This window comes from Bradyrhizobium sp. UNPF46, from assembly GCF_006658625.1.
GTDB classification, from domain to species: domain Bacteria; phylum Pseudomonadota; class Alphaproteobacteria; order Rhizobiales; family Xanthobacteraceae; genus Bradyrhizobium; species Bradyrhizobium nitroreducens.
Window position 1 is genome coordinate 1 of record NZ_LFJB01000012.1, and the last position, 57,671, is coordinate 57,671.

General features: G+C 59.0%; 46 protein-coding genes and 1 pseudogene (1 of these 47 running past the window's edge). 12 read left to right on the top strand and 35 right to left on the bottom strand.

What is annotated here, in order from left to right:
- The coding region (locus UNPF46_RS06835; protein ID WP_142249483.1) for a leucine zipper domain-containing protein at positions 1 to 192 on the bottom strand (192 nt) is incomplete at its 3' end.
- A 401-nt stretch (positions 193 to 593) separates the two neighbouring features.
- Here UNPF46_RS06835 and UNPF46_RS06840 point away from each other — a divergent pair.
- A complete protein-coding gene (locus UNPF46_RS06840) occupies positions 594 to 1,472 on the top strand; it encodes a hypothetical protein (protein WP_100179998.1) in 879 nt (292 codons plus the stop codon).
- A gap of 472 nt (positions 1,473 to 1,944) precedes the next feature.
- Here the strand turns inward: UNPF46_RS06840 and UNPF46_RS06845 are convergent, their stop codons facing one another.
- Complete coding sequence (locus tag UNPF46_RS06845; RefSeq protein WP_100179997.1) at positions 1,945 to 2,961, bottom strand: NAD-dependent epimerase; 1,017 nt, start codon at positions 2,959 to 2,961, stop codon at positions 1,945 to 1,947.
- Positions 2,962 to 2,984: 23 nt separating this feature from the next.
- A complete protein-coding gene (locus UNPF46_RS06850; protein WP_430649806.1) occupies positions 2,985 to 4,259 on the bottom strand; it encodes a nucleotide sugar dehydrogenase in 1,275 nt (424 codons plus the stop codon).
- A gap of 182 nt (positions 4,260 to 4,441) precedes the next feature.
- On the opposite strand from UNPF46_RS06850, the gene UNPF46_RS06855 reads away from it, so the two are divergent.
- The gene (locus tag UNPF46_RS06855) at positions 4,442 to 5,422 is read left to right on the top strand and encodes a GDP-mannose 4,6-dehydratase (protein ID WP_100179995.1); all 981 of its coding nucleotides are present in this window, start codon (positions 4,442 to 4,444) and stop codon (positions 5,420 to 5,422) included.
- Positions 5,423 to 5,445: 23 nt separating this feature from the next.
- Here UNPF46_RS06855 and UNPF46_RS06860 read toward each other — a convergent pair whose 3' ends face one another.
- The 19 genes from UNPF46_RS06860 to UNPF46_RS06950 form a co-directional block, all read right to left on the bottom strand.
- Positions 5,446 to 6,399, bottom strand: a complete 954-nt coding sequence (locus UNPF46_RS06860) for a UDP-glucose 4-epimerase family protein (protein ID WP_100179994.1) — start codon at positions 6,397 to 6,399, stop codon at positions 5,446 to 5,448.
- The gene (locus UNPF46_RS06865; RefSeq protein ID WP_210248330.1) at positions 6,396 to 7,517 is read right to left on the bottom strand and encodes a glycosyltransferase family 4 protein; all 1,122 of its coding nucleotides are present in this window, start codon (positions 7,515 to 7,517) and stop codon (positions 6,396 to 6,398) included. Before UNPF46_RS06865 ends, UNPF46_RS06860 begins: the two co-directional genes overlap by 4 nt.
- A 29-nt stretch (positions 7,518 to 7,546) precedes the next feature.
- A complete protein-coding gene (locus tag UNPF46_RS06870; protein ID WP_100179992.1) occupies positions 7,547 to 8,413 on the bottom strand; it encodes a methyltransferase domain-containing protein in 867 nt (288 codons plus the stop codon).
- A complete protein-coding gene (gene asnB, locus UNPF46_RS06875) occupies positions 8,404 to 10,338 on the bottom strand; it encodes an asparagine synthase (glutamine-hydrolyzing) (protein ID WP_100179991.1) in 1,935 nt (644 codons plus the stop codon). The genes UNPF46_RS06870 and asnB (UNPF46_RS06875) overlap by 10 nt, the downstream gene beginning before the upstream one ends.
- Positions 10,338 to 11,531 (bottom strand): glycosyltransferase family 4 protein, encoded by a 1,194-nt coding sequence (locus tag UNPF46_RS06880; RefSeq protein ID WP_100179990.1) that lies wholly within the window; start codon positions 11,529 to 11,531, stop codon positions 10,338 to 10,340. Before UNPF46_RS06880 ends, asnB (UNPF46_RS06875) begins: the two co-directional genes overlap by 1 nt.
- A 192-nt stretch (positions 11,532 to 11,723) precedes the next feature.
- Positions 11,724 to 12,509, bottom strand: a complete 786-nt coding sequence (locus tag UNPF46_RS06885) for a glycosyltransferase family 2 protein (protein ID WP_245448469.1) — start codon at positions 12,507 to 12,509, stop codon at positions 11,724 to 11,726.
- Entirely contained in the window at positions 12,506 to 14,266 is a 1,761-nt protein-coding gene (locus UNPF46_RS06890) for a hypothetical protein (protein ID WP_142249484.1), read from the bottom strand. Before UNPF46_RS06890 ends, UNPF46_RS06885 begins: the two co-directional genes overlap by 4 nt.
- The gene (gene asnB / locus UNPF46_RS06895; RefSeq protein WP_142249485.1) at positions 14,247 to 16,118 is read right to left on the bottom strand and encodes an asparagine synthase (glutamine-hydrolyzing); all 1,872 of its coding nucleotides are present in this window, start codon (positions 16,116 to 16,118) and stop codon (positions 14,247 to 14,249) included. The genes UNPF46_RS06890 and asnB (UNPF46_RS06895) overlap by 20 nt, the downstream gene beginning before the upstream one ends.
- A 4-nt stretch (positions 16,119 to 16,122) precedes the next feature.
- A complete protein-coding gene (locus UNPF46_RS06900) occupies positions 16,123 to 17,253 on the bottom strand; it encodes a glycosyltransferase family 4 protein (protein WP_100179987.1) in 1,131 nt (376 codons plus the stop codon).
- Positions 17,254 to 17,354: 101 nt separating this feature from the next.
- Positions 17,355 to 18,545 carry a glycosyltransferase gene (locus tag UNPF46_RS06905; protein WP_245448468.1) on the bottom strand — a complete coding sequence of 397 codons (1,191 nt, stop codon included), beginning with the start codon at positions 18,543 to 18,545 and terminating at the stop codon, positions 17,355 to 17,357.
- A gap of 106 nt (positions 18,546 to 18,651) precedes the next feature.
- Entirely contained in the window at positions 18,652 to 19,383 is a 732-nt protein-coding gene (locus UNPF46_RS06910) for a class I SAM-dependent methyltransferase (protein ID WP_142249486.1), read from the bottom strand.
- A gap of 8 nt (positions 19,384 to 19,391) precedes the next feature.
- The gene (locus tag UNPF46_RS06915; RefSeq protein ID WP_142249487.1) at positions 19,392 to 21,074 is read right to left on the bottom strand and encodes a hypothetical protein; all 1,683 of its coding nucleotides are present in this window, start codon (positions 21,072 to 21,074) and stop codon (positions 19,392 to 19,394) included.
- A complete protein-coding gene (locus tag UNPF46_RS06920) occupies positions 21,071 to 21,769 on the bottom strand; it encodes an acylneuraminate cytidylyltransferase family protein (RefSeq protein ID WP_100179983.1) in 699 nt (232 codons plus the stop codon). The genes UNPF46_RS06915 and UNPF46_RS06920 overlap by 4 nt, the downstream gene beginning before the upstream one ends.
- 37 nt (positions 21,770 to 21,806) lie before the next feature.
- Positions 21,807 to 22,964 carry a UDP-N-acetylglucosamine 2-epimerase gene (gene neuC, locus UNPF46_RS06925; protein ID WP_100179982.1) on the bottom strand — a complete coding sequence of 386 codons (1,158 nt, stop codon included), beginning with the start codon at positions 22,962 to 22,964 and terminating at the stop codon, positions 21,807 to 21,809.
- Positions 22,961 to 23,965: an N-acetylneuraminate synthase family protein gene (locus tag UNPF46_RS06930; protein ID WP_245448467.1), complete on the bottom strand. Its 1,005-nt coding sequence runs from the start codon at positions 23,963 to 23,965 to the stop codon at positions 22,961 to 22,963. Before UNPF46_RS06930 ends, neuC begins: the two co-directional genes overlap by 4 nt.
- A 166-nt stretch (positions 23,966 to 24,131) precedes the next feature.
- A complete protein-coding gene (locus UNPF46_RS06935) occupies positions 24,132 to 24,932 on the bottom strand; it encodes a hypothetical protein (RefSeq protein ID WP_142249488.1) in 801 nt (266 codons plus the stop codon).
- A gap of 12 nt (positions 24,933 to 24,944) precedes the next feature.
- Positions 24,945 to 26,426, bottom strand: a complete 1,482-nt coding sequence (locus tag UNPF46_RS06940) for a lipopolysaccharide biosynthesis protein (RefSeq protein ID WP_142249489.1) — start codon at positions 26,424 to 26,426, stop codon at positions 24,945 to 24,947.
- Positions 26,423 to 27,217, bottom strand: a complete 795-nt coding sequence (locus UNPF46_RS06945) for a TylF/MycF/NovP-related O-methyltransferase (RefSeq protein ID WP_100179978.1) — start codon at positions 27,215 to 27,217, stop codon at positions 26,423 to 26,425. The genes UNPF46_RS06940 and UNPF46_RS06945 overlap by 4 nt, the downstream gene beginning before the upstream one ends.
- A 21-nt stretch (positions 27,218 to 27,238) precedes the next feature.
- Entirely contained in the window at positions 27,239 to 28,243 is a 1,005-nt protein-coding gene (locus UNPF46_RS06950) for an STELLO glycosyltransferase family protein (protein WP_100179977.1), read from the bottom strand.
- A 157-nt stretch (positions 28,244 to 28,400) separates the two neighbouring features.
- Here UNPF46_RS06950 and UNPF46_RS06955 point away from each other — a divergent pair, with 157 nt between their 5' ends.
- Positions 28,401 to 29,615, top strand: a complete 1,215-nt coding sequence (locus UNPF46_RS06955) for a glycosyltransferase (protein WP_142249490.1) — start codon at positions 28,401 to 28,403, stop codon at positions 29,613 to 29,615.
- Positions 29,616 to 29,624: 9 nt separating this feature from the next.
- Here UNPF46_RS06955 and UNPF46_RS06960 read toward each other — a convergent pair whose 3' ends face one another.
- Complete coding sequence (locus tag UNPF46_RS06960) at positions 29,625 to 30,674, bottom strand: GDP-L-fucose synthase family protein (protein ID WP_349628168.1); 1,050 nt, start codon at positions 30,672 to 30,674, stop codon at positions 29,625 to 29,627.
- 213 nt (positions 30,675 to 30,887) lie between these two features.
- A complete protein-coding gene (locus UNPF46_RS06965; protein WP_142249491.1) occupies positions 30,888 to 33,218 on the bottom strand; it encodes an FG-GAP-like repeat-containing protein in 2,331 nt (776 codons plus the stop codon).
- Between the two features lie 291 nt (positions 33,219 to 33,509).
- Between UNPF46_RS06965 and UNPF46_RS06970 the strand changes: the two genes are divergently transcribed.
- The 3 genes from UNPF46_RS06970 (at position 33,510) to UNPF46_RS06980 (ending at position 36,700) form a co-directional block, all read left to right on the top strand.
- Complete coding sequence (locus tag UNPF46_RS06970; protein ID WP_347338560.1) at positions 33,510 to 33,722, top strand: type 2 periplasmic-binding domain-containing protein; 213 nt, start codon at positions 33,510 to 33,512, stop codon at positions 33,720 to 33,722.
- Between the two features lie 120 nt (positions 33,723 to 33,842).
- The gene (locus tag UNPF46_RS06975) at positions 33,843 to 35,036 is read left to right on the top strand and encodes a CaiB/BaiF CoA transferase family protein (RefSeq protein ID WP_100179973.1); all 1,194 of its coding nucleotides are present in this window, start codon (positions 33,843 to 33,845) and stop codon (positions 35,034 to 35,036) included.
- 1,178 nt (positions 35,037 to 36,214) lie between these two features.
- Positions 36,215 to 36,700 (top strand): hypothetical protein, encoded by a 486-nt coding sequence (locus UNPF46_RS06980; RefSeq protein WP_100179972.1) that lies wholly within the window; start codon positions 36,215 to 36,217, stop codon positions 36,698 to 36,700.
- Positions 36,701 to 37,980: 1,280 nt separating this feature from the next.
- Here UNPF46_RS06980 and UNPF46_RS06985 read toward each other — a convergent pair.
- From UNPF46_RS06985 to UNPF46_RS07000, 4 genes are all read right to left on the bottom strand, one after another.
- The gene (locus UNPF46_RS06985) at positions 37,981 to 38,850 is read right to left on the bottom strand and encodes an outer membrane protein (protein ID WP_100179971.1); all 870 of its coding nucleotides are present in this window, start codon (positions 38,848 to 38,850) and stop codon (positions 37,981 to 37,983) included.
- Between the two features lie 146 nt (positions 38,851 to 38,996).
- On the bottom strand, positions 38,997 to 40,526 hold the full coding sequence (locus UNPF46_RS06990; protein ID WP_100179970.1) for a tripartite tricarboxylate transporter permease: 1,530 nt from the start codon (positions 40,524 to 40,526) through the stop codon (positions 38,997 to 38,999).
- A 12-nt stretch (positions 40,527 to 40,538) separates the two neighbouring features.
- Positions 40,539 to 41,081 carry a tripartite tricarboxylate transporter TctB family protein gene (locus tag UNPF46_RS06995; protein WP_100179969.1) on the bottom strand — a complete coding sequence of 181 codons (543 nt, stop codon included), beginning with the start codon at positions 41,079 to 41,081 and terminating at the stop codon, positions 40,539 to 40,541.
- Between the two features lie 220 nt (positions 41,082 to 41,301).
- Positions 41,302 to 42,276 carry a Bug family tripartite tricarboxylate transporter substrate binding protein gene (locus UNPF46_RS07000; protein WP_181769820.1) on the bottom strand — a complete coding sequence of 325 codons (975 nt, stop codon included), beginning with the start codon at positions 42,274 to 42,276 and terminating at the stop codon, positions 41,302 to 41,304.
- Between the two features lie 313 nt (positions 42,277 to 42,589).
- Here UNPF46_RS07000 and UNPF46_RS07005 point away from each other — a divergent pair, with 313 nt between their 5' ends.
- Positions 42,590 to 42,943 (top strand): hypothetical protein, encoded by a 354-nt coding sequence (locus tag UNPF46_RS07005; protein WP_142249493.1) that lies wholly within the window; start codon positions 42,590 to 42,592, stop codon positions 42,941 to 42,943.
- 91 nt (positions 42,944 to 43,034) lie between these two features.
- Complete coding sequence (locus tag UNPF46_RS07010) at positions 43,035 to 43,697, top strand: hypothetical protein (RefSeq protein ID WP_142249494.1); 663 nt, start codon at positions 43,035 to 43,037, stop codon at positions 43,695 to 43,697.
- Between the two features lie 389 nt (positions 43,698 to 44,086).
- Here the strand turns inward: UNPF46_RS07010 and UNPF46_RS07015 are convergent, their stop codons facing one another.
- Positions 44,087 to 44,884, bottom strand: coding sequence for an enoyl-CoA hydratase/isomerase family protein (locus UNPF46_RS07015; protein WP_097661851.1), 798 nt, complete (start codon positions 44,882 to 44,884; stop codon positions 44,087 to 44,089).
- A gap of 41 nt (positions 44,885 to 44,925) precedes the next feature.
- Positions 44,926 to 46,125 carry a pyridoxal-phosphate-dependent aminotransferase family protein gene (locus UNPF46_RS07020; protein ID WP_142249495.1) on the bottom strand — a complete coding sequence of 400 codons (1,200 nt, stop codon included), beginning with the start codon at positions 46,123 to 46,125 and terminating at the stop codon, positions 44,926 to 44,928.
- Positions 46,126 to 46,331: 206 nt separating this feature from the next.
- Here UNPF46_RS07020 and UNPF46_RS07025 point away from each other — a divergent pair, with 206 nt between their 5' ends.
- From UNPF46_RS07025 to UNPF46_RS07040, 4 genes are all read left to right on the top strand, one after another.
- Entirely contained in the window at positions 46,332 to 49,340 is a 3,009-nt protein-coding gene (locus UNPF46_RS07025) for an FAD-binding and (Fe-S)-binding domain-containing protein (RefSeq protein WP_181769821.1), read from the top strand.
- On the top strand, positions 49,333 to 49,761 hold the full coding sequence (locus tag UNPF46_RS07030; protein ID WP_142249496.1) for a GlcG/HbpS family heme-binding protein: 429 nt from the start codon (positions 49,333 to 49,335) through the stop codon (positions 49,759 to 49,761). Before UNPF46_RS07025 ends, UNPF46_RS07030 begins: the two co-directional genes overlap by 8 nt.
- A 377-nt stretch (positions 49,762 to 50,138) precedes the next feature.
- The gene (locus tag UNPF46_RS07035) at positions 50,139 to 50,345 is read left to right on the top strand and encodes a hypothetical protein (RefSeq protein ID WP_142249497.1); all 207 of its coding nucleotides are present in this window, start codon (positions 50,139 to 50,141) and stop codon (positions 50,343 to 50,345) included.
- Positions 50,346 to 51,614: 1,269 nt separating this feature from the next.
- Positions 51,615 to 52,046, top strand: a complete 432-nt coding sequence (locus tag UNPF46_RS07040; RefSeq protein ID WP_246668609.1) for a transposase — start codon at positions 51,615 to 51,617, stop codon at positions 52,044 to 52,046.
- 737 nt (positions 52,047 to 52,783) lie between these two features.
- Here UNPF46_RS07040 and UNPF46_RS07045 read toward each other — a convergent pair.
- The 5 genes and pseudogenes from UNPF46_RS07045 to UNPF46_RS07060 all read right to left on the bottom strand — a co-directional run.
- A complete protein-coding gene (locus UNPF46_RS07045; RefSeq protein WP_246668610.1) occupies positions 52,784 to 54,151 on the bottom strand; it encodes an SPM autocatalytic domain-containing protein in 1,368 nt (455 codons plus the stop codon).
- Positions 54,134 to 54,292 (bottom strand): annotated as a pseudogene (locus UNPF46_RS38200) (DUF736 family protein); the annotation flags it as partial. The gene UNPF46_RS07045 and the pseudogene UNPF46_RS38200, both read right to left, overlap by 18 nt.
- Before the next feature lie 575 nt (positions 54,293 to 54,867).
- The gene (locus UNPF46_RS07050) at positions 54,868 to 55,317 is read right to left on the bottom strand and encodes a hypothetical protein (RefSeq protein ID WP_142249498.1); all 450 of its coding nucleotides are present in this window, start codon (positions 55,315 to 55,317) and stop codon (positions 54,868 to 54,870) included.
- A gap of 135 nt (positions 55,318 to 55,452) precedes the next feature.
- Entirely contained in the window at positions 55,453 to 56,376 is a 924-nt protein-coding gene (locus UNPF46_RS07055; protein ID WP_100180734.1) for a DUF2493 domain-containing protein, read from the bottom strand.
- 251 nt (positions 56,377 to 56,627) lie between these two features.
- A protein-coding gene (locus tag UNPF46_RS07060; RefSeq protein ID WP_100180733.1) for a DUF7146 domain-containing protein crosses the window boundary here: on the bottom strand, positions 56,628 to 57,671 show its 3' portion. It continues 99 nt past the right edge of the window; the window shows 1,044 of its 1,143 coding nt (coding positions 100–1,143); the start codon falls outside the window, past its right edge — the gene reads right to left on this strand; it ends in the stop codon at positions 56,628 to 56,630.

Genomic DNA, 57,671 nt, shown 5'->3' on the forward strand with positions numbered 1-57,671 from the left:
AGGTCGCGACGAGCGGTCGAGCAAGCCATCCACACCTTCTGCGCGGAAGCGCTTGACCCATTTGGCGACGGTCTTCGGCGTCGTGTTGAAAAGGTCAGCCGCGCCGGCCTGGCTCAACCCACCCTCGACCACGCTTCGCACCATCGCCTCTCGACCTTTGGGCGTCAAAGGCGCATTCTTATGCACGTTCATCTGGTCTCTCCTTGGAACACTGAAGCTTCGCAACCTCAGCTTCCTCGGTTCAGACCAGATGGACAACCTCCTGGCAGACCACAGCTAGTCTAGTGCGGAAGAAACTACAAAGAGCTTCATAGGTAGGCTCCTTTAAGGCGCCAAAACAGGTGCATTTCCCCAGAGAAGTTGACTTGAGGGCGAGCCTAAACATGGATTACACCAACGTTGCGCCAAGGTTGGTCGAAGTGTGACGCTCCCAGGGCAGCCGTCCCCGAGCCCCGAGAGCTTCCGCTCATCGCGCAGAACTGCTACAAACCTAAAAGTGGCGAGATAATGCAATGTACGTTTGTTGCGCCTAGGCCGATTGAGCCCTGTGCCGGTTGCGGTTGCTTATACACGTTGCCCCCGGATGGGTCCGAATGAATGAACAGATTAAACCGCTATTCGTTGCAACAGCGCCCTTCGCTGAGCGGCCCCGCCACGCGGGAAAATCTCGACGATTACTGGCTCGACTGTCCTCACTTTCTGCGACCGCAATTGATAAGATTGAATGGTTTGGCGTCACCATCCAGAAGATCGCAAACACTTTACGCTTTGAGCAATTCTGGAAAGAGAGGATCGCAAGAGATCAACGTGTGACGATCGTACCGACTTTCAATAAATCGACCGGAAAGCACCCCATCTGGAATATCGCGCTAAATTGGGTAAATGCGAATTCTTCTTCAGGAACGCTCCTTGAGTTGGGCACAAACAATGGCGGATCACTGAAGTATTTCGTCGATCACCTCCCACGGACATTTCGTTTAGTTGGTTTTGATTGCTTCGAAGGCTTACCGGAATCCTGGGATGGATTGCCGGCCGGATCGATCAAAGGTTTCGGCGGCCCCGTTGAATTGTGGGCCGATGACCCCCAAAAACGCCGAGAGATCGTGGCTAACCTGGAACGCGGGATTGGGTTTCCGCCACCGCCGCAACCAAACGTCAATATTGAGTCAGGCCTGTTCAGTGAGTCGGTGACTCGCTATCTCTCCAAAAACGGCTGGCCTGACGACTTGCGGCTTATCCATTTCGACGCAGATCTATATATTTCTACGCGACCTATCCTGGATACGATCTGCGGCCCTCTAAAATACCGCTACATTATCTTGTTTGACGAGTTCTACTCGGCGAACCATGAATTCAAGGCATGGCGGGAATTTGTGGATCTTTACAGGTTTTCGGATTGGCGCGTGCTCTCGGCAAGCGAAGATGGCTCTCAGGTATTGATTGAAATGAACGTACACGCCTCTCTCGGCTGAGAGTTAGGCTTGAGCAAAGCCTAAACTTGGTAAACAGCTCAAAGTATCCCACATACGCCCCTTTAACGGTTCATTAAGCAAATTGTTCTGCTATGAATAGAATCGGCATCGAATCAAGGGACTGATCATGCTTGGGAGCGCGGTTCAGAAGTTCGAGACATTCCTCTACAATGATGTAGTAATGTACTACGCGGCTGCCATAGGCATCTGCGCTTTCATAGCGCTATATTATGTTGGCGATTATCTGTTCAGGGATCGGCCTCCCGAGCCGGATTTTTCGTCCGATTCGACGTCTTAACCGAAAGAGGCGCGGCTTAAGTCGCGTCTCAATCTGAATGCTTAGACGAATGGGCATTCGCCTATCCCCCCCGCGAACGGACAGTGGTCGCGCCAGATGGGAGCATGGAAGCCTTTGCTTGCGCTCTTCGTTGACTACTCGGAAAAGGTCTGGCCGCCACGGCGGCCCCTCCAACTAGACGTTATGGTATCTGCGAAACCATTTGACGAACTTCCTGATTCCTTCTTCGGCGCTGGTTGCCGGCCGGAAACCGACGTCTCGCATGAGATCATCGACATCGGCGTATGTCGCCGGGACGTCGCCAGGCTGCATCGGAAGCATTTCCTTCGTTGCAACACGACCCAGTTCCTTCTCAAGCAGGGAAACGACGTACATTAGTTGCTCGGGCCTGTTGTTTCCGACATTATAGATCCTCCAGGGCGCGGCGCTGCGGGAGGGATCCGAAGCGTCCGTCGGAGCCTGCTGCCCGGGAGCGGGTGGCAGATCGATCAGCCGGACGATAGCCTCCACGACGTCGTCGACGTAGGTGAAGTCGCGCGACATCTGCCCGTCATTGAACAGCTTGATGGGCCTGCCCTCCACGATCGCTTTTGCGAAAATGAACATCGCCATATCGGGCCGCCCCCACGGTCCATACACCGTGAAAAACCGCAAGCCCGTGGTCGGCAGGGAGAAGAGATGGCTGTACGCATGAGCCATCAACTCATTTGCTTTCTTGGAAGCCGCGTAAAGGCTGATCGGATGATCGACGTTGTCATGGACCGAGAACGGCAGCTTCTTGTTCGAGCCGTAAACAGACGATGACGAAGCGTAGAGAAGGTGCCGAATTTTCGTATGCCGACAGCCCTCAAGGATGTTCATGAAGCCTTGCAGGTTTGCGTCGACATAAGCATGCGGATTCTCCAAAGAATATCGCACGCCAGCTTGAGCCGCCAAATGTACGACATGGGAAAATCGGGACTCGGAAAAGAATGGAGCAATTGCGTCGCGATTGGCAAGATCCATCCTAACAAAGTGAAAGGACGGAAATTCCTGCAGCACACGAAGGCGCGCTTCCTTCAGCGCGGGATCATAGTAGTCGTTGACGACATCGAGCCCAATCACTTCCCGACCAGCCGATGCAAGCCGATGCGCAACGTGAAAACCTATGAATCCGGCGGCGCCGGTCACCAGTATCTTTTGATCAGTCATTGCGCCCGTTACCTGTTCAGAAGCTAGAGTCGCCAGAGTTCTATTTCAGCCGGCTTGCTCGCCCGGTCTAGGCGGGCCTTGACGTCAAGGACCAGACCCTGCCCCTCTTTTAGGAGCGATTGCAAGAATGGCCAGCCTAGATTGACGAAAGTGTCGTGCGCGACGGCGAGCACGACCGCGTCGGCCGGTTGAAGCTCTTCTAAATCGGAGAGCTCAATTCCATACTCGAGGAGGGCCGCGGCGCGGTCCGCCCAGGGATCACCGACCTGAACCTTGATGCCGAACGATTCCAGTTCGCGGACAATGTCGACGACCTTGGAGTTGCGCAGGTCCGGCACGTTCTCCTTGAACGTCACGCCCAACACCGTGACAATCCCACCGCGAGCCCCCCTCTTCAGGAGACGCCGAATGCACTCTCGCGCAATCCGTGCGCCCATGTCGTCATTGATGCGCCGCCCCGCAAGGATGACTTGAGGATGATACCTCGCCATCTCGGCGCGATAGGTCAGATAATAGGGATCGACCCCAATGCAGTGCCCGCCAACCAGCCCCGGCTGAAACGGGAGAAAATTCCACTTTGTGCGGGCAGCCTCCAGCACATCGCCGGTATCGAGATCAAGCGCATGAAAGATCTGCGAGAGCTCATTCATGAAGGCGATGTTGAGATCTCGTTGCGTGTTCTCGATCACCTTAGCCGCTTCAGCGACCTTGATCGAGGGCGCCTGGTAGATGCCGGCCCTGACGACAGCGCCATAGACATCGGCAACGATCCTGAGCGAATCGGCATCCTGCGCGGACACCACCTTTTGGATCGTCTCGAAGCGATGTTCCTTGTCTCCGGGGTTGATCCGCTCAGGGGAATATCCGACGTGGAAATCAACGCCAGCCTTGAGTCCGGAGGCTCGCTCGAGAACCGGCACGCACTCCTCTTCGGTCGCACCGGGATAGACCGTCGACTCGTAAACGACGATGTCTCCCCTTTTCAAGGCGCTGCCGACGGACATGGATGCGCTCAACAGCGCACGGAGGTCGGGCTTGTTTGCACCGTCAATCGGCGTCGGAACCGTGACGATAAAGAAGTCCGCCGCGTTCAAACCTCCCGGATGGTCCGTGTATTCGATGCGTGCCGCGTGCAGTTCCGACGTCTCGATTTCGCGCGTACGGTCTTGACCTCGACGCAGTTCGGCGATCCGCTCCGCGCTGATGTCGAATCCGATGACCCGATATCCGGCCCGACCAAACGCCACCGCCACTGGAAGGCCGACGTAGCCAAGGCCTATGACGCCAATATTTCGGATAGTTGGCAAACCGGTCCGCTCCCGCCAGAACTGCGCTGCAACGTCTCGTTAGCTAGGAAGCATCTCCGTTGCAATCCCCTATCTTTCGCGACGGGCCTCGCCCAAGCCGCTAGCTCTTGAGGCGGCCTACCTTTAAAGCTAGCTATAGTGTTGCAACCGCGGTTCGGAAGTCAGTTCGCCCCATGCCCAAGAAAGCGCTAATTTTCGGAATATCGGGACAGGACGGCTCGCTATTGGCCGCGCATTTGCTCAAGCTCGGCTATGCGATCCATGGAACGTCCCGCGACAAGGAACTCGGCATCTTCGCGAATCTGCAGCGGCTGGGTATCCGCGACCAAGTGACGCTCCATTCCGTGGATCCTGCCGATTTCGGCAGCGTCCTGCGCGTCATTTCCGAGACGACTCCCGACGAGATCTACAATCTGGCGAGTCAATCTTCCGTCGGCCTCTCATTTGACCAACCGATCCAGACTCTCGAATCTACCATTTTTAGCGCTCACAACATCGTCGATTCCGTCCATCGATTGAAATTGAGCTCTCGCGTCTATAATGCGTGCTCGAGCGAGTGCTTCGGCAATACCGAGTTGCCTGCCGACGAATCCACCCCGTTCGGTCCACGAAGCCCGTACGGCGTTGGAAAGGCCGCGGCATTTTGGACCGTTGCGAACTACAGAGACGCACACGGGCTCTTTGCGTGCTCGGGGCTCCTGTTCAACCACGACTCGCCATTGCGTCCGCAGCGCTTTGTCACGCGAAAGATCGTGTCAGGCGCCGCCGATATTGCCGAGAGGAAGACGGACAACCTGCGAATTGGGAACCTGAATATCTCCCGGGACTTCGGCTGGGCGCCGGAATATGTTGAAGCCATGGCGATGATGCTCCAGGCCGATGCCCCCGAAGATTTCGTGATCGCAACAGGACAAACCAATACGCTCGAGAGCTTCGTTCGCGAGGCATTCAGCTATTTCGGACTCGATTGGCAAAAGCATATCGACTTCGACGAAAGCCTGCTTCGTCCGATCGACCTGAAGTGCAATTCGGCCAACCCCGCCAAAGCGAGACGGATCCTCGGCTGGGAAGCAAAGGTCTTCATGAAGGACGTCGTCAGGCTGCTGGCAGACGGCGAACTCGAGTATCGCCGTGCAGCGGGGGCAAGGCCATAGCGCTTCCCGAGCCTATCACCTATCTAGTGAGATTGCAGAAACGCTCGCGCGGTGCGCCGCAATTCCTCATCGACACTGAAAGGCGGTTGCCAGCCAAGCATCTTGCGGGCCTTCCGATTGTCGACGCAAAGCGAGAGGCAGAGCCGCTGCGCCAGCGCCCGCTGGCCTGCTAATGCGAACGCGCTGCCCAATAGACTAACGGGAACGGGTAGCAGGCGGGCCTTGGTCTCGAGGGCCACCGCCAGCCTTTTCAAAAGTTCTGGTGTCGACAGGTCTTCACCATCGCTGGCCATAAAGACTTCTCCGGCCGCCGCAGGGTGCCGCAAGCAGGCGCAGATCAAATCGACCATATTGCCAACACCGATCAGACTGCGCCGATTTTCGATGCTGCCAAGCGGCAGCGGGACTCCGCGCCGCAACCAACGCATCATCGATAGAAAATTCGCACGCACGCCCGGTCCATAGATCAGGGGCGGACGCAGGACGACGACCTGCATGCCCCTCTCGCGGCCGAGCTCAAGCAAGCCAGTTTCGGCTTCGAGCTTCGACAATCCGTAGGGGTCTTGCGGGTGCGGCGTTGCTGATTCAACGAAAGGCGCGTCGGGAGCTGTGGATTCGCCGCATACTTTGACCGAGCTGAGAAACACGAAGCGGCGAACGCCGGCAGCGGCGGCCTTACGTGCAAGACACAAAGTCCCGTCCACATTGACACGACGATATGCATCCAGTGCATTTGCACTACTTTCGCGCATCACATGCACCCGGGCACCCAGATGCGCGATGGTGTCACATCCAGCGACCGCAGATGTCCAATCGAAAGGGCCTTCGAGATCAACATTCTCGGCAACATCGGTCACGCCCGGCAGGTCGCCGCGATTGCGATGGACGGCAGCGCGGAAGGGAATTCCGTCGGCGGCGAGCCGACGGACCAGATGCCCGCCAACAAACCCTGAAGCGCCGACGACCAGGACTTTCATTGCGTCAGAAGCTCGGAATAGATCGCAAGCGTCTGGGCAACGACGATTTCCTGGGAAAACTCCGCCTGAACGAGTTTTCGGCCTTGCGCTCCCATACGCCTTCGTTGCTCCGGGTCCGCCAGCAGTTGCTCGATGGCCTGGGCGAGCCGGCCGACGTCTCCTGCCGGGACGAGCATACCATTGGCACCATCCGTCACGATCTCCCGGCAGCCCGGCACGTCATAGGTGACGATGGGGCACTCGCCCGCGGCTGCTTCGATCAGGGTCTTGGGAACCCCCTCCCCGTACGTGGTCGGCAGACACACGATCGCCGCCTCACGGATTATCTCGGGGATGTTGTCGCGATGTCCCCACCACTCAACCAGTCCATCTTCGTGGAATCGCCTGAGAACGGCTTGAGGAATGGAGTGCGGGTTTTCGGGGTCGGGCGCGCCCGCAAGGACGAACCTTGCAGCCACGTTCTTCTTCCGCAGCTGAGCTGCGGCCCGCACGAAATCCTCGACCCCCTTCTCCTTGATCATCCGGGACGCCAGGAGCACGGTGGGTGGAGCACTCTCCCGACGCATTTCGGAGAACTGCGCGAGATCGACCCCCGATCCCTTTACGAGGCGTATCTTCTCCGGTGCGACGCCGATGTCATCGGCCAATACCCGCGCGTCATCCCTGTTCTGGACAATTGTCAACGCCTGCCGCTGGTTCAACGCATACCTTAATAGCGGAGCGATCAGGCGGCGAAGGGTCTGCGCATAGACCGCCTTCGACGAGAACACGAAGCCCAATCCCGCCAGGTTATTGACAATTGCGGCCACGCCCACAAGCCGTGCCGCGATCGAACCGTACAGGACAGGCTTCATCGCCACATGATGAACGATGCTCGGGCGATAGCTTCGGTAGAGCGTCACCAGTTCAGCGATGCTCGCCAGTTCGCGGAACGGATTTCGGCCGGAGCGCCGCATGCGCTTCAGGCCGATGGGAATGAATCCTTCGCGTACGATGGCATCGGCCTTCTCGCCAAGTCGCGTTGCCACGAATACCTCGTAGCCGGCGGCCGACGCCGCCCGGGCGATCGGCAGGCGGTGGGAGACAAAGTACCAGTCCTCTGTCACGACGAACAGCAACCGCTTCCGATCGAGAACGGACGCCTCCCTCACACTGGCCTCATGATCACGCGGATTTCGCAAACCATGAAGTCCTCATCGGCAAACGGCCGAAATTGCGGTGCCATCCGATCACGAGCCAGCGGCAGTTCTGGCCATCGCTGCTCGGAGATAACCTCGACGCTGAAGCCGGCCGCCTTCATCATGTCGATCATTTCCCGCGGACGGATGCGATTGGTGTAGAAGCCTGAGGTCCGGAATGCCTGGGTCTCCCAGACTTCATCTCCAAAGCGCAGATTGTTCAGGCCGCCCCCAAGATGATCGCGGAAATCGATGCTGTGAACACCGATCCCGTTGAGGGCCACGACCCTGCGCAATTCCTTCATGAGGGCCGGAAACTCGTCGCGGTAGATGTGCTCGAGCACGACCTGGGACCAGGCGAAATCGATCGACTGGTCAGGGATTGTCTTGAGCGAGCTCGTGCCTTCCGTCAGATAAACGACATCGTACTCCTGCATCGCGTCCGGAAGGGTCGCCGACTTCAGCGGCGCAATGGCCCGCCCGCGCGAGGCAAGCAACTCGAGAAGTGTGCGGCATCCAGCGATGTCGGTTTCAGCGAAAGGCCCTGCATCCGCTAGCCACGCCTTTTCGGCACCGAACGCGCGGGCGACGAAGCCCGACAGGACCGAGTCTCCCGGTCCAAGCTCGAGAGAACGAAACTTTGCAGGAAGTTGTCCGTGCTGCACGGCGGACTGGAAATGGCTCTCGAACGCGGAGATTGCACGGTCCGGAACCATCATCTCGCCATGGCGGAACAGTCCAATGCGTTTCCAGAGGGCGTAAGGGACAGGCAGGCGCGCAAGCCCAAGCTTGATGCCCAGCTTGGCCCACCACGGCACGCAGGAACTCAGACCCATCGCCTTGCCCGCTCAAGCCACAGATCGAACATCAGCACGGTCCAAAGCTGGCCACCGCGGTTCACCCGGCCGATCTGATGTTGCTGCCAGTTATCGCCGATGGCTTGGCGATCGAAAAACTCGTCATTGCCAGAGGACAGCCAATCCAATGCCCAGCCCTTCAGCGGACCACGCAACCAGCTATCGATCGGTATGCCGAAGCCCATCTTCGGGCGCTCGAACAGCTCACGCGGCACATACCGCTCCAGCAAACGCCGAAGAATGTATTTTCCGGAATGATTCCTGAACTTCAAGGAGATGGGAATCTCCCAGGCGAATTCGACCATGCGGTGATCCAGGAGCGGCACGCGCGCCTCGAGCCCAACACGCATGCTTGCCCGATCGACCTTGGTCAGGATGTCGTCCACGAGATATGTCGATGTGTCCCAGGCCATTTGCTCCGCGGTCGCAGGAAGGTCGGGCGCCAGCGCCAGGGGCGCAGGTCTTGCAAGAGCGACGCCGTCCGACGAGACCAACACGGTTTCGGGATTTGCCCATTGCGACACCAACCTGCTCTGCAGTTCGTGCAAGGTTGAGGATGCCAGCACGGACGCGACCTTATGGATCTTCTGCCCCGGCAGCGCGGGCTGCAGATGTGGCGGCAGGACGTAGCTCAGCGCGCGAAAAGCTGCGTCCCAGCTGGCAGGCGAAGCCGAGGACAAACCGGACGCGGCCATGCGGCGCAACGTATGGGGAATCCTGGTCAGACGTTTCCAATAGTCGGAGACGAACAAATAGCGGTTGTAGCCGCCGAACAGTTCGTCGCCACCATCACCGGACAGCGCAACCGTTACCTGCTGTCGCGCGAGTTTCGAGACAAGAAATGTCGGTATCTGCGAGATATCCGCAAAGGGCTCATCATAGATATCGGGGAGCGAGGGAATGACGGCCATCGCATCGGCATCCGAGACGTAAAGCTCGGTGTGGTCGGTCTGAAGATGCTTCGCGACGTCGGCGGCATGCTTGGCTTCGTTGTAGCTTGGATCGTGAAAACCGATCGAGAATGTCTTGGTGGCCGTCCCACCAACGGCCTGCATGATCGCGGTGACCGAACTGGAATCGATGCCGCCGGACAGGAACGCCCCCAGCGGCACGTCGGAGATCATGTGCTCGGCAACGATGCTGCGCAGGCGCTGGTCCAGCTCTTCCAGCACCTCCTCTTCGTTCGACCGCTGCCTCGACATGCCGCGCGCGACGACCTCCGGAATCGACCAATAGGCTATCGGCTCGCTCGCATGACCCTCGCGAAATCTGAGGGTGGTCGCGGCGGGCAACTTGTACACGCCCTCGAAAATGCTGAAGGGCGCCGGAACGTAACCGAGGCGCAAGTATTCGGACAAAGCCGCCAGTGAAACCGGAGGAAGCTCTCCGCACTGCACCACGATCGGGCGCAGCTCCGACGCAAAGATAAGCGTTCCGTTCGCAACGCGATAGTACAGCGGCTTGATGCCGAGCCGATCGCGCGCGAGCACAAGCGTGCGTTCGCGCTCGTCCCAGACGGCGAGCGCAAACATGCCGGCACACCGCGAGATCGTCTCATCGATGCCCCAATGCTCAAAGCCCGCAATGACGACCTCGGTATCCGAGTGACCATTGAATTGATGGCCCTTGGCCTCAAGCTCGCGGCGCAGGTCTCGGTAATTGTAGACTTCGCCGTTGTACGTCAGCGCATAACGGCCGGACGCCGAAACCATCGGCTGCGCTCCGGCGGATGACAGATCGATGATCGAAAGCCTACGATGGCCAAATCCGGCGCCGCCGTCCTCGCTGATCCAGTGGCCGTCGCCATTCGGTCCGCGATGAGCAAGCGCATCGGTCATCCGGCGAAGAACCTGGCGATCGATCCGGCCTGCCTTACTCCCCACAATACCAATGATACCACACATTATTGCGTTTCGGATTTCTGGCGTGGGGTGATCGACGTAAGGATCGACGCGAACTTCGCAGCGATGGCAGACCACGACAACTCGCTCATGGCGTGAACCTTCGCCGCCGCCCCATAACGCAGCCGCAAGGCCTCGTCATCTACGAGCCGGCCGAGCGCGGCAGCAAGCGCGGCAGGCGTCGCGTCTGCGGCGACCAGACCGGTTTGCTCATGCAGGACCTGCTCGGCAAGCCCTCCGACGGGAGTCACGACGGCCGGAATTCCGGCCGCGCCTGACGTCGCGAGCACGGCGGACTGGCTCGCGCCGCGATATGGCGCAACGACGATATCGATTCCCTCGAAGGCCGCACCGACATCCTCTTCGGGTATCCATCGATTATCAACGAAGACGTCCTCAAGCCCGGCGATCTGCGCCCGATACGGCTCGATATCTCCTGGACCGATGATGCGAAGCCCGACATCCTTGCCCTCGCGCTTCATGATTTTGTAGGCGTCAAGAAGGATATCCAGTCCTTTGTACGGCAACAGGCGTCCGAAAAAGAGCAGCTGGATCTTACGTCCGGTTGGCATGGGAGCCGGGCTTCGAGTTTCGGCATAGGGGAAGACCCCCAGCGGGGCGGTCCAGACCCGTTCGGTAGGAAAACTGTTGTTCGTCGTAACCGACTTCTGCGTGTACTCCGTCAGAGCAACGATGCCGTCGCTTGCGGCGATTTCGGTGTCGAGCATCCATTTGCGAATGGCGATGTCGTCCCCGGCGTGCGGCTTTGGATCATGCAAAACGAATACGTAAGCAACGTCTCGGGGTCTGCGCCACAAGACCGGAACATTCCACAAATGGCTCATGGTGCACACCACCACGGAGATGTTATGCTTTTGAATATAGCGCCAAAAACGACGTCGTACGATCGGCACGCGTAGCAATGCAAGAATGGCTGACGAGACATTCGTATAGGTATCAACGTGATAGCCCGGCAATCCGAGCGCGTCGAAATCGGCAACGATCTCCCCTTGCCGCGAAAGCGACAAATGCAGCTCGAGCTCCGGACGCTTTCTAAGCTCTCGCACCAACTCATAAGTATACCTTACGCCGCCGCCGCGTCTCCCCCAATGCCAGATAAGCACCTTGCGAGGCGTTGGTGTCCTGGGCTTGGGTTCCACTGCCTCCAAGAGCGCCGACGATGCTTCGATTGCCATAATATTATACCACCAAAACGCGAGCTGCGAAAAGCAAGTTAGGCAACCCCCAAAGAATGGTTGTGACCCCCGAGCTTTAAGCCATAGACCTAGGTTTGCGGGGTCTCAATATTCGACCCCAGGGCTCGTGTCGATGAAGAGCTTCGAATTGCAATCGACGAACTGGGCCCGGTCCAGCGCGGCTGCAGACGCTCAGTTAGACCGCTTATAGGACCTCATTTTCCACCAGATTCGGCGGATGCCCATCACAAGTTCAATAAGGATAATCGGCACATTATGCTTCCGCAAGACCCGGCCAAATTCATCCATTGTGAGATCTAGATTGGTCGCCGAAACGCCGGACTGCCGCATCACCGTCATTTCGACCTCGATATGGTTTGGCGGGTAGCGGTCAAGAAGACGCAAAATGAGGTCATGATCAGCCGCAATTCGAAAACTCGCGTCATAGAGCCCGGCCAGCCGGTACTGTTCTGCCGAGACCAGCAAGGACGGGTGCGGAAGAAAGGCAGAGAGATACAACGGCCACTTCCGGTACCGATAACTCTGACTGAATCGGCTCCCATCGGCATTCAACCGAATTAGATCGGCATAGTTGAGCGCATTAGGAAGTAACTTGGGGACAATTCGGCCTAACACATCGTTGGAAGCATAAAAGTCATCCGAATTCAACAGATGGATCCAATGCCCACGAGACATCGCGATGCCTTTGTTCATTGCATCGTAGATGCCGCGATCGGGTTCGGATATCCATCGAATGGCGGGACCATATTCTTTGAGAACGTCAATCGTGCCATCCGTCGATCCTCCATCAACAACGATGTGCTCGAAATCCTGAAACGTTTGCTTTCGCACACTCTCCAACGTATCGCGCACAGTGCTAACACTGTTGTAAGTCGCTGTTACAATTGATAAAAACGGCTCGCGTCCGCCCTCGACATGGGCAGCCGCTGGAACTTTCTGGTCGCCGTCTGACATCATTTTCTATCCAATTGGCGTTTGACCGGCCTGCTTTCAGCTGCCGTGATCAACCGGACGTCGTACGTCTTGCTCAGATCAGCTGGGCGGCCACGCTCCGACATCTCTTTGTACGAACGCTTCGCCGGTGAACCTCCTGCTGCTGCAGAGGCCAGGATCAGGACAACGGAGTAATATCCCCACCATTGGGGAACATAGGTGCCGTTTGCGACCGATGCCGCACCGTAGCTTAACAGGCAAAGCCAGATTGTGATTGCGTTTGGGTCAGACCTCGAAAATGATCGCACGAAGAGTCGCAAAGCAAGCCAAATAAAGAACGCGCAGCAAAGCACGCCACCCAGAACGCCGGAGTCAATCAGGAGATTTAGAATTGTCGTGTGCGGCGACGGGAACCCGCTTCGCACATAGCCCCCGACGCCAGCGCCATAACCAAATAGCGTGTTCAGCACGACCAGAAGTTCTGGAGGCAAGACATTCGCAAGCGGAGGCACCCAAAAGGAACTGGCCCTCGCAGAATCGTACAGTGCCGCCGCCACGTTGATCGAATTCTGTCCCAGGAGTGGAAGGGCGTCTATGGCCGATTGGATCAGGCCTGATCGATCACTTACGTCGAAAAATCGCCCCTTGATGCTGAGAGCTGCGGCATTGCTATCTCCAAGCAGCGCACGTATCGCTGCCGGGAAGGATTCGAAGTAAAAGCCTAGATAGAACGCCGCTACTGTGGAAGGTAGTATCAGCAGAGCGTTCCTTCGCGTTGTCGACTTTAGAAAAAAGCTGAGGAGAATACCAATCATGACAATCCGGGCCGTACGGCTTCCGGTGATGACGACAAGCCAAGGTGCCAATTGAAGATAGACCCAGCCAACTTGCGTCCTGATCGGATTGCTTCCGCTGCGCATCCAGAGAAGCACCACCGGCATGACTGCGACGAAAAACATCCCGAGATTGACCGGTCCTGGCATGGTCGACTTGTAGCGGTCATAGAATGCCAGACCAAAGACTGTGTCGTTTCCTTCCTGAAACGGCAAAATGAACAGAAGCGGTAGTGCCAGGACCGCTATCACGCACTGCCCGATCGCTCCCCATGCTAAGCCATCGACCAAGCCATCGACCACCTCCCAACGCCCCTTGCCGCAGGAGCTAACTCCCAGGATCAAAATGGCGAGCATCGAGAAAAAGAGCAGAAAGGACACACCCATCTTCAATTGCCAGATGTTTTGAAACAGCAGGAAATTGACCAGCGTGGAAGCCGCACAGACGACGAGATAGGCAGCGTAAATGCGTGCAAACGCCGGAGCTCGTTCCTTCGGGCGAAACGCAATCCAATACAGCAGCACTGCCACCGCGCTCAGAACTATCAGAAAGTGGGCGCCGTCTCGCACGAAGGGCAGTGTAGGAACTTCAGGTAACACCCCTACAGTGGAACCTAGTCCGAGCAGCCAGAACCGATCTTTCCGAAGCAGGAAGAACGACAACGACGAAATTGCAAAGACCGCAAAGAAAGCCAACCTGATCCAGAGGGGCACTGCATTCTCGAGGATCTCGCCCGAAGTCGACCTCACAACAAAGCTCGAGCGCACAACAGCCCAAGATGCACTGACGAAGAAGAGCCAAATCGTGAGAGCCAGCTTCTCGCCGAGGCTAGCGGACAACGCCGGCCGAAGGAAAGAAAGCGCTGATCGAACTGTAGAAGGCACGAAGTGCCCGGGAGCGTCTTCGCGATCTCGCCCGGTCATGGCCTTACCCGCTAAATTCGACATCGAGAAGTCGCGGCCTGCGCAGCCATTTCAAGTAAACGTAGCAAGACCAAAGCAGAGCGGACAAATCTTCAGTTCCAGCCTGATGGCGGTCGGCGAAATGTCTTATTGCGGCTGGATTCAAGGCACTTTGAACCGCTGAAAGTTCCAAGAGCTCGTCCCGCATTCGCCCATCCTTCATCCACTTGCGAATTGGCAACAAGAAGCCCTGCTTTCGGCGCCCGACGATTTCAGGAGGAAGCAGGTCCCGGAACGCTTCCCGGAGCAGATGCTTACGTCGACCATTGGCGATCAGATAGCTTGCGGGCAGATTTAAGACGAATTCGACAAGCCCAGAATCTAGATACGGAAGGCGGACCTCTAGACTGTGCTGCATACTCGCCAGATCAACCTTCTTGAGCATATCAGCGGGCAGGTTGAATTCGATGTCCGTCACCAAGAGATCGCGCAGAGAACGTATACGACGGCTACGGATTGGCAGCTTGTCACCGGAGCGCTCCGGCACTCCCAGTGCTTCGAGTTGCGCGGAATTCGCATAGGAGCGCCATGCAAGGTACTCTTCCGTGGCGGAGCAGCGAAGGTGCTTGTGAAACAAGGCAGCTCCGCGGAGCAGTGGATTTCCGATTGCAACAGGATTGCTGACCGTGGGAATGCGCGTGAGCACCGCCTTAAGCCAAAATGGCATGCGAGCACTCCACTGCATCGCCGAGTATGTCCCGTAGCCAGCAAAGATTTCGTCTGCGCCGTCGCCTCCGAGAACCACCTTCTCCCGAACGTGCGAGCAGACGAACGCGGTCGGAATCAACGACGCGTCTCCATACGGTTCACCAAGAAGAGCAAGGGTCTGGTCCGTAAAGTGGGCAAGTGCGTCCTCTGTTACGTTAATAATCTGGTGGTCGAGATTCGGATAGCGATCCGCGACCAAACGCGCATAGCCGCTTTCGTCGAATTCAGGATCGTTCGGGAACGCGACTGAATAAGCCGTCACATTATGCGCACCAGTCTGGCTCGCAAGACTCGCTATAACTGACGAATCAAGACCGCCACTCAAGAAAACCGAGACCGGAACATCGGAGGCAAGGATCCGATCTTCAACCGCTTTTGTCAGGCGTTTTCTCAACTGGAGCTTTGCGCTCTCGAAAGATGGAGATGATTTTGACCGCAAGCGCGTCAGGCGGACCGGAAGATCGTAGTAGCGACTTTTCCTGCTCTCCCAACGGTCGACATCGAGTTCGAGCCAGCAGCCGGGCTCGAGCTGATGGGCACCCGCGAACGGCGCCGCCGGCGCAGGAAGATACGAAAAGCGAAAGTACAGCGGCAATGCGGAACTGTCGACCTGCAGACGTTGGGGACCTGCAAGCGCTTCGACCGCGCGAAACTCCGATCCGAAAGCAAAGAGTGAATCATCATGGAAATACTGAAGCGGCTTCTCGCCAAACTTGTCGCGCGCCAGGACTAGCTTCCGCAATTGCGAATCCCAGATGGCGAATGCGAACATTCCCTCGAGGCGCTCCAGGCAGGAGATGCCGTCAAGCGCGAAGGCCTTGAGCAGGACTTCGGTGTCGGAATTAGTCGAGAATGATACGCCCCGCTCCCGAAGTGCGTCTCTCACTTCCCGATAGTTGTAGATCTCCCCATTATAGATTATGGACATCGCACCACTTCGCATCGGCTGATTGGAGCGCGGATCAAGATCGATGATGCTCAACCTGCGGTGTCCGAGAAACACTCCGTCATGAAGTTCGATCCCCTCGGCATCTGGGCCGCGATGGGTCAACCAATGGAGCGCCCCGCGGGCCGCCGCCTCACCTACCCCAGCTCCGTCCCGCCATATCCCGCCGAGCAGACCGCACATCGCATCAACTCTCCAACAGCTCACGATAAAGCGAATGATACCGGTCGCGATTCGCGGCAATTGAATATTTATTTTGAGCGCGCTGCCTTGCCTTCTCTCCCATGATGGAGCGAAGATCCCGATCGCTGATCAACATTGCTAATTTGGCTGCCATCAAGTCGGTGTCCCTCGGAACTACGAAGCCTGTCTCACTGTCCCGATGGCATTCGCTCACGCCGGGGGCATCCACAACGACGCTCGGCAACCCCAATGCCATTGCCTCAAGGACCGAGTTACTCATTCCCTCCATTCGAGACGCATGCACGAAGATGTCACTGTCGACCATACGACAGACGATATCCTTAACGTGACCAATCAGATGTACTTTGCTCGCTACTCCACGTTGCTGAGCGCATTCCATCAGATTGCGGCGCTCCGGCCCTTCACCCGCAATGACAAACTCAAGATTTGGCCAGCGTTGAAGCAGCTGTACGAAAACATCGAGTAGAAATGCGTGCTCCTTGTCCTTAATCAGCCTGGCAGATGAAATAAGTCTCAGTGAATCGTCCGAACGCCGCTCTCCGCATCCCTTGGCAATTTCACGTAACTGCTCCAAATCGATGCCATTCTCGAGAGCCACAACTTTGCGCTTCCCGGCAAGAGGCCTCAGCGACTCTGCGGATGCAATGGATACGCCTGCGATGATTTCATACGGCCAGTACAAGATCTTGAAAATAGGATGCGATCCTGCGCGCGACTTCGTTCCACGATGGATGTAAACGAAACGGACATGACGCAGAAGGCAAGCTGCCAACCAGCAAGCCACAGCAGCCTGCAAGCCGTGAACCACACAGATGCGGTGATCTCTCGAACCTATCATAATCAGCATCCGCAACTGCAATATCGGCGCGAGCAGAGCAAGAAGCGCAAGCTCCGTAGCCAGGCTAGGGAAAGCCGATGCACGAAATCCGAGCACCGTCCTCAGCTTCAATCCATTGATGCGCGCGAAATATTCCGCGCAGCTCGGATTGTCATAGAGCGAATAGAAGGTATTTTCGTAAACCGAGCCGGCTTCGGCAGCGAAGAGCTGCGCGAGCTGCCGTTCGCCGCCGCTCACGCCGTAAGTCCGCAATACGTGCGCTACTGAGGTTGTCATGTGCGTAACGGCATCCTTGTAATAGTTCAGAGATTGGAACGGCCACTCGCCGCATAATCACGAACCGGCGATTTCGGCGGTATCCGATGAAAGATCCACGGTTAGCCTTTTCCAACGTCGGAGAGGTCAGGCCGAGCCCGTGCCGCTAATTCTCGAAAAAGCTCGACATAGCGTTCCCCACTTTTCAGCAAATCAAAATTACGCCGAGCGAAGGCGGCGGCATTCGCGCCCATCTTGCCGTCCCCGACTCGATTGAGAATGTAGGCGATGCCCCGCGCAAGCTCCTCGCTAGCACCTATTGGGGCGAGATATCCATGGCTCTGGTGTTCAACCGCATCCGGAATTCCGCCGGCAGCAAATCCCACCACCGGCGTTCCGCACGCAAGGGCTTCCAGCACGACGTTCGGCAGATTATCCTCAAGTGATGGCGCGACAAGGGCGTCAGCGGCTGAGTAGACGTTCGCCAGGGAGACGTGATCGTCGATTGGCCCTAAATGACGCACCGGAAATCGCGAGATCTGCGCCGATCGGTTCGCCTCATCACTACCAAATGTGACAAGCGTCAATTGAAGATCACTCGTTGCAGCAAGCCTTTCCAGCGCGGCGCGAAGCTGAGCATACCCCTTTCGAGGGTCCGTCGTTGCTCCAAGCGCGCCGAACGCAAGGAGATCCCCTTCGATCGGCAAATTGAGCTGAGCTCGCGCCGTCGATCGGTCACGAGGGTAGAATACGTTAAGGTCCACGCCGGTCGGAATGTGCTCAACGCGCAGCTTTCCGAACAGGTGCGAGCGCCGCGCCAGATCGGCGATCCAGCGGCTCGGCGCAACTACGGTCAGATCTAGGTTGCGAAATCCGACCTCACGCGAGAGGATTCCCGATCGAGAAATATCATTGTCGGACCTGCTGCCAAGTTGCGGGCAGCATCCACATGCCCGCTCGAACCCCACGCAGCTACCTGGATAGTGACACCCACCGCTGAATGGCCATGCATCCGACAGCCTCCAGACCATCGGCTTCCTAATCGCCTGAAGCTGACGCGCTCTTAGGAACCCACCGGCAATCCAATGAAGGCACACCACGTCGGCCCGCGACAACAGCTCCGAATCCAAGCGACCATAGCTGAATCGCATCAGCGAAAACGGTGCACCGCTTCGATCTCGATATCGCCGAAGACCGCTCGCATTGAGATAGGCCACGACATCGCTGACGAAATCCCCGACTCCCAGCAAGTGCGCCGGTACGACGGAGGGATCATCGAGATGCTTACGTCCACAATGGAAGATTGACTCCATTCCAGCACGCAGAAGACTGTTGTGAAGGCGATACGCAGCCTTATTCGCTCCGCCCTCACTGTCAGATTGGGCCAGATGAACGACGCAGAGTCGATCGGGCGCCATGTCAGGCGCGTGCGACTGCGATGAGAGATTGTGCCCTTCGGAGCCGAGTCGCAATCCTCGAAGTAAAATAACGCAAGTAGGAAACGGCGCTCGGCCTGCCGGCTTCAAATGTCCGCGTCTCGGTCTTGACGACTTGGAACCGATGCGCAACCAGAGCGGCGGAGAGGCTGGATGCAGACCAGCTCCTCACGTGCTGCCAACGATGGAAGATCGTGTTCGAAGCCGGACAATACACCATGTTGTCCTCGAGATTCTCCTCGTTCGGCGTTGTGACAAACAAGATGCCGCCCTTCTTTAGAAGGGCATGCACCTGATCGAGGCTCTTGGCAAGCCAGTGATCATCCAAATGCTCAACCACTTCTATCAGAAAGACTGCGTCGAACTTTGTACCTTCCGCCAGGAGTTCATCGATCGTCAAAAATCCCAAGAAATTCTTCCGGCCGCTGAGTGAAACAGCTGATCCCATGGTGTCGCGGCTGATATCGGCTCCTTGCACCACAAATCCAGCATCAAGCAAATGCGGCAGCAGGTGACCCGGACCGCAGCCATAGTCGAGCACAGTTGCCCCATCGGGAAGCTGACGCTTCGCATATGCGACAAGACTCTTGCCCTTCTGATGGCTAAAGTAGTTCTCGCTAAACTGCGAATGAAACGCCCAGAAGCGAGACAGTGTCGTCTCATCCCAGACCAGCATTTTCGGTGGAGGTAGAGAGACCATATCCTGAATACTCACTCGTGGAGTTAATCTTGACCGATCCGAGAAGCCAAATAATCTATCTCTTCGGAGTTCTCGGCCCAGCGCGCGAATTCATCAAGATCGCCATTGCGTCCGATATCTGCATCGCTTGCGACGACCGGCACCAGATTCTGAAACAGGGGGTCAAGGACATTTGGTCCAATCTCCGTTTTGAAGCTTTTATAGACCCAGGGACGCCTGACGAACAGCGCATGAGCGTGGACTCGCGCAAGGTGCACTTTCGCGGGGGTGAGCCGCGGCACGTCTTCAAGCTCGCTGAGTGCGCCCAGATAGCTCTCGCGAGACGAATGTTCTTCGGTGAAGCCGAAGCCTGAATAGCGCCCTGTTCCTGCAGTTATCACCGGTACACCGAAACACGGCAGCTCGTACCCAATACTGCCCCGGACTGTAATCCCGACGCTAGCCATTCGGAATAACGAAAGTGTGCTGTAACGCGTGTCAGCCAAAATCAACTTCACATGGGGCGGTAAGTCGCCAACGCTCTCGCGGATAATACTTAACTCGCCATATTCGCCCGAAACTCCGGAGAGTCTACGCTTCCAAATATTCGCAGGATGCAGCTTTATAATCCAGTTGACCCGCGGATTGGCGGCGGCAGCTTTTACGGTCTGGGCAAACCAGTCGCCATAGTTCTCGAATAGGTCTTTTCCATAGAACAGATTCGCGTCCCAAAGCACATGCGAGAACAGCACCGCTACGGGCTTCTGATCAAGCCCCAGTTCCTGCCGGATTTCGGCATCCGCGACATCAACCGTCCCCGGCTGATTGCGCGCTTGCACTTTCCAGACGCCTCCGTAACGCTTCCTGAACTCGTCATCAAGTTCTGATTCCTGTTGGCCCCCCCAAGGCTCCCTCAGAAGCCACTCAAGAGTCTCGGGCGTAATCGAGTTAGGATGGATACGACGCGTTTCCTTAGTGAGCTTCTTATGCACGAGCGCATCTTCGCGTGAAGGCTGGGTGAAGTGAACTGTCGGAATACCCTTCTTGATCGCGACGTCGACGAACGGCCCCAGCGTATGATAGTTTGGTTCATTGACGAGGATCAGCGAAGGCTCGAGCTCGGCCAGACATCTTTCAGCGGCGTGCACGAATCCAACGGATTGCTTAAGCTTCTCGATTATTGCTTCGCGAATTTCAGGCTTTCGCGGATCCGGCGCTCCATCGAACCCCCCTCGCGATACAGACGATAGCAACTGCGGTCCGATCCATGCGTCTCTGTACCGCCACTCCATGACCGATTGGAAATCCATCGACATGTTGCTGCGCCGCTGGGCCTCGGCGATCGCCGCCGCCCTCGCGTCCTTGACGTTGACCAACTTCTCGAAGGGAAGAAGATCAACGATACCATACGCCTGATAGAGGCGCTTGGCGTGAGTATAGATGCTGGATGTCAGAACCTTGATGCGCCAGCCCCTTCGTCGAAAAGCCAGGGCCTGCATGCATTCCAATTTTGCCGTGTAGGTGTTGTTGGTCATGCTCAAGACCAACACCGTCGGTGCGCCGGGCCGAGGCGCCGGCAGCTCGCGCGCGAAGGCCATTTCGGCAAACGTACGTTCGGCCTCATCTCGGAGTCGCCGATATTCGCTGGCATTCGCCATCCGCTCTCTAAGATCGGCAAGCCCGCCGGCAAACGGACTACGGCGCAGATATCGCACGATTGCGTTCATCGGACGTAGCCAGTCCGTAGCAGATGATCGGCGAGCCTAAGCTCTTCCGGCGTATCGATATCGAGGGACGACAACTCGTCCATTTCGTACCCGACGATAGAATCCCCATAGAGCAGGCCGGCGTCGAGAACTGAACTGCGGACAATCAGCACAGCCGGACCATTTCGGGCGAATAGAAGTTCCTTTTCTTGCCGCGTGGTCCTTCCGATGCCTCCCCCGAAATATGGTGATAGAAACCCATCCTTCTCCCGCATCTGTCCTTCGGGAACGAAGCGATGCGGTACACGCACCACGCTCACCAGCGACTGAGCCTGGTTTTCGCGGAACTTTGCGATACTCTCACGCACGTGGTGCGCACGGCGAAACGGTGATGTCGGCTGCAACAGCACGATCGCCTCGATCGTCTCGCCCGCCCGAGTCAACTCGGCAAGACAATGCTGCATGACCCCCAACATTGAGGCAGCGTCTCCAGCCAGGTCCAGAGGTCTGAGAAATGGCACTTCGAGACCCAGCGCCCGGCCGGTCTCGGCGATGTCCTGGTCATCCGTTGATAGTACCGCGCGATCGACGACGCCAGAATGCAACGCGGCCTCGGCAGTCCAATCCAGCAAAGAACGTCCGCCGCATAGCGCAAGGTTCTTACGGGGAATGCCTTTCGAACCACCTCGCGCAGGTATGAGGGCCACGAGGGTCATTTGGCATCAGCCTCGTCTTGGCCGAGGCGTCTCAGGCTCAATATGTGATGCATTTTTGGACTGCGACCCTCTCGGCGGCAAGGACGTTAGCAATCTTGGGACCAGCTGTACCGTCGCCATAGATCGGATTCATCGCGTAGCGGCCGTGCTCGACTTGCTTTGCAATGGCTCTTGAGATTTCCCGCTTGTCATAGCTTACTTCGATTACGTTATCACCGCGATCGCGCATGTTCTGCCGGGAACCGATATTCACGACGGGCGTGCCGATGTACGCCCCCTCTCGAATCCCGCTGCTCGAATTTCCGACGAGGCATGCCGTCGAGTGCATGAGATTAACGTAGACATCGATGGGCAGGTTCTTGAAAAAGTGCATGCGATCGTCAAGCTTCCGCTCGCGCCACTTCCGGATACCGCGCGAGATATCGTCAGAGCCCGCATCGGCATTCGGCCACAATACAACCGCCGCCAAGCCTTGGTCACGCACTGCTTCCAACGTCATCGTGATTTGCGCCTCACCATCACCATACTCGGTCGTAACCGGATGCTGGGAAATGAGCGCAAACGGCTCGTCGATCGAGAAGCGCTGACCAACACCATCATCGAAAAGACGGTCGAAGATATTTGCGATCGGATTTTTCAGAATTTCGGCAACTAAATCGATGCGCGGACAGCCGACCATGTGCACATGTTCCGGCCGCTCACCAAGTTTGATGATGCGCTCCCGCGCTCCCTCACTTGCGGGGAAGTGAATGTGCGCAAACTTCGTCACCGCATGACGAATGCTTTCGTCGATGGTGCCGCTCACCTCGCCGCCCATGGTGTGGGCCACAGGTATATTCATGTACGCGGCTGCCAGCGTGGTCGCCATGGTTTCGAAGCGATCTCCGACTGTCAACACCACCTCCGGCGCCAGCTGCTCGAAGAGGGTCGGCAGTTCCAGCAGGCCGAGGCCTGTGGACTTAGCCATAGTCGACGGCGTCTCTCCCTCGATCAGCATCGTTACGCGAGCATGCGGGATAAAGCCGTCCTTTTCGATCAAGTTGACAACAGAGCCGTAGCGGTCGAGCACGGCCGACGCAGCTACGATCAATTGAAGTTCGAGGGCTGGATGCTGCTGTATGGCACGCATAGCCGATTTGATGGAACTGTAATTCGCGCGGGAGCCGACTACTACGCAGATCTTCTTCTTGCTCACGCAAAGTCCTCCTCTTCGAACTTGTGATCCTGCGGGAGGGAGCGCACCAAGCGTCGGCCTATAAACTCCCGGTACCGGGCGGCGGGAATACCGTCTCCTGGCTTTTTGAACGCGAGGTGTTGCTGCTGAATTTCTGTCCCTTCGGCGAGGTCCGCGGCAGCGACAATGCTCTTCTCGAAGATCCGCTTCATCTCCAGCACAGAAGAAAGGTCATCCTTCTCCACCGGAGCTGCGATCATGCGTCCCGCGAATTTCAGTTCATCGCAAAGAAGCCGGAACTGGTCTGGATCCATGCTGTGCTTTGCATCACTTCCATACATCAGCTTCGAAAAGGTGAAGTGCTTCTCAACCACGGTGGCTCCCAGCGCAACGGCTGCGATCGCAGCAGCAAAGCCTAGCGTATGGTCCGAGAATCCGACAGGAACATCATAGCGTTCACGCATCTTCAGCATGACGTTAAGGCCGACTTGCTCTGGAGGACATGGGTAGACCGAAGTGCACTGGAGCAAGGTCACGGCGCAGGACGAACGAAGTGCCGCAACAGCGGCGTCCAGTTCGCACCAGTTGCTCATGCCGGATGAGAGCAACACAGGCTTCTTCGTCCGAGCAATATACTCCATCAAGGGCAAATTGCTCACTTCACCAGAAGGAATTTTGTAAGCACTAACGCCGATACGCTCCAGCATATCGACCGCTTCAAGCGAAAACGGAGATGAAAGGAAATCGACCTTACATTTCTTGGCTAGTTCCGCCAGACGTCCCCATTGATCAACCGAGAAGCCGGTTCGCCTGAAATACTCCGCACGCGGCTCGGCTGAAAAATACGACGGTGAAGGCGCATCCAACAACGTCTCGGCTTCTGCGATGTGGGTCTGAAACTTAACCGCGTCCGCGCCGCAATCGGCTGCCACTTCTAGCAGACGACACGCATTTCCGAACGAACCGTCGTGAACGGATCCGATCTCCGCGATTACATAAGGCATTTGGCGGCCGGCAGTCATGGCGCAAGCTTTCGAAACAAAAGATGAACAGAGAAGAGTCTCGACATACTGGACTATTGCATCACAATCAAGCGAAGCTAGGCATTAGACCGCATTCAGCTGCGCATCTATAGAGATCCGGAGACGGTTCCCCTCGGTTCCTAGCCTTATGTGGCAGCTGGCATGCTTAGCGTCCCAAAAGCCTGTAAGACAAGCCATAAAGCTTCGTGGTTGCGCGGTAGGCTCCTAGTGACCAAAGGGCCCTGACAACCCTCGGCTGATGGAGACCAAACTCTTTCCGGAGAGCACCACGAATGCGCTCCCGACGCTTTGAATCGAGCACTAGAACTCCGAGCGAGGACATCTCCAACGACCGGGCAGCACCTTCGCGGATCGCCACTTCGATCTCACGCTTACGCAGCTCGCGCCAGCGAGGCCCAGGCTCAGCAAGCGCTGTTTCGTAGAAAACCTCCGTGCCGAACTGCTCAAAGAACGCTCGCTCTCCGCTCCCAACCGTCAGATTGTGAATGGCCATCAGGCGAACATTTTCGGCCAGACCGGCAGCCATCATGGAAATAGCCGGCCACCCCTTCGGACCATCGACTAGAAAACCGACCCGCGCGCCTCGCAGCCTATCCGCCCAACGACCGAACTCTTCGTAGGCACTCCCTTTGACAAGCTCAATTGGCAGATGCGCTAGACGCCGGCGACAAGCTGCGGCTCGTGCCGGATCCTGCTCCAAATCTATCGAGACAAGCTTGCGGCCATTGCGCCTGGCCCAATCACCCAGAATTTCCGTCGAGTAGCCATCCTGCCGGCCGGATTCCACGACGACCGAAACGTCCTCAGTCATGCAACGAGCCAGGAAAAATGCCACCTCGCAGGGAAAAATCGCCCCCTCGACCCATCGATCGACATAACCTTCGAGCAGAAGCGCCGCTGCAGTCTCTGCTGCGGCTCGGAGAGCTCCCATATCGTATTTCGCCACGAGTTGCCCTCTTCAAATGTTCTGGATCGTTGCTTGAGATCGACTTTGCAGAACGCGAAACAGGTCGATAATGCGCTCTCGTTCGACGACGCCTGTGACCGCGCACAGCGCTATGCATAGAGCGATTCTTGTCGCAAGCGAGGGCGCCATGTACTCGTTGAAGAGCCAGCTTAGGATGATTACAGCGCCCCCGCAGACTACCCGACTATCGTCAAAGCCCCGAAATCGCTGAAAAGCAATCGACCTCCAGTAAATGTAACCCCGGAACAAAGCCGCTTCAGCGAGAAGGACGAGAATGACTCCCGCCAACCCAAGGCTGCAGCCGACCCCAGCCACCTTACCAACGACAAACGGCAGCGTGGCGAGGCAACAAATCGAAATCAGCGAACTCGCGTTGGTGAGGTTTCTCGCCTCGTTGTTTGCATAGAGGGTCGCATTTTGCACTCTGCCTGAAATGTGAAGCAGCAGAAGCAACGCAAACCAGGGCACGAGCTCCGCAGCGGGAGTCAACCGGTCATGCGTCAGTATGGAGACGAAGTCCTTACCGAAGCAGGAGAACGCCACGCCGAATAGAGCAATCAGGATATGAATTGGTATCCACACACGCTTGGTTAGTGTGAAAAGCCCCCGCCCATCCCGCGCCTCAGCCAGCGAGGCGGACCAGACATTAACCGCAACCGCATTGGTGCCAGCGAGCAACGTCCCATAGTAGAGCCGGGCATGGCCAAGATATCCGACAGCAGAAATGCTGAGATTTGCCGCCACCACCGAATTCTCCCCGATGCTGCGGAATCCCCCCGTGAAGCCCGCGACAAGCGATGTGAGAGTGTGGGCTCGAAGGACCGATAACCATCGACGGCTAGGTACGTGCCATGGTTCAGCACCCAGCGCCGCCACGGCTACCAAAACAGAGCACGCTTGCCCGACAACTGCCCCCACGAATAGTGATGAAACACCTAAGTGCAGACCAAAGAGCGAGATCAAAGTGCCGGCAAAAGATCCAACTGCCTGCAGAGCGATCTGAGCTGCAACCGCATTCCCCCGGCCAGCAACGGCAAAAACATTGGTCGAGAGAGACGTCACAGATTTCAGCGGAATGAGGAGAGCTGTCAGCACAAGAGTCGCGCGTGAAGTCTCTTCCGCGACCGATATCATCTCTTGCAGGGACGGCCAAGCAGCCACGAGCAGGATGGCCAGCCCCGAGCTGGTCAGGAGCGAGACCAAAAAGAAACTCGATAGCATCCGCCGGCGTTCAGTCGTCGAAGCAACGGAATAGTTTGCCGGAAGTGCAAGGGAGCCACCTGCATCGCCAAACGCGCTAGCCAGCGCGGCCCACGACATCATCAAGGCAAAATAGCCGAAGTCGGCTGCGGTCAATACAAGCGTTGTTAAAGGCAAAATGGCGACAGACATGAGGGCTTGGAAAACTGTCGCGCTTACAAAGAGCAGAACGCGCCCCGCAAAACGGCCGCGAAGCGCTATTAGCCAGCTCACGCGGGCGAACTCCCGCTGGCGTTGGCGGTGAGACCGACACAGACGAAGGACATCTGCATTCCCGTCTGCACGAAGGGTTCAAAACGAAAATGCGGATACGCTTCACAGAATTCACGCCAAGCTCGTCGCTCACCACGATCAGGGTCCGCCCAGAAACAGTTCCAATCGTCGAACACGATGATCGTACCAACCTGCAGGAAATCGATGATGAAGGAGAGGATGGGAACAGTGGATGCGTAGAGATCGCAATCGATATAGACGACGGCGGCCTTGGCCGGAAGGAGCTCGCGAGCAAGATCTGATGTCAGACTCACATCATAGAAACCTTTTACCGTGCGCAGTCGATCTGTCGGCATACCATGACGACGACATATTCGCTTGAAGTCCGCCTCAGCAGTTTTCAGCTTGCCCTGCTCCCAAGCGTCCTGGCGATCGATTTCCGATATAGCTGGCAATCCCTCGAAAGAATCGAAAGCCACATACCGCCAGTCAAACAGATGATGGAAACTGTCATATGCAAGCCTCATGGTGTTGGCGCCGAAGCTGCCAAATTCCATGTAGTAGCCTTTGATCGGCCGATTCACGTTCGCGAAGCGAGCTACGCAAAGAAACAGATACCTCCGCTCCCTGGCGACGTGACGCAAGTAAGTAAAGCGGACCCAGCGCGCGCGAGCTGAGAAAAGTGGCCCCTGGAGGACAGCAAAAATTCGCCGCGCGAGCCGCTTGGAGCCGCTCGGCAGCCCCTCATACGTCGGCAGCAAAGATGCACGTAAACGATCCTGCCAGTTCATAGCCTCACGTACCCTTGCATATCAGCTGACAATCCGATCTAAATCCGAGGTCCACGCATCAAGCAAAGGAAGCTCGGCAGCGCCGACCAGCTCGCATTCGACCAGGGCCTGATAACAGCGACGCACGTTCTCCCTGATGTGATCGGGCCCGCCGTTAATCGGCAGATCCTCGAGCATCAGTCGAATGCGATGATTATTCAGATAGCCCGGAATCTCGTCCTCGAAGTCCTTCATCAGATCGTGTTCATTGCGGTCCTGCCAGACAGTTGGCCCATGGAAGAGCACATGCCAACCGTTTGCCCACGCGATACGCTGAGCAATCAGGCTGCGCCAGATGTCTGTCACTCGGAAATTGCAATAGGACGGAAGATACATCAGCGGAAAGGCGCTTGGCCACCAGCTCGTGTTCTGGCTGTTGAACGGAACCCACGAGCCGGGTCCAAATGCCACGACCCGATCGGTCCTGAAGTTATGAGGCAAGGGAAGCACTAATCGATAAAGTGCATCGACATCGGGATCTCCGTCGGCAAGCCCCTGCTGAATGGGACAGTCTACCTCGGCACGCTCCAATTTCGCAAAATCGGGAACAGGTTTCAGAACGTGATCCAGAGGCAAACCGCGTGGCCAAATATTCCCATCGGAGAAATACCGATAGGCGTTGACCCAACCATGTCCCGACACTACCGGTGCGGTCAGCGTGCGGCTTCGGCTTTCGAAGAATTGCGGTCGCGCGAAATTGTCATCATCCGTCTCAATGACGACCTGCGCACCGTTCGCGATGGCCGCCAGATAGCCGATATTCTTGCGTGCGTAGTTTCTGACAGGCGCGAGATTTGCGTATGCAAAGCCAGAGTTTGCCTGATCAGCGATCCCGAGAAAGCGGCATCCATCAATCGAAAAGTTTGCCGGGGTTCTTGTATCCCCAACAACGAAGAAGTCAAAGCCAGACCGTAGAGCATCTGCCGCTATGCTCCTCATGACGTCGTTAGGAGGATTGATCGAAGTAATAATAATTGCTTGATTCATTCGTCCCGGACCGCCTATTTTGCCACTTCTTCGCTAGGAACATGGAGGCGCAGTTGATATTGGCCTCCTCGCAAACTATTCCGGCATTATCAAGCTAAAAATGGCCCTTGGACAAGGGATAACCGCATAAAGCCAGCCTTTGCTGAGGAGTTATAAGTTGCCGCGACGTAGGCGAATCGTTCTTTGCACCAAAGGTGTTCCGGATGAACGGGAGGGGGCTAGCCTCGTTATCATTCATAGCTTTTTGCAGGGCATCCGTGCTCAATCATTCGACATCCTCCACCTCATTCTGCTCGACGAAGGCGAGAAGGACCGGAAGGCTTTTGAGGCATATCGCAGAGCCGTGGCAGACGAGCATTTCGAAGTGATGGCAGAAAGCACCGGCCAACTTGTTATCCAGGGGGCGAGGAAGCACCGGATTGATTTCTCGCGGGCCGCAAAACTAATCGAGCGCGGTCGAGAATTTGCCGCAGACCTGTTTATCGCGTTTGACGTCCTGCCCGCATGGATTGGGTTGGAGATACCCGCCACACGAAAGCTCGCCTGGCTGGGTGACCTGAATTTCCAGACGACCTATTACCATGGTCTTTACAGCCTTCAGGAGCGCCCATGGCGAATTTTCAACTTCGCGAAATACTGGTTAGCAGCTCGAAACTGGAAACATGTCTATGCACATGTCTTGTCATGCTATGACGAGGTCATCGTCTCGGCGGCGTCGTCTGAGGACCAGCTAAGCAGGTTGGGGCTCAGGAATCATCAATATTGCCCCTACCCTTGGCCGGTGATCGATGCTCCGGCTTCGGGTCATGTAAAGCCGGCGATACCTACTTTTTTGTTCTTCGGTAATCTGGTGGGTCTTGGTTCGCGCTCAGCACTGCACTTCATGGTCTCGAAGGTATATGGCCCGCTGCTCCAGGTCTGGGGACCTCGCGGCTTCAAAATTCTACTGGCCGGACGGGGAAACTTGCCTGAGTGGTTTGCTGAAGCGATCAAAGACAAGCCAGAGTTTGTCCGCGTAGGTTTTGTCGAGAACCTTCCATCTACTTTGGCCGAATGTCACGCGGCACTGGTCCCCATCGACGTTCCAGTCGGCAACAGGACTCGCATCCTTTATGCACTAAGCCAGTCAACCCTCGTCATTGCCCATAAAAATGTTGCGCTCGGAAATGTGGCGCTTGTTGACGGTCAAACTTGCGGGCTGGCCGCTTCAGGTGGGGAGTTCGTCGCGCGCATGAAGCGAGCTGTTGACGATCCCCTTTGGGCGCGTCGCGTCGCGGAATCCGGTTGCCGAGTATACAAGCAATTTTTTAGCCCTGAGAACGCGACGGCGGAATTCATTAAGCGAATCAATAGGTTGTTTTCAGCCGCATAACTGGCCTAACTACCGCCCCTCCTTTTGATCAGCAACGTCACGGCCGCCATCGTCAGGGCTAAACCCGCGCGGAACATAGCCGGCCGCACGGCTGGTCAGAAACCACTGATAGGTGGACTCCAATCCTTCGCGTAGGGACATCTTCGATTGCCAGCCCAGGCTCGTAAGCCTGTCTGTACTCAGCAGGCGGCGAGGCGCCCCTTCAGGCTTTGATGTATCGAAACTAATGCGCCCAGTAAATCCGGCGACGGCAGCAACTAAGGTCGCAAGTTCTCGGATCGAAACGTCGAGACCGCTACCGATGTTGATAATATCCCCCGACGAATAATTCTTGAGAAGAAAAACCAGCGCGTCGGCGCACTCGTCGACGTAAACGAATTCACGACGCGCAGTTCCCCCACCCCAGACCACGACCTCATCCAGTCCACTGCTGACAGCATCGTGAAAACGGCGAATGAAGGCCGGAATGACATGAGAATTCTCATTGTCAAAGTAGTCACCCGGTCCGTAGAGATTCCCGGGAACCGCCGCTATGAAATCCAGGCCACCTTGCTGTCGATATGCGGCGCATTGCATCATGCCAGCGATCTTTGCGACGCCATACCACACATTGGTGGGCTCTAGAGGGCCAGTCATCAGGGCTTGTTCGCGAATAGGCTGCTCAGCCAAACGGGGATACACGCACGAAGAACTGACGAACAACAGCTTCTTGACGCCCCGAGCCGCGGCCGCCTGGATCACATTGTCTTGGATCGCGAGGTTGTCGGACAGAAAGCTCGCGGGATACCTGCTGTTCGCAAGCACTCCGCCCACTCGGGCCGCAGCCAGCACAACAACCTCCGGATGCATTTTGGCATACCACGCCTTGACTGCAGCTTGATCACCAAGATCCAGCTCTTCGCGCCCGACTGTTAGGATTTCGCAATCTTCGCTCGCGAGTCTGCGCACCAATGCCGAACCCAACATCCCGCGATGTCCAGCCACCCAGACGCGGCGTCCCCTTAGATCAAATGACGAATCTGGCATCGCAGCACTCACAATCAGCCCAATTTGGCGCATGAATATTCAGGACGCTTATAAACGTGCATCAAGCTCGGGGCAACCGTCGCTTTCCCCGCCTTCTTGCGGCGCCGAGATGGGAAATCGACTTTACTGGAGAGGCGTCCTATGGACCCCTAGCTCGATCGTCAGCTTTGTGCAGCCAAGACCGGTGCAACGCGCGTGCCAGAAAATTACGTCACGGTGCAGGCAGGCGGTCTGCAGTCGTGCGGCTCAGAGCAGCATAAAGTCGTGCAAGTGCGCCACAGGATTGAGACTCTCGTGGCCCTGCGATATCAGTGAGCCGCCTGCAGGACTGTCGGAGAAGCTACCGCTAGGGTCGATCGCTAGCGATTGATTGCTCAAGGCGGTTGGCTGAGAGGCAACAGATGACGCGGACGAGGCGGCCAATGAAGTTGCGGCCCCGGCAAGTTTACTCGAGATTTCGGTTGCAACACCTGTCACCAGGTTCTGCATCAAGATCATCGGGCCGTTAGTGCCATGTAGGTCCAGCAGCCCAGCGACCTTCCAATTTTGACCGGGGGTTCCGATGTCCTTCCAGTCAAATGCAAGCCCCTGATCATTCACAAACCACTCGACTAAGCGGCCACTCGTCTTATTCTGCCATAGCAGGTCCACCCGGCCATCGGCATTGAAATCAGCCGATGCAACAACATCCCAGCCCGCACCCATTGTTCCAAATCTTTGCCAGCCCACTGCGAAGCCGTTCTTGCAGAACCATTCGAGACCATCGCCGGTATTGGTGTTCTCCCAGAGAATATCCGTCGTTCCATCCTGATTAAGGTCGACGGTCGAAGCCACTTTCCAATCGGGAGTCATAACGCCGAACTTCATCCAAGACGTTGCGTATCCGTTTTGGAGAAACCACTCTATTCCTTCGCCCGTGGCCTTGTTTCGCCAGAGCATATCATCCGTTCGATCACCATTAAAATCGCCAGAGGATATGAGCTGCCAGTCCGAGCCCATGACGCCAAAGTCGAATGTCGCCGTGATTTGCCCGGCCGTAAGAAGGCTCTCGCGAGCCTGACCGGTCGTTTGGTTCTGCCAGAGAATATCGACGTTCCCGTCGTGGTTGTAGTCACCATGACCGATAACGACCCAACCCTGACCCGGTGTGGCAAACTGGCCCCAGCTGGTCACAGCACCGTTGGCGAGATAGGCGATTTTCCCGGCTCCTGTTGACGGCTGTAGCCAAAGGATGTCGTCGTGGCCATCGCCATTGAAATCTTGGTCGATAGTAGCTACCCAGCCAGCCCCTGTAGGCTGCAGATTATTCATCAACGTCGAGGTAGCCAGTGTACCATTTCCGAATTGGAAGTTCTCCACACCAGTAACGATGTCAGTCCCGTCCGGTGAGCCGGAACGCAGGTCAACGACCGTGAATGCCTGCGTCGTAGAGTTATAAGAAATGGCGTAGCTGGATTCGTCCCCCGAATACACTGCGGTGTCGGTGCCCGAACCGCCGATAATGGTGTCGTTGCCCGCCCCGCCCGTGATCTTATCGTTGCCGGCGCCGCCGTTCAGCACGTTGGCGATGGCATTGCCGAGGATGGTGTCGTTGCCGGATCCGCCGATGGCGTTGTCGATGTAGGAGCGTCCGTCGCCGTTGTAGAGATAGGCGTTGTAGACGTTGCCCGACGCGTAATGGCCATCGCCGAGATACGCCAGTTGCACGGACGAGAACACCGACGAAGCGCCGGGATTGAGGTTGATGCTCAGGTTCGTCGTGTAGTTCGACAGGTCGTAAGTATCGACGCCGCCGCCGTCCCAGACCGTCTCGTAGATGCGGTTGGCCGAGCCGCCGACGCCACCGCCCGGTGCGAGCTGGCCGACACCGTTGATGAACTCCTGGCCCGTGGTCGGATTCCAGGTGTAGACCGTGTTGGTGCTCTGGGTCGTGAAGTCCGCGCCGTACATCGTCTGGAGCGCGAGGATATCGTTGGCCATATAGGTCTGCGAATATCCGTACGCTTCGTTGGTGTAGCCGGACGTGGTCGAACCGCCGACATAGCTGCGATAGCTCATGACGGTGTATTCGCTGTCGTCATGCGCGCTCGGCACCGCGACGTTGGCGGGGCCACCGGTCTCCTGGCTGTGCTTGAGGCCGACGGCGTGGCCGAGCTCGTGCAGCGCAGTGGTGAAGTAGTAGTTGCCGAGCTTGGCCAGCGAGAAATTGTACTGGGTGCCGAACCAGATGTCGCCGCCGGGCGCGTAGTTGCCGGGATAGTAGGCGTAGGCGGTCGGGCTGGCCGCCGGCGACTGCGCGATCATGATGTCGGCGCCGTTCGTGCCCGCGTACTGGATGTCCGCGTTGGTGTAGCTGAGGATCAGGCCGATCGCGTAATTGATCGCCGCCTGGATCTGCGTGGGCACCGCTGCAAAGCCCGACGTGGTCGGCTCGCCGTTGCCGCCGCTATAGGGATTGGCGTAGTCGCTCGCTACGTCAGGAAAACTGTAAGTGATCGTGCCAGACCATTTGGCGCCCGACAGCAGGCCGTCGATCTCGGCGTTGTTGGTGGCACTGACATTAACAGCGGTAGCCAAGGGACTCTCCAGAGCAGAGCATCGCGCGTGATTCGCCGCGACGGCACATGATTCTAGCTTGAGAGTTGAACGTTTGGTTTAAATTGGGCAGCGGCGCCCGCACCCCTTCCATAAGGCCCTGTTAGCCATCAAATCCCGTAGTCATACGGGAGAAGAGCAACGGTCTCCGTTCCCACATGACCCGTGATTTGCAGGGGCTTCATGAAGCGATGTTTACTTCCGGCCGGCCTGTTGGGCGCCCTGATCGCGCTCGCCGGACTGCCGCGACAACCCTTCGGAGGACTGCCTGTCATGGTGGAAAAGGCCAAGGCGGACGACAGCGGCAAGGCGGTGCGCGCGCCCGCCATGCCGATGGCCCGCGACCCCGCCGTCGCGGTGGCGGAGGAATACGAGGCCGCCCTCGGGAAGGGAACGCGGGAAGCCCTCGAACTCTTCATTGCACGCCACGGCGATGATCCCCTGGCCGAAAAGGCCCGCGCCGAACTGAAGCGCCTGTCGCGCTGATCGGTCGGGCATCGGATCAGGCATGGCATTTCGGCAGGCGGGGCCGGCGCCCGCCCGGGCTTGTCGCATGACCTTTCGGCACTATGGTAGGCGCCGAAATCTGTCCCGGAGCCTCTCAAGATGCCCTTTCCGCATGCCTCGGAAGCCCTGTCGCGCTTCACCGTGCTCGATCTGACCCGTGTTCGCTCCGGGCCTACCTGCGTGCGCCAGCTGGCGGATTGGGGCGCCAATGTCGTCAAGATCGACGCGCTGACCGAGGATGCCGGCGGCGAGCAGCCGGGTGGGCCGCGGCGCGGTTCCGACTTCCAGAATTTGCACCGCAACAAGCGGGCCATGACGCTGAACCTGAAGGACGAGCGCGGGCTCGCCGTATTCAAGCGCCTCGCCGCCAAGGCCGACGTCGTGGTCGAGAATTTCCGGCCCGACGTGAAGAAGAAGCTCGGCATCGACTATGAGAGCCTCGCCGCGATCAACCCGCGCATCGTCTATGGCAGTATCTCCGGCTTTGGCCAGGACGGGCCCTATCACAAGCGGCCGGGCTTTGATCAGATCGCCCAGGGCATGGGCGGGCTGATGTCGATCACCGGCGCGCCGGGCGAAGGCCCGATGCGGGTCGGCATTCCCGTGGCCGACCTGACGGCCGGCCTGTTCTGCGCCATGGGCATCCTCACCGCGCTGCTCGAGCGCGAGGTCTCGGGCAAGGGCCAGTGGGTGCAGACCTCGCTGCTGCAGGCCCAGATCTTCATGCTCGACTTCCAGGCCGCGCGCTGGCTGATGGAGAAGGAAGTGGCCAAGCAGGCCGGCAACAACCATCCGACCAGCATCCCGACCGGCGTGTTCAAGACCTCGGACGGCTACATCAACATCGCCACGACCGGCGGTCGGATCTGGGAGCGCTGTGCGCAGGCGATCGGCGCACCGGAGCTCTATGCCCATCCCGACTACGCGACGGCCCCTGCCCGCTCCAAGAACCGCGACGCGCTCAACGCCGAGATCGCGAAGCGCACGGTGACAAAGTCGACCGAGACCTGGGTCCGCGAGCTCAACGAGGCCGGCGTGCCGTGCGGGCCGATCTACGCCATCGACCAGATGTTCGAGGACGCCCAGGTCAGGCATCTCGGCATCGCGCAGGATGTGCCGAACGACGAGGGCCGCCACATCCGCCTGGTCGGCCAGCCCGTGACGCTGTCGCGCACGCCGAGCAAGATGGTGGCGCGGCCGCCGGAATTCGGCGAGCAGACCGACGAGGTGCTCAAGGAGTTCGGCTTCGATGCCGGCGAGATCGCAAGCCTAAGAGAGACCCGAGTCATCTAAATTCGTTTCAAGCTACGCTTTCAAATGCATTTGTAAACGCGAGGGCCCGCTCTCTCTATGCTAAGACAAATGGTGTAAGCTTTTTGGACACAGCCTTGACCAGTTGAGGGCATTTCTCTGGTTGCTGGGCTTGGAGCTAACTAATTGATGGCGGCGAAAACCCGGAGTGACAGTCTTCTTTTCTAGCCAGAATCGGGAGGGTATCCCCGCTCCTCTGATAGTCCGCCGCTAGTCGCCACCCAGCGATGTCGTGGGCTATACCGCACGCGCCGCAACGCAGCTTCTCTTCGCCTAATAGGCGTTGCCCTCGCGCGAGAGTCGCTTTTGAGGCCGGCTTGAGACAGCTGGGACACACAAGCGGCAGACGCCTAGCTTTCAAATGGTCTATGAGGCTGAACAGACCTCCGAAAGCCCAGAAGCGAAAACGATCTACTCTCATCGTATGCTCGATTTGCGGGGGTCTACTGGCTAGAATTGGCTTCGGACAACCGAAGCACTCGGCGCAGATTGTACACCGGTAAGCACCCATGCGAAAGCCTGCCGCCAACCAAGGGGGCTTCCCGCTCCTTTAGATGCTCGGGAGCCAGACGCTAGACTAGCGAGAAGGTCGCGGAGTAGACCGACAATTGAGCTACGCGAACCGGTCGGAGCTGGAGCCCGCGGCCGCATCTAGCCCATTGCCTAGATGTCGAGGATGCGCAGTTCGTGCCGAAGCATGAGGGCCGCCGTACGCCAAGTCGGCCACCCGTGACGCTGTCACGCGCGGAGCAGGACGGTGGCACGGTTCCGAAACTCGGAGTTCGGCTGGACAAGTTCGCGCAGGCTCCAGGTCGTACCGCGACAATCGCGCCGGCGGCGCTTCATTTCTAAGGTGCTGCTGACACAGGACCAAAACTGCCAGCTTGGGCCCTTTGATCTGCGCGAGTTCACGGCGTGGAAGGACCGCGGATGCAACGGAGAGCATTTTAGCGCCGTTCGACTTGACGGCTCGATTTCTCGCTGCTCTTTAAGGCCGAGCATCAAGCGAGGACCGAGCTGAAGATGATCCAGAATTGGTTTTTGGCCCTCTTTACCGGCTCGATGGTTGTCGCCTGCCTATTCGGTGCTATTTGCCTCGACAGTATCTCCTTTAGGATAACGGAACAACGATCCCACTTCGCTTCTTCCAAGATGATCAGATGATTTTGAGCACACATGCGGTCGTCGGCGGCGCGGTGGCCAGCCTACTTCCATCTCACCCGGCAGCAGCGGCAATCGCCGGGTTCGCAAGCCATTTTGCCATCGATGCAATTCCGCATTGGGACTATCCACTTCGCTCAATAAGGCTGGGCAAAGGTGCTAACAATCGCCGCCTGTCCGTCAGCACGGCGACGCTGACGGATTTTGCAATGGTTGGCTTTGATGCGTGCGCTGGACTCGGCCTTGCGCTTTGGATGTTTGCAACGGAGGGGTCTTTTTGGGCGATTGCGATCGGCGCCTTCAGCGCCATGTTGCCAGACGCGTTGCAATTCGTTCACACCCTTTACCCGCATGGCTTACTTCATGCCCTCCAACGCTTTCATTGGTGGATACACTCTAAGCGTGCGTTGACGGGAGTATTTGGGGTGGGTTCTCAGCTCGCATTCGCCGGAATGATTGCTGTACTCGCGAGAAGTTTCCAGTGAACCCGGCAGCACTTTCAACCGCGTATTTCGATACGTCCGTTTTGTGGAAATCGATGCGCGTTTGCAGTATCGTAAAGGCAACTGAGGAGAAGGGCCAACTACGACCACCTCAGTCCGCCGACCCTTTGGGGCGATTCTTGGGGAATCGCCGAGCCGGCGGACTTTCGGGCGGAACTGGGAGTTGCGCCCCAATGCTATTCAACCAAGGCCGCATATCAAACTGCGATATTCATGCGACGAAGCGGAAATTAGTTCGAGATAGCTCCTGATGCGCCACTTGGCTCTAAATTGATGCTATTTTCGTTGTACTTATCTCGTTAAAGGTCATGGCTATCTAACCGGCGCCGACAATGCACGGCGAGATCCCTGGTCATCGAAGGCTGCTCGCGCTGGACATCAAGATCGCCACTATTGTGATCTAGCCGATTAGACCTTACGACTAGAACACCTCAAGGTGCTGCCAGAGCCGATCGTCGTAGCACGGAAGGCGTCCCCTGCACGGTTGCCCAGCACGCCCGGCATCGGCAGCAGCGCCGGAGGGGTGCCGTCTCCGCGCGACCCCGCTTTCGATACGGCTCTTGAAGAAGCTCCTGCAGCTCCGGCGAGCCATAGATCATGCGCAGATTGTACAAGCCGCGCCCCAGCGATGCCGCTTACAGATGGCCTGAAGAACCGACGAACATGAGGAGAGACGGCGCAAGAATCGCGACTCTAAACTAGAGATTAGGCCGACTTGCTGGCTGCCGGCTGGGCGGCGGTTCGTTCAAATCTCGCGCCCAAGGAGCACCTGTTACCGCTCTTTGCCTTGAAGACGTTTCGCCAGAGCTGACACAGGAAGAAGTCAGAAGAGTTGCCAGGACCGCAGCGCCAGCTCCCACGATCTTCAGTCGCGAAGTCAACTCCGAACGGCTCGATAGAGTTGAAGCTTCCCGCATCACAACCACCGACTGAGGCGATCGAGCCAGACTATCAGGAATGTGCAGGGCCGGCCAGTCTGAGACTGGCTAGGTAACTACTTGGACCAGAAACCAAGACGATCGAACCTGGCCTAACGAGGAATTCCCTGATAGCCCCCCTGCTGAACCTCAAGTACTGCAAGCAGGATGGTGGCGCGACCAACCGAGTTCCGCGAGCAGGCGAGTTCTTTGATGGAGTTCGGCGTCAGCGCGTCGGAGCCGACGAGATCTAGGAATTCAGGGAAATCCAAGTTGGTGTGACCCAGAACAGAAACGACAATGCCCCGGCAGGACTGCCGGGCATTGAAGGCGGCTCGCGACCACTCAGTATCTCGCAACGACGGGCGTCGGAGTGAAGGCATAGTTGAAGCCGGCACGCAGCACGTGATCGTGAAAGCTGACGTCCGCTTGGTTGGCGGTCCCCACGAAGTAAGTTTTACTTCCGAAATCCATGTAGAGATATTCCAGCTTGGCCGACCAATTGCGGGTGAACTTGCGTTCGACGCCCGCCCCCACCGTCCAGCCGACCCGGGTATCGGTGCTGCTCGCTCCTGCCCCGATCGGAAAGTTGAACCCGCCGAGCGGAGTCGTGCCGCCCAGCCCCGGTCCGAAGACCTGGATTCCAAGGGCGGTCGCGGACGAATATTTGAACTCGCCGACAGCGAGACCACCGGTCGCGTACCAGAGTGTCTGCGGATCCGACAGGACGCCGACGCGTCCGCGGAACGTCGCGAACCACTGGAGGTCGTAGGAGAGATTTGCAGTGAGCGTTGCAATCGAGTTGAAGTCGGCTCCCCCAGGAATACCGACGATATTCGAGCCATAGCGCGCGCTCGTCGTCGTCACCGTCCGCGACGACCGCTCGCCCATCGCCTGAATGTCACCCTCAAGGCCCAGGACCCATTTTGGATCCACCTGCCAATTATAGCCCAGCTGACCGCCGGCCACCCACCCATCGATATTCTGGCCAAACGCGCCGAACTGTGTAGCCGGGAACGGCAGCGCGATCGGCGCCACGGTCGTCTCCGCGCGGCCCCAGCTGTATCCGGCGTTCAAGCCGGCATAGAAGCCGGTCCAACTCCAAACCTGATCGACCAAGGCCGGGGCCTTCACATAGGGTTTCGATGCCAGATCAGCGGCCAATGCGCTGGTCGCAACCAATGACCCCACAATTCCCATCACAAGCTGCTTCATCGCAATGCCCCGTGAGAAATCAAGAATTCGACAGGGAGTATAAGCGCAAACGCCGGCCTAAACCGTTGCACATCCGCAACTGTCGACGACAACTACTAGGTGTCAGCGACCGGACTACGGCGACACACTGGCGCTAAGGTATTGCTTCAATTAACTTTTCGTGGTGGCATCCCTTTGCTCCGCCGTCCCCATCCGACGCGGGCGAGCAGGCCGTCGATCACAGGCCAGAACAGAAGCACGATCGCCAGCGTCGTGATCGAGCCGACCAGGCCGTTCGACCAGAACACCCCAAGATTGCCGCCAGAGCCGATCATCGACAGCCGGAAGGCATCCTCGGCGCGGTTGCCGAGCACGAGTGCGAGCGTGAAGGGCGCCAGGGGAATGCCGATCTTCTTGAAGACGTAGCCGACGATGCCGAAGCCGAGCATCAGCCAGATGTCGAACATCGCGTTCTGGATCGCGTAGGCGCCGATTGCGCAGGACACCACGATCATCGGCGCCACCGCGGCGAACGGCACGCGCAGGATCGAAGCGAAGACCGGCACCGTCGTCAGCACCAGCACGAGACCGACGACGTTGCCGAGATACATCGAAGCGATCAGGCCCCAGACGAAGTCCTTGTGCTCGACGAACAGCAGCGGCCCCGGATTGAGCCCCCACACCATCAGCCCCCCGAGCAGGATCGCGGCGGTGCCGGAGCCGGGAATGCCGAGCGCCAGCATCGGCAGCAGCGCCGCCGTTCCGGAGGCATGCGCCGCAGTCTCCGGCGCGAACACGCCCTCGATGCGGCCCTTGCCGAAACTCTCGGGATCCTTGGAAAAGCGCTTGGCGAGATTGTAGCCCATGAACGAGGCCGCGATCGCGCCGCCCGGCGTGATGCCGAGCCAGCAGCCGATGAAGGAGGAGCGCAGCAGCGTCACCCAGTATTTCGGCAGGTCCTTCCAGACGCTGAGCACGACGCGCAGCGAAATGCTGGCGGCATGGCCGCGCAGAGCCAGGCGCTCCTCCATCGTCAGCAGGATCTCGCTGATGCCGAACAGGCCGATCACGGCGACCAGGAAGTTGATGCCGCGCAAGAGCTCGGCCGAGCCGAAGGTCATGCGCAGATTGCCCGACACCGTGTCCATGCCGATGCCCGCGAGCAGCAACCCCAGCGACATCGAGATGACGGTCTTGTGCTTGGCTTCGCGCCCGAGGCCGACGAAGGAGCAGAAGGTAAGTAGATACACCGCGAAGAACTCGGGCGGGCCGAACTTCAGCGCGAAGGACGAGATCATCGGCGCGAGGAAGGTGATCAGCAGCACCGCGACCAGCGAGCCGATGAAGGAGGAGGTGAACGCGGCGGTCAGCGCCTCCGCCGCCCTGCCCTGCTGCGCCATCGGATAGCCGTCGAAGGTGGTCGCGACCGACCAGGCTTCGCCGGGAATGTTGAACAGGATCGAGGTGATCGCGCCGCCGAACAGCGCGCCCCAATAGATACAGGACAGCATCACGATCGCCGAGGTCGGATCCATCGTGAAGGTGAGCGGCAACAGGATCGCAACGCCGTTGGGGCCGCCGAGGCCCGGCAGCACGCCGACGAAGATGCCGAGCATGAGCCCGACCATCATCAGGACGAGCGTCTTCCACGTCAGCAGGACGGCAAAGCCGTGAAGCAGCAGACCGAACGCTTCCATCGCGAATTCCGCCTAGCGACCGAAGGCCGCTTCGAGCGGCCCTTTCGGCATGATGACGTCGAAGGCGATGTCGAAGGTGACGAACATGATCGCCGTGAACACGAACGCGGTGAGCAGCGACTTCCACAGCGCGATCTTGCCGACGAAGCGCATGAAGCCTGAGATCAGGAGGAAGCTCGCGACATAGAGGCCGAGGAACTGCGTGACGAGGCAGAACAGCAGCGTCGGCACGAACACCGCCAGCACGCGGCGGCCTTGCGCGCGCGTGACGAAGATTTCGGCCGCCTTGCGGTGCGCAACCAGCGCCGCGACCAGGCCGTAGAGGCTGCCGCCGCCGAGGATGATGGAGAGATAGAACGGGAAATAGCCGGGCTCCGGCCCGGTCGCATCCCAGGACGCGCCGGTGCGCCAATTGTCGTAGCCGAGCGTGACAGCCAGCGCGAGCAGCAGCAGACAGACGACGATCTCGATCGTGCCGGACGAGACGACGGAGGGCGAGTCGTCTTCAGGCGCGGTCGGATCGTCGACGACGATTTCGATATCGGTTTGGGACATGAGTTCCGATGTGAGGCTGGAGACTATTCATCTCCCCGTTCTTATGGGGAGAAGCATAGGCCGCCGATGGCGGCCGTTTTGAAGGACGCCGAAGCACAGCTTCGGCGCTGGCGAAAACGCCGGCTGAGGGGCTCTCTCCACAGGACTGACCGCGGAGAGAGCCCCTCACCCCGACCCTCGCCTCGCAAGAACGGGGCGAGGGAGAAGAACGAAGAGACGATTATTTCGCGACGAAGCCGGCTTGCGTCATCAGCGACTTGTTCAGCGCATCGTCCTCCTCGAGGAACTGCACCATGTCCTTGCCGGTGAGGAAGATAGGCTTCAGCGCCTGCTTCTCCATGTACTCCTTGTACTCGGCGGTCTGCGTCACCTTGTGGAACAGCTCGACATAGAACGCCTGCTGCTCGGCCGGCACCTTGCCGGGCAGGAACATCGCGCGCAGCATCAGATATTGCACGTCGACGCCCTCCTCCTTGCAGGTGGGGATGTCGGCCCAGGACTGGGTTTCCGTCACCTTGGCGGTGTAGGAGATGCGTTCCTTGTCGAACACGCAGAGCGGACGCACCTGGCCCGCGCGCCAGACTTCGAGATTTTCGCTAGGATTGTTGACGTTGGCTTCGGTGTGGTTGCCGACCAGCTGGGTCGCGGCCTCGCCGCCGGACTTGTAGGGCAGATAGGAGAATTTTGCGCCGGTCTTCTGCTCGAGGAACACGGTCAGGACGTGGTCCTCGCGCTTGGAGCCGGTGCCGCCCATCTTGAACGGCGCGCTCGCAGCCTTCGCGGCCGCGACGAACTCCTTCACCGTCTTGGGACCGGCGCTGTTGTCCCACAGCACGAACTGGTCGAGCGCGATCACCGAGACCGGGGTCAGCTCGCGCCAGTTGAACGGGATCTTCGCCGACAGCGGCAGCATGTAGATCAGCGAATAGGCGATCAACACCTTGTTCGGATCGCCCTCGCTGGATTTCATGTACATCAGCGCTTCCGCGCCCGAGGCGCCACCCTTGAGCGAGACGACGATCGGCTGCTTCATCAGATTGTTCTTCTGGATCGCGGCCTGCATCATCCGCGCCATCTGATCCGAGGCCCCTCCCGCGCCGGCGGCCACCACGATCTCGACCGGCTTTGCCGGCTCCCAGCCGGCAAATGCCGGCGTGCCGCACAAAGCTGCGGTCAGCGCCATCGCGGCCTTCATTCCATGTCCCACGCGCGTCTTCCCTATGTTCTTGTTTGGATTTGGAAATTCAGAGATGAATTCGGGGACCATTGTGCTGGTGAACGCAGCCAAGTTCAAGCCGTCCTGCGTCACCTTCGTTATGACTTTGGAATGAGATGCGAACGGAGACAAGCCTCGCGTAATTGAGTTACAAGCGGCCGGCCGGGCTTAGAGGCGCAGAGACGAATTGAGGGACATGCCCGGGGGCCAAAAACTCTGCAATGGACAGAAAATTCGGTCATCAAGAATATTCGAAGAGAGAGAAAAGAAAGAAGCTGAGAGAGACGAAGCGATGCCACGCCTGCTCTACATCAACGAAAAATTCGGTCACGACGCGACGATCATATTGGACAGCGGAGACGCCTGCTGGATTTCCGTAGGCAAAAGGGGTGTCTTAGTCCGTTCGCACAGGCCCAGCTTTTGGGGCGGATTGCTGGGGAGCGTCTTTGGTCGCAAGCTTTACCAAGAGCGGAATATCTACCAGGCACTCAGCGTCGCTCAGGCTCTCGCCGCCACATTCCGGCCGGTTCCACAAATTAAGTGTAAGGACATGATGCTGAAATCTTTCTGTACAGCTGCCTGGCGGTGCTCATCGCCGGAACAGGTAAAAGCCGTACTAAACGATCCGGAGTTGCTCGCCGCGTAAATGCTGCGCCTCACCAAGCAATTTGCTACAACGCGGCGCTTACGATCTTCTGATCTAACCATATCCGTGAAGTATGAATACGCGTAGAAAAGTGAGTTTAGATCTCGACCACGAGCGGCGGAGAACACGGTGGAAAGTCCAGTGGGGAGTTCCCGCCCGTGCCGCTGGCGGCACCGCAAGGGCGGCCGCACTATCAAGTGACGAGCGACGGGAGATTGCTCGGAAGGCAGCCAAGGCGCGTTGGGCGAGGGACCTGCCGCAGGCGACGCATCAAGGCGCCCTGCGGTTTGGAGACATCGAAATCGAGGTTGCCGTCCTCGACAACGGTCAGCGTGTGATTACTCAAACTGGCTTTATGGCCGGCCTTGGTCGCATTCGGCCCGTCAAAGGAAGAGGACGTCAATATTACAGGAACAGCGCCAATCTCCCTGCTTTCTTGACAGCGCAAAATCTAAAGCCCTTTGTCAACGAAGATCTTTCTATGATAGCGAGCCAGATCGAATTCCGCACCAAACAGGGCATTAAAATATTTGGTTACGCGCCGAACTTCCTCCAGAGGGTCTGCGATGTCTTTACGCGGGCCCAACATGCTGAGGTCTTAAAAACCACTCAGCATAACATTGCCAACCGCGCCCGAATTATCGCCGAGCAGCTCGAACGCTCATGCACAATGCGCCTCATAGATGAAGCGACGAGTTACCGAGAAATTCGCGAGACACAGACGCAGCGGAATTCTTGTCGGAGCGAGGATTGATGATGAGGCTCTCTCGGATTTTCGGTTCTGGGGTATCGATCTGGGGGCGGGCTATCAGCGCCGAGCCAAAGCGAGATTGGGCGAACTGAAGCGGACGAGGTATTTGCTGCCGTTTAAGGACTACGTATGAGCTTCCTTCACGGTGCCCTGGTTGTCTTAATGCTGGTCGGCGCTGGTCCAACCGTGTTCGCCAGGGGCGTGCCACAGGATCCAAAACCTCAATCGCAATGCCTTGTGAATGCCTCTGAACTGCCCCCGGGAACACCAGCGGTCATGTGCCCAACTCGCAGCTCACCGGGAAGCTTTTGCGTCTGCCCCAAATTCAATAGGGACGGCGAGGCAGACGGATACTTTGTTGGGACGGCAAGATAGCCAACCGCGTCCCTAAGCTACTTGCCCTTCCAGACCGGCGCGCGCTTGTTGAGGAAGGCGTCCATGCCCTCGCGGAAATCCTCGCTCATATAGGCCTTGAGGATCAGATCCTCGCCTTCCTCGCGCGACAGCGTGCGGCGGATGCGGCGCACCGCTTCCTTGGTCGCCTCCAGCGTGAGCGGCGCGTGGCTGGCCACCAGCTTTGCGGTCTCGTCGGCGCGGCGCTGCAGCGTCTCGACGTCAGGGACGATCTCGGTGAGCAGGCCGAGGGCGAGTGCTTCCTGCGCCTCGACCAGGCGTGCCTTGAAGATCATATCCTTGGTGCGCGCGGGACCGACCAACGCGACGACGCGGCTGATGTTGGACATCGACAGGCAGTTGCCGAGCGTGCGCGCGATCGGAAAACCCATCCGCGTCGTTTCGGTGCCAATGCGCAGATCACAGCAGGCCGCGATGCCGGCGCCGCCGCCGGTGCAGGCGCCGGCAATGGCCGCGATCACAGGCACGCGGCACTGCTCGAGCGTGCCGAGCACGCGGTCGATGCGGGCCTCGTAGTCGAGCGCGTCCTGCGCGGTCTTGAAGGCGCGGAACTGCGAGATATCGGTGCCGGAGGCAAACGCCTTGTCACCGGCGCCGGTCAGGATCAGCGCCTTGATCGAGCGGTCTGCGTTGATCTCGGTGCAAATCTCCGCCATGCGGTCATACATGGCGAAGGTCATGGCGTTGCGCGCCTGGGGGCGGTTGAACGTGATCCGCGCGATGCCGTCCGTGACGGAGTAGAGCAGGTCTTCGTTGGTCGTCGTCGGTGCGTTCATCGCGCGCTCTCTTTCCAAGCTGGTTCAGGCCACCTGGGCCTTTAGGCTACTTGAGCCTTGGTTATCAGCACCGCGTCGCGTCCCTTCAGGACGTCCATGGCCGCCAGTACGCCGCCGCTCCGGTGCGGAATCTTTGCAAGATCCAGACCCATTTCGACGCCGGCGAGCGTACCCATCAGCATCAGATCGTTGAAATGGCCGATATGACCGATGCGGAATACCTTGCCCTTGACCTTGTTCAGGCCGGTGCCGAGCGACATGTCGAAGTTTTCCAGCACCACCTTGCGGAAGGCGTCGGCGTCGTGTCCCTCGGGCACGCGCACACCGGTCAGCGCCGGCGAATGTGCGGCGGGATCGGCACACTGCGTCTCCAGGCCCCAGACCTTGACCGCCGCGCGCGTCGCAGCGCTGTGGCGCTTGTGGCGGGTCCAGACGTTCTCCAGCCCCTCCTCCTCCAGCATCGTCACGGCTTCGCGCAGGCCATAGAGCAGATTGGTGGCGGGCGTGTAGGGGAAGGTGCCGAGCTTGTTGAAGGTGATGACCTCCTGCCAGTCCCAGTAGGAGCGCATGCCCGGGTTGGCCTTGGCAACGCTGAGCGCCTTCTCCGAGACGGCGTTGAAGCCGAGGCCGGGCGGCAGCATGAGGCCCTTCTGCGAGCCGGCGACCGAGACGTCGATGCCCCAGGCATCATGCTCGTATTCCATCGAGCCGAGGCCGGAAATGGTGTCGACTATCAGGAGCGCCGGATGCTTGACGCGGTCGAGCAGCTTGCGCACCTCCAGCGGCGGCGTCACGCAGCCGGTCGAGGTCTCGTTGTGGACGACGCAGACCGCCTTGATGGCGTGCTGCTTGTCGGCGGCCAGGCGCTTCTCGATCTCGGCAAGATCAGCGCCGTGGCGCCAGTCGCTCGGGATGAAGTCGACGTCGAGCTTGAACTTGTCGGCGATGCCGCGCCACAGCACGGCGAACTGGCCGGTCTCGCACATCAAAACCTTGTCGCCGGGCGAGAACACGTTGACCATCGCCGCTTCCCAGGCGCCGGTGCCGGACGAGGGGAAGATGATCACGGGCTGCTTGGTGCGGAACACGCGCTGCATCGCGGCAAGCACGGCGAAGCCGAGCTCGGCGAACTCCGGACCGCGATGGTCCAGGGTCGGCATGTCCATCGCCCGCAGCACCCGGTCGGGCACATTGGTCGGTCCTGGAATCTGTAGGAAATGCCTTCCAGTATGCACGGTCATAGGCGTCCTTCCGGGTCTCTGAAGCTTGTGTCGGCGTTGGCGTCGGAGGGCCCGAATTCGGGGCTCCCGCGAGCCGCTCGCATATCACTATTCGCCGGGCTTGTCCCTCGCCCGGCGAGGTCCGTCAATGCACAAGAAGCAGGGCTCGCTTGCCAAGGGCCGTGGCGGGAGGCAAGACGGTGCCGGCGAACAGGCGAAAGCGGATCATGGCGGCGGAAGTGACTGGAAAATCATCGGAATCGGCCCGAAAGGACGGCCTTGCGGCACGTCTGGCCCGGGAGATCACCGGCGACGTCCTGTTCGACCGGTTCAGCCGCGGCCGCTACGCCACCGACGCCTCGTTCTACCAGATCATGCCGGCTGGCGTGGTGGTCCCGAAGACCATGGACGAGGCCCTGCGCGCGCTGACGATCGCCCGCGACGAGGGTGTCAAGGTCACCCCGCGCGGCGGCGGCACCTCGCAATGCGGCCAGACCGTCAATGACGGGCTCGTCGTCGATCTCTCGAAGCATCTCAACAAAATTCTATCGCTCGACGTCGAAGGCCGCACCTGCGTGGTCGAGCCCGGCATCGTGCTCGACAACCTCAACCGCCAACTCAGGAAGCACGGCCTGTGGTTTCCGGTCGACGTCTCCACCGCCTCGCGCGCCACCATCGGCGGCATGGCCGGCAACAATTCCTGCGGCGGCCGCTCGCTTCGCTACGGCACCATGCGCGACAACACGCTGTCGATGGAAGCCGCACTCGCCGACGGCACGCTGAGCCGTTTCGGCGAGGTCTCGCGCGATCTCTCCGACGTCGTGGTGCCCGACAGCACCCGCGCCCTGTTCCGCGACATGCTCGATCTCGGCACGCGCGAGGCCGACGAGATCGCCGCCCGCTTTCCGAAGGTGCAGCGCCGCGTCGGCGGCTACAATCTCGATGCGCTGGTGCCGCGCAATGCGTCGAACAACATGGCGCATCTCCTCGTCGGCTCCGAAGGCACCCTCGCCTTCACCACCAAGGTCGAGTTGAAGCTGTGGCCCGTCATCCGCAACAAGGCGCTCGGCGTCTGCCATTTCGGCAGCTTTTACGAGGCGATGGATGCGGCCCAGCACCTCGTCAAGCTGAAGCCGATCGCGGTCGAGCTGGTCGACCGCACCATGATCGCGCTCGGCCGCGACATCGCGATGTTCAAGCCGATCATCAATGCGGCGATCAAAGGCGATCCAGACGCCGTGCTGGTGGTCGAGTTCGCCGAAGAAGACCAGGCCGACAACCTCGCCCGCCTCAAGCAGCTCGGAGAGCTGATGGGCGATCTCGGCTTCGGCTGGACCAACGAGCCGCGCAAATGGGGCGGCGTGGTCGAGATCATCGAGCCGGCGCTCCAGGGCGGCATCGCCGATTTCCGTGCCGCCGGCCTCAACGTCATGATGTCGATGAAGCAGGAGGGCAAGCCGGTCTCCTTCGTCGAGGACTGCGCCGTGCCGCTGCCGCACCTTGCCGATTACACGGCGCGGCTGAACGAGGTGTTCGCCAGGCACGGCACCAGCGGCACGATGTATGCGCACGCCTCCGAGGGCTGCCTGCATGTGCGGCCCGTGCTGAACCTGAAGCAGGAAAAGGACGTCAAGGCGATGCGCGCCATCGCCGAGGAGGCCTTCGCACTGGTGCGCGAATACAAGGGCTCGCATTCCGGCGAGCATGGCGATGGCCTGGTGCGCTCCGAATTCCACGAAACGATGTTCGGCGAGCGCCTCGTTGCCGACTTCAGGGAGGTGAAGCAGCGCTTCGATCCCAACGGCGTGCTCAATCCGGGCAAGATCGTCGACGCGCCCAAAATGGACGACCGCTCGCTGTTCCGATTCAAACCGGACTATCGCGTCGCAGAGCTCAAGACAAAACTCGACTGGTCCGCCTATCCCGGCGCCGGCGGCGGTTTCCAGGGCGCGGTCGAGATGTGCAACAACAACGGCGCCTGCCGCAAGCTCGAGGTCGGCGTGATGTGCCCGTCCTATCGCGCCACGCGCAACGAGAAGGATGTCACGCGCGGGCGCGCCAACAGCTTGCGGCTCGCCATATCCGGCCAGCTCGGCCCGAACGCTCTGTCGTCGGACGAGATGATGGAGACGCTGAAACTCTGCGTCTCCTGCAAGGCCTGTCGCCACGAATGCCCAACCGGCGTCGACATGGCCAAGATGAAGATCGAGGTGCTGGCCGCGCGCGCCGCCAGCCACGGCCTGACGCTGCGCGACCGCCTGGTCGGCTATCTCCCGCGCTACGCCGGTCTCGCCTCGCGCTTCGCGCCGCTGGCGAATTTCCGCAACAGCAGCCCCTTGCTGCGAAAACTGTTCGAGCGCTTTGCCGGCATCAGCGCGCGCCGCGCCCTGCCCGCCTTTCGCAGCGACATGTTTGTGCCATCAGCGGAAGCAATCGGTCCTGAGACCGGTCGCGAGGTCGTTCTGTTCGCCGACACGTTCAATCGCATCTATGAACGCGAGAACCTCGACGCCGCGCTGCGCGTGCTCACGGCCGGCGGCTATCGCGTGCATCTGCCGAAGCCCGTGAGCGGCGGCCGCCCGCTGTGCTGCGGCCGCACCTTCCTCTCGGCGGGGTTGGTCGATGAGGCTCGCGCCGAGCTCGACCGGCTGGTGACTGCCTTCGCGCCGTTTGCCGCCCGCGGCGTGCCGATCGTCGGCCTCGAGCCGAGCTGCCTGTTGACGCTGCGCGACGAGCTTGCGTCCCTCCGCAAGGACGACGACGCCAAGGCCGTCGGCGCTCATGCGCTGACCTTCGAGGAGTTTCTGGTGCGCGAAGCCGAGGCCGGCCGGCTGCAACTGCCACTCGGCACCGTCGCCGACAAGGCGGTCGTGCACGGCCATTGCCACCAAAAATCCTTCGGCGCCTTCAAGCCGGTCGAGCAGGTGTTGCGGCTCGTTCCCGGCCTTGCGGTCGAGACCATCGAATCCAGCTGCTGCGGCATGGCCGGGGCCTTCGGCTACGGCGCAGATACCTATGATGCCTCGATCGAAATGGCCGAGCTGTCGCTGCTGCCTGCCGTGCGGAAGGCTGATCAGGCGACGCTCGTCGTCGCCGACGGCACCTCCTGCCGCCACCAGATTCACGACGGCACGCAGCGCGAGGCGCTTCACGTCGCGCGCGTGCTGGCGATGAGCCTCGAGTGCGCCGAGACCCGTTCCACTTCTCCAGCTCAAAAGGAAACCGACCATGGCTGACCTCACGCTCGACACCGCCCGCAAGATCCTCGACGCCGCTTTCGCAAAGGCGGGCGAGCTCAAGCTCAAGCCGCTGGTGGTGACCATCCTCGACGCCCGCGGCGTGCTCAAGCTCGCAGCCGCCCAGGACGGCACCAGCCTGATGCGCGCCGACATCGCGCACGGCAAGGCCTATGGCGCGCTCGCGATGGGCATGGGCTCGCGCGCCCTGTTCCAGCGCGCCCAGGAGCAGGCCTATTTCATCGATGCCGTGAACACCATCGCCAAGGGCGCGCTGGTGCCGGTGCCCGGCGGCGTTCTGATCATGGACGGCACGACGTTGCTCGGCGCGGTGGGCGTGTCCGGCGATACCTCGGATAATGACGAGGCCTGCGCGATGGCAGGCATTCAGGCGGCGGGACTCAAGGCGAACGCGGGCTAGCGCTGACTTGCTGGTCGACCACAGGGCCACAGAGCTCTCGGGTTCCAGGCTCGCAGAAGCCTCAACGCCGGACAAAATGTACCAGGCGCTTCCGACATCTGTGCTGAGAGAGAAGAGGCCGGTGAGCGACGACATCTGGCCACGGAGCACACTACGACCACATCGGGAGAGGCCCGTGAAAAGCACATCCTGGTGCAGATGGATCGACTTGCGATCGCTTGTGCCCGTAGGTTGGATTTCAGCCCGCCAAAATCGCGACGCTGGTACAAAGGAACAAAGAGTCGCAGCTGAATTTAGCTTATTTCTAAGGGTATTGTGCGGCAGCGCGACATTCGGTACAAAGTCGCATGTCTTAGCGTCAGTTGCGTTCAAGAGTCATGATTACTTACAAGCAATATTACATCCAGCGCCTTGAGCACGGCCATAGCCGCTGGGTTGCTCGTATAACTCGGACGGACGGCCAGAACATTCGTACTATCTTACCAGCGTCTGAGCATCGCTATCTCGACACGAGGCCGACCCCGTCCGCCGAGGAAGCCGAGAGGCTTGCCAAGGAAGGCATCGATTTCGGCGGTGTGGTCTAGCGATCGCACGATGGCCGTAGGCCACCTCGCCGGGTGTGAATTTTGGATAGGCCGGCCGTCACTTCAGTCAGCGCGTGGCATCGGACAGGACGTATCATGTCACCTACCTGATTTTGGAAGGCTCTCGCGCCGCGTAGCCATGGCGGCGGAAATCAATGTCGGCGCTTCCGATGTTTTTGTGCATGATGAACCGCAACACGGTCACCGAGCGGCGCGATCCACAATTCGCAAAAATCAAAGCCATTATACCTGGCGCCTGATCCATCCAAGCAATAATTGCTATGGGGTCTTCGCCTCCGCTGCTAGACTAGCATTCAGGCCACTGATGAAGCTTACCACCCACAACTCGAAAGCGCCCCTCACTACTGCATTCTTGGCTCTGTTTGTCAGGCTGAGCAAAACTACGAACCAGCGCCGATGATTGTCGCTCCGGCGCTGGCCGGCTCGTTTGCAGTAGTAGAAGCGCGGCGACCGCCATTACTTTTAACATCTCAGTCACTAGACTTTGTCGGAAGCACCTGTCCGAGACGCCCCTGTCAGCAACTGAATTGTTTGCAAATGGACAAAGAAAAACCCCGCCGAACTTGGAATCCGGCGGGGAGAGAGTTGTGTTGACTGTAGATTGCGATCGGCGAAGCCGATCACGCTCAAAGCCTACGCGCAATTGGGCAAGCCGACCAGCCTATCTAAACGGCAGTGGCCGCTTCAACCGTTGGCGGCGCGTCATCAGCCGCAGCCGCTCCTGCTTCCTCTGGTTCGGCGTCGGCGCTTCATCTGCCGAGCGACCAGCTTGCGCACAGCCTCCCTGTAGATTCGAAAAGCGCGCTAACTTGTCCTTGAAGCTGCCCTTCGCGCGCCCCATCACGACTTGGGAATCCTTTCAGATCTCCGCAGAGTATCCAAATCGCAGTTGATGGCCATGTCTCCGGTGATGGTGTAGCTCGGTCGAGAAAAGTCATCCGCACGCGCTCTCCATAGCGCTGCAGCGGGCGGGCTGCATTGCGGTGGTCACCTGCCGGTAGGTCGGGTTGCTGATACCAACCTGTTTCAAGAAACCACCGATGACCTATGAGATGACGGCCGACGCGAGGTTCTCGGCATGGACATTGGCCCCTCCGAAGCCGAGACGTTCTGAACCGCGTTCCTGCGCAAGCTCGCCCGCCGCGGCTTGCGCAGCGTCAAGCTGGTCGTCTCCGACGCCCATGAGGGCATAAGGCCACCGTTGCCAAGGTGCTCAATGCCTCCTGGCAGCGTTGTCGCGTGCACTTCATGCGCAACGCGCTGGCACATGCCGGCAAAAGCGGACGGCGTGTCGTCTCCGCCTTCATCGCCACTGCGTTTGTGTCGAATCCGCACGAGCCTAATGAAGCAAGGTCGCGGATCAGCTCCGGCCCAAGCGGCCCACGCTCGCCGGCTTCATCGACGAGGCCGAGACCGATGTGCTGGCCTACATGGCGTTCCCGCCGTACTATCAAGCTGCACTCGGCCAAGCCGATCGAGCTCCTCAAAGGTGAGATCAAGCGGCGGACCGAGGTGGTCGGCATCTTCCCCAACGAAGATGGCATCGTCCGCCTCATCTGCGCGATCCTGCTCGAGCAGAGCGATAAATGGGCTGTCCAGCGCGCCCGTTGCATGACGCTAGAAACTATCGCGCCATTGAGCGATGATCCAACCGTCAGCCTCCCGGCTATCGTCAGCTGACCAGCCCGGCTTTTGCCGGCGAACGCGGTTCCACCACCAGTTACACCCACGCTCAAGGACACGATCCCTGTTCTTCTGTCTGGCCACGCTGACACCCAACACCTCCTCAGCCAGCAGCCCAAAGTCAAACCAGTGAGTAGCCATGGAATATTCGGCCCTGGCTCCATCCAACTCAGAAGCGCGGACCGGATGTGCTTGGCTTACCTTCGACTCTGCTCCGTCGCTGCCCACAGTGCGCAGCGACCATTCGAAACCGCTCAAGCAAAGGACTTCCGCTCCGGCAAGGCTTGTGAACACTGCATTGGAAGAGAGCTATCGATGACGTACGCCTTCACCATGCAGCATCGATAACGCCTTAGCAACTCGAAGCAATCTTTCCCAGAGTAAACGCCGCCGACCGGCTTCAGCTACGTTGGTCAGCCGAGCGTAGTGGTGCCGATCGTTCAGAATATTTCCTAAGAAGTTACTTCGCCCACCATCCACGACCGCCTAGAAACGCCCTGCCTTAACGATCTAATCTGCGAGCCATTCCATTCGGTCTCATTCGATACGGTCGACCACGCTGAAAGCCGAGCTCCTTGTTGATATTCGCCTGACATCATCAGCGGTGAAAAACCTTGCCCAAACGCCGCGTTAGAACTCGGGCCTGTTTTTTGCTGGCCTAGAAGTCAATCAGTAGTGATCGTGCGCCATGTGGTTAGAACGATGAGACGATGAACATAGGGTTTTGACGACCATCAGCCCGCCGCGGCCGGCCGCCATGCTGCCAGCACTCCTTGAGCCGCTTGATCGTACTGAGACGACAGAGGTTCCAGTGGCGTCAAGAACCCGCGGTTATCCGAATAACTTGCCATTGCTTGCACCAGTTGACTAAGTGCATTGGACAGATGCGAATTTGGATCAGTTGAAAAGATGACGTCGCCCGCGATGCCCATCGTACCATCCGTTCGGGTATAGCTCGACAAGCCCTGAATAATTGATCCATCGGACAGGGCCGAGGGGTCACCGGTTGGGTTGAGACCGATGGACGAGATTCCGAAATCCGAAAGCTTATGAACCTCGCCGGACTGAGAGATACCGTCTGCGTTAAGATCTTGCCAAATTCGGAAGTCGTCCCAGCGCGCATCGGCGCGGGAAAGCGCGCCATCATGATTGCTGTCGAAAACTTGGGCGAGCGCAGCCATATCGGACGTGGTCCCGGGGGCCCACGCCGTGAACACGATCTCCTCGGTCTGATTGATGATACCGTCGGGCGCGGCACTGCCGTTTGCGCCAAGATCGATAGCCAACAGACCGTCTGCCCCGGATATCCACGCGGTACGCTCCCGGCCCTGCCCATCCATGTCAAACGCCGCAGAAGAGCTGGACAATGGCAGAAGATCGATGCCGTTACCGTCAAGGTCAACAACGACGGGAGACGCTCCGATCACGCCGTCGCCGTTGAGATCTTGATGAAGGACCGGCTCGAGCGCCTTCAAAGACGGAGCGCTCCCCAGCACCTCAGGAGCAGCAGCAAGGGTCGTTAAAAAGTTGCCGTTACTGTCCGTGCTCCAGACCGAATAATATCCCGTGGAAGAATTCTTCCATACGACATCGTAGCCGCCCCCCGACACCTGCTCAGTCGCAATAACCTTGTAGGCTCCATAGTTGGCGGCAATCACCGCAGAACCCTGATACTTCAGGCTTTGGCCCGTACCGGTGCTGGGGCTCAGCATGAAGTAATAGCCGCTGTCCAGGACCGTGGTGGTCGTGCCATTCGTTTCGATTGACGGCATGCCGATCGCACTATCGCCGTTGAGGTCCTGATGGAAGGCCCACTCCAGGGTCTTGAGAGACATTTCTGTCCCGCCCATTTCCGGCGCCGCGCCAACAGTCTTTACGAAGTTGCCATTGCTATCCGTATTCCAAATGGAGAAGAGACCTGTCGAGGAATTCTTCCAGGCAACGTTATAACCGCCATCTGACAATTGCTCGGCGGCAATGACCTTATACGTTCCGTAATTGGCGGCGATGACCGGAGAACCCTGGTACTTCAAAACTGGACCGCTACCACCGGTATTGCTGTTCAGGTAATAGTTTCCGCCATAGAGATCGGCCCGGCCCACGTAGATGCGGTGGCTGGGGGCGTTGTCGTTGGAGCGGTTGGTCTCGACGACGATGCGGACGCCCTTCGCCTGCAGGCTCAGAGTGACGATCTCGCCCTGGAAATCGTTGCCGACCTTCTTGAAAGAACCGATGTTAGCCATGTCACTTCTCCTGTTGTGTTTCGAGCCCGCGACCACCGCGGCCTCGATGGCGATCTAGGGCCGAGGACGATCGGCGACGCACCCGCTCGGGCCGGAGCGCAGCGGAGGACGTCGTTGCGGCGACTTTCTTGTCTCGCGAGGAATGGGCGAAGCCTAGGGGAAGAAAGTCGCATCAACGGCGTTGCGGCTCAGACGATCGAGGCAAAGCCGGTCTTCGGCCAGATCAAGCCATCAACGAGGCCACGTGCGTCCGCGTGCTGAACCACAATCTCTGGAGAAGCCTGGCTAACTCGGTTTTGATGAACAAGAGGTCGGAACGATTCAGCGCGGAAAGAGAAACAATCTCCTGCAAAGGGCGGCATCGTCTCCCAAGAACGGATTAGGTAACATCGCTCTGCCGCGGCTGCGTGGGCCAGACCGAATGCCGGCAGCTTGATCGAGAGTTCCGAGGAGGGACTGCCTCTCGCGCGCTCAAGTTTCGATCTCCGCTGTTCAACGCGCCGATCTACGCGCACCTGTTCGATGACGAAGGCGGTAAACGGACATCCTTCGGGCCATGCGGCCGTAAGAACTGGTCAGGACGGGTTCTCCACCGCCCCACCCGGCTCGAACGGGCGGGTCTCCGCCAAAGCCATCAAGCGCGTCCATGACGTAACTCCAATGCAAACTGCACCCAGGTAAGCGAAGACCTCACGCCAAGCCTGCGACGGCATCTCGATCTGGGACAGAGCGAATGCCACATGATAGCCGGCGACGGCAGCGGGGACAGCAAATGCGGTCGCGATGGCGATGCGCAAGGTCAAGGACCGGGCAATGGCGACGGCGGCCTGACCGACGGCAAGCGTCAACGCGCCACTGACCGTTCCGATAAGCAGCGCACCAAGCACGCCGGCGCCATTTTGAAACGCGGTCATCCCGATACTCAGTGCGACGAAAAACGGCAAGGCATACACAGCGAGTGCAAAGACCGCCCAGCAGAACAAGCCGATGCCGAGTGTGTTGAGAACAAGCCCTAGGGCGAGCATGGTGGTGCTCCATGTGCATGGATCTAGCAGTCGCGCCTTCCACCACCACCACGTCGCAACCGGACATAGGGTCGAAACGAGGCGGAGTTGCGGCGCATGCAACTCCGCTTTGGTTTGGAGGTGAGAAGACGGCACTCATGCGCCGCCGAACTTCCAGACGGGAATGCCGAGGCGCTTCGCTTTGTCCGCCAGGTTGTCCTGGATTCCCGTGCCCGGGAAGTGCATGACGCCGATCGGCAGGAGTTCGAGCATGGCGTCGTTGCGCTTGAATGGGGCCGCCTTGGCGTACTTTGTCCAGTCGGGCTTGAAGGCGATCTGAGGCACCTTGCGATTGGTCGCCCATTTGGACGCGATAAGCTCCGCACCTTTTGGCGAGCCGCCATGGAGCAAGACCATGTCGGGATGCTTGGCGTAGACCTTGTCGAGGCGGTCCCAGATGAGATGGTGATCGTTGAAATCGAGCCCGCCGGTAAGTGCGATCTTCGGTCCTGGCGGCAACAACACCTCGGTTTCAGCGCGACGCTTGGCTGCGATGAAGTCGCGGGATTCGATCATTGCTGCGGTCAGCGTGCGGTGATTCACCAGCGATCCCGATCGAGGGCGCCAGGACGATCCAGTGTGAGTCTCAAAGCGTTCGATGGCCTGGTCACGGAAGAGCTCCAGGCAGTTGCGTCGCTCGATCAAGGTGATGCCTTCGGCCGTCAAGCGCTCGAGTTCGACTGATCGAACCTCGGAGCCATTCTGCTCGCGCTGGCTCTTTTGCTGCGCCTGTTCGTTGTCGTCGAGATCGCGCTCGATGCGGTCGACGGCACGATGGAACAGGTTGACGGCCGACCAGAGCAGATCGCTTAGGTCCGGCTCGAGCCGCGTGTCGCTCAGTGTCGCAACCAGGGCGTCGAAGATATCGGCAACGGCGCCAGCGATCATCTTGCCCTCGGGAAGCGGTCGTGGGTCAGGCTGGTCGTCGAATGGACGGTAGCCGAAGAGCTGTAGTTCGGTGAGAGCGTGGTCAGTTGGAGAAGAGGCGCGCGGCGGTTCGATGTCGTCGTGGTCGGTCATTGGAGGGATCCTTTGCCGGATCGGCCGCGCCCATCGCGGCCTTCGTGGCGATCACTCAGACGGCGGGCGGAACGGGACAGAACCCGCAAGGGCCGAAGCGGCAGCGGAGGATGGCGGAGGCCGGCTATTTTGCTTCGCGATGCAAAGCGCGCCCGCCAGATGGCTAAGAGTCTTTCCCATCGCCGGCGCGCGGCGGAAAATAGCCGGGCGTAGCCATTGCCGACCCGGGCCGCTTGCCGTCCGATCGCCCTCTAGAAGGCCGAGGTCGCGTCCTCTTCCGGCAATGGCCTCGTTTTGACCGACCTATCAACGTCGATCGAAGCACCGCCCTCTGCGGCTGCGGCTACCGTCGACGAATGCAGGAAGCGGACGACGTCCTCTGGGACGAGTTGAAGCCGCAACGCTGTTTTGAGGGTCTCGAGACCGAAGATGTGCAGGTCTTCGTTGAAATCGCCCAGCCGCGGCGACAAGGTGATCGCTTCAACGCCGGCTTCTTGCGCGCGCTGGGTAAGGATAGCCTGTACGGCATCTCCGGCCGCATCGTCGTCCCGGGCGATATAGAGACGACGCAGGCTAGCCGGCAACAACATGGCTGAGAGGTGATTGGCCGAGAGCGCCGCGGCCATGGGCATAGTCGGCAGCACGTAACGCAATGAAAGCATGGTCTCGATTCCCTCGCCAGCGGCGAGCACGTCGTCCACCACGCCGAAGCGGACGGCGTTGCCGAGCAGGTCGCCCATGGCCCGTCGTGGCGTGTCGACCGGAGCCTTGCCAAGACGAATGCGATCAAAGCCGTCCGGATCGAGCCAGGTTCGGTGCGCTCCGGTGATCCGCCCCTCTAGGTCCGTGACGCGGGCAATCACCGCCGGCCAGGTTTCGGTCGGCGAATGCTCGTCCGGCCGATAATAGCAACGTGGGTGGAAGCGCAGGCTGCCACCATGGTGGACTTGAGCTATTCCGCGACGCTGCAAATACGTTTCGGCTATCGTCCCCTCGATCGGGCTGGATATCGCAAAGAGTCGGCGCGCGGCTTCCTGCGATCCGGCCGGCGTCACCGAACGAACGGGTTTCGAGGTCAGCTGGGGCACGGGACGAGGCAGCTTCAGAAACCGCCGCGCTTCCTCGGCGGCCTCGCTGAAGTCGCGTAAACCCCGGCATTCGCGGATGATGTCGAGGAGATCGCCATGCTCGCCGGTCGCAGCGTCAGTCCACTTGCCGGCGGGGCCCTTCGGTGATTCCTGGAGCCGCACGAACATCGAGCGGCCCGGCGTGTTGTGGACGTCGCCGACCACCCA

What these genes read in the sequence shown, in the direction of transcription:
- UNPF46_RS06840 (WP_100179998.1), top strand. Translation starts at nt 594, where the DNA reads ATGAATGAACAGATTAAACCGCTATTCGTTGCAACAGCGCCCTTCGCT.
- UNPF46_RS06985 (WP_100179971.1), bottom strand. Translation starts at nt 38,850, where the DNA reads ATGAAGCAGCTTGTGATGGGAATTGTGGGGTCATTGGTTGCGACCAGC.
- UNPF46_RS07055 (WP_100180734.1), bottom strand. Translation starts at nt 56,376, where the DNA reads ATGACCGACCACGACGACATCGAACCGCCGCGCGCCTCTTCTCCAACT.
- UNPF46_RS07005 (WP_142249493.1), top strand. Translation starts at nt 42,590, where the DNA reads ATGCCACGCCTGCTCTACATCAACGAAAAATTCGGTCACGACGCGACG.
- UNPF46_RS07000 (WP_181769820.1), bottom strand. Translation starts at nt 42,276, where the DNA reads ATGAAGGCCGCGATGGCGCTGACCGCAGCTTTGTGCGGCACGCCGGCA.
- asnB (WP_142249485.1), bottom strand. Translation starts at nt 16,118, where the DNA reads ATGTGCGGTCTGCTCGGCGGGATATGGCGGGACGGAGCTGGGGTAGGT.
- UNPF46_RS06855 (WP_100179995.1), top strand. Translation starts at nt 4,442, where the DNA reads ATGCCCAAGAAAGCGCTAATTTTCGGAATATCGGGACAGGACGGCTCG.
- UNPF46_RS06900 (WP_100179987.1), bottom strand. Translation starts at nt 17,253, where the DNA reads ATGACAACCTCAGTAGCGCACGTATTGCGGACTTACGGCGTGAGCGGC.
- UNPF46_RS06905 (WP_245448468.1), bottom strand. Translation starts at nt 18,545, where the DNA reads ATGGAGTCAATCTTCCATTGTGGACGTAAGCATCTCGATGATCCCTCC.
- UNPF46_RS06845 (WP_100179997.1), bottom strand. Translation starts at nt 2,961, where the DNA reads ATGACTGATCAAAAGATACTGGTGACCGGCGCCGCCGGATTCATAGGT.
- UNPF46_RS06870 (WP_100179992.1), bottom strand. Translation starts at nt 8,413, where the DNA reads ATGGGTCTGAGTTCCTGCGTGCCGTGGTGGGCCAAGCTGGGCATCAAG.
- UNPF46_RS07035 (WP_142249497.1), top strand. Translation starts at nt 50,139, where the DNA reads ATGATTACTTACAAGCAATATTACATCCAGCGCCTTGAGCACGGCCAT.
- UNPF46_RS07040 (WP_246668609.1), top strand. Translation starts at nt 51,615, where the DNA reads ATGCGCAACGCGCTGGCACATGCCGGCAAAAGCGGACGGCGTGTCGTC.
- asnB (WP_100179991.1), bottom strand. Translation starts at nt 10,338, where the DNA reads ATGTGTGGTATCATTGGTATTGTGGGGAGTAAGGCAGGCCGGATCGAT.
- UNPF46_RS06990 (WP_100179970.1), bottom strand. Translation starts at nt 40,526, where the DNA reads ATGGAAGCGTTCGGTCTGCTGCTTCACGGCTTTGCCGTCCTGCTGACG.
- UNPF46_RS06930 (WP_245448467.1), bottom strand. Translation starts at nt 23,965, where the DNA reads ATGACTGCCGGCCGCCAAATGCCTTATGTAATCGCGGAGATCGGATCC.
- UNPF46_RS06880 (WP_100179990.1), bottom strand. Translation starts at nt 11,531, where the DNA reads ATGGCAATCGAAGCATCGTCGGCGCTCTTGGAGGCAGTGGAACCCAAG.
- UNPF46_RS06890 (WP_142249484.1), bottom strand. Translation starts at nt 14,266, where the DNA reads ATGTCGAATTTAGCGGGTAAGGCCATGACCGGGCGAGATCGCGAAGAC.
- UNPF46_RS06975 (WP_100179973.1), top strand. Translation starts at nt 33,843, where the DNA reads ATGCCCTTTCCGCATGCCTCGGAAGCCCTGTCGCGCTTCACCGTGCTC.
- UNPF46_RS06980 (WP_100179972.1), top strand. Translation starts at nt 36,215, where the DNA reads ATGATTTTGAGCACACATGCGGTCGTCGGCGGCGCGGTGGCCAGCCTA.
- UNPF46_RS07025 (WP_181769821.1), top strand. Translation starts at nt 46,332, where the DNA reads ATGGCGGCGGAAGTGACTGGAAAATCATCGGAATCGGCCCGAAAGGAC.
- UNPF46_RS07020 (WP_142249495.1), bottom strand. Translation starts at nt 46,125, where the DNA reads ATGACCGTGCATACTGGAAGGCATTTCCTACAGATTCCAGGACCGACC.
- UNPF46_RS07050 (WP_142249498.1), bottom strand. Translation starts at nt 55,317, where the DNA reads ATGCTCGCCCTAGGGCTTGTTCTCAACACACTCGGCATCGGCTTGTTC.
- UNPF46_RS06860 (WP_100179994.1), bottom strand. Translation starts at nt 6,399, where the DNA reads ATGAAAGTCCTGGTCGTCGGCGCTTCAGGGTTTGTTGGCGGGCATCTG.
- UNPF46_RS06950 (WP_100179977.1), bottom strand. Translation starts at nt 28,243, where the DNA reads ATGAATCAAGCAATTATTATTACTTCGATCAATCCTCCTAACGACGTC.
- UNPF46_RS06885 (WP_245448469.1), bottom strand. Translation starts at nt 12,509, where the DNA reads ATGATGTCAGACGGCGACCAGAAAGTTCCAGCGGCTGCCCATGTCGAG.
- UNPF46_RS06960 (WP_349628168.1), bottom strand. Translation starts at nt 30,674, where the DNA reads ATGCGCCAAATTGGGCTGATTGTGAGTGCTGCGATGCCAGATTCGTCA.
- UNPF46_RS06920 (WP_100179983.1), bottom strand. Translation starts at nt 21,769, where the DNA reads ATGACCCTCGTGGCCCTCATACCTGCGCGAGGTGGTTCGAAAGGCATT.
- UNPF46_RS07030 (WP_142249496.1), top strand. Translation starts at nt 49,333, where the DNA reads ATGGCTGACCTCACGCTCGACACCGCCCGCAAGATCCTCGACGCCGCT.
- UNPF46_RS06970 (WP_347338560.1), top strand. Translation starts at nt 33,510, where the DNA reads ATGGTGGAAAAGGCCAAGGCGGACGACAGCGGCAAGGCGGTGCGCGCG.
- UNPF46_RS06915 (WP_142249487.1), bottom strand. Translation starts at nt 21,074, where the DNA reads ATGAACGCAATCGTGCGATATCTGCGCCGTAGTCCGTTTGCCGGCGGG.
- UNPF46_RS07015 (WP_097661851.1), bottom strand. Translation starts at nt 44,884, where the DNA reads ATGAACGCACCGACGACGACCAACGAAGACCTGCTCTACTCCGTCACG.
- UNPF46_RS06945 (WP_100179978.1), bottom strand. Translation starts at nt 27,217, where the DNA reads ATGAACTGGCAGGATCGTTTACGTGCATCTTTGCTGCCGACGTATGAG.
- UNPF46_RS06995 (WP_100179969.1), bottom strand. Translation starts at nt 41,081, where the DNA reads ATGTCCCAAACCGATATCGAAATCGTCGTCGACGATCCGACCGCGCCT.